The organism is Mycobacterium sp. NGS16, assembly GCF_059813225.1.
In genome coordinates, this window is record NZ_JCALEE010000014.1 from 1 (window position 1) to 55,964 (window position 55,964).

The following is a 55,964-nucleotide window of genomic DNA, read 5'->3' on the forward strand; positions in this document are numbered from 1 at the left end:
CAAGACCGCGCCCACCACATCAACTCCGAACGCGCCCTCAACAAAACCCCACCTTGACGTCCACGGGCAGATGAACTCACGCCGGCGGTACCACACTCGCGCCGCCTATCTGGCGATATCGACTGCGAGCTGAAACGTTCTTTCGAATCGGCGGCATTCTATGGTTGATCCCGTGAGTCAGAACGTCGACGTTGCCGGCACCTCGATCTGGTCGCCGCGTGAAGTCGAGCTGCTCGACGTCACGCTGCAGCTGCTGCAGGAGAACGGCTACGACCGGTTGACGGTGGACGCGGTGGCGGCCACCGCGCGGGCGAGTAAGGCCACCGTGTACCGGCGTTGGCCGTCGAAAGCTGAATTGGTGTTGGCCGCATTCACCGAGGGCATCCGCCAGGTCGCCGTCCCGCCCGATACCGGCACGCTGCGCGGGGATCTCCTGCGTCTGGGCGAACTGATCTGCGAACAGACCGCGCGCCACGCCGGCACCCTGCGCGCCGTCCTGGTCGAGGTGTCGCGCAACCCGGCGCTGAACGAGGTGATGCAGCACCAATTCGTCGACCAGCGCAAGGCGCTGATTCACCACATCCTGGGGCAAGCGGTCGACCGCGGCGAGATCGATGCCGCCGCGATAGACGACGACCTGTGGGACGTGTTGCCCGGCTATCTGATCTTCCGGTCCCTGGTCTCCGGCCGGGCGCCCACGGCGCGCACCGTCGTCGATCTGGTCGACGGCGTGATCCTGCCGAGCCTGACCCGCGGCGCCCGCTGACGCCGGCCTCCCGAAATCAACGCTGCCCCAACCTCTTGAGCCGTACGGTTCCGTACCGTACGCTGAGGCGGTGATGAGACGGCCGTTGTTTCCGCTGGTCAGGAGGGGCTGGATGGTCATCGTCGCCGTGGTGGTGTTTGCCGTCGCGGCGTTCTGTGTCTACCGACTGCACGGCATCTTCGGCTCGGGCGACACCACGTCGACGCGCAGCGACGCGGTTGACGAAATCGTCCCGTTCAACCCCAAGGACGTCGTCTACGAGGTCTTCGGCGCGCCGGGGGCCTCGGGGGCTACCGCCACCATCAACTACCTCGATGTCAACGCCGCTCCGCAGCAGGTCATCGATGCCCCGCTGCCCTGGAGATACCAGGCGACGACGACCGAGCCGGCCGTTATCGCCGATCTTCGGGCGCAGGGCAACGGCGACACGCTGGGCTGCCGCATCTTCATCGACGGCGAGCTCAAGGACGAAAGGATCGTCAACACCGTGAGTGCTTACACCTTCTGTCTGGACAAGTCCGGATGAGCGACGACGGCCGGCGGCCCTTCTGGCCGCGCACCATCCGCCGCCTGGCACTGCCGATCGTGCTGTTCTGGGTGGCGCTGGCCGCGGTGACGAACAGTCTCGTTCCACAGCTGGAAGTGGTCGCCGAAGCCCACAACGTGGGGATGAGTTCTCCGGACGCGCCGTCGTACCAGGCGGCGAAGCGCATCGGAAAAGTGTTCCAGCAGTACGACACCGACAGCGCGGCGATGATCGTCATCGAAGGTGACGAGCCACTGGGCGCCGACGCGCACCGGTTCTACGACACCCTGGTCGCCGAGCTGGAGCGCGACACCAAACACGTCCAGCACATCCAGAACTTCTGGGGTGACCCGCTGACCGCCGCGGGCTCGCAGAGCAACGACGGCAAAGCAGCACTGGCGCAGGTGTTTTTGTCCGGCAGTCAAGGCGAGACCTTGGCCAATGAGTCCGTTGCCGCCGTCCGCGACACCGTCGAGCGCACCCCGGCACCGCCCGGCGTGCATGCCTACGTGACCGGAGCCGCACCACTGGTCGCCGACCAGTTCTCGGTCGGGAGTGAGGGCACCAACAAGGTCACCGCGATCACCTTCCTGGTGATCGCGGTCATGCTGTTCGCGGTCTACCGCTCGGTCGCCACCACCGTGCTGGCGCTGCTCACCGTGGCCATCGAGATGGCCGCCGCCCGTGGTTTCGTCGCGTTCCTCGGCTACCACGAGATCATCGGATTATCCACGTACTCAACGAATCTGCTGACTCTGCTGGCGATCGCCGCCGGCACCGACTACGCGATCTTCATCATCAGCCGCTACCAGGAGGCGCGCGCGGCCGGCGAAGACCCGGAAACCGCGTTCTACACCATGTACCGCGGCACCGCCCACGTCGTGATCGGCTCGGGCCTGACCATCTCCGGTGCCGTGTACTGCCTGAGCTTCACCCGGCTGCCTTACTTTCACACCCTGGGCCTGCCGGCCGCCATCGGCATCTTCGTGGCGCTGATCGCTGCGCTCACCCTCACCTCGGCCGTGCTCACCCTGGGCAGCCGGCTCGGCCGTTTCGAACCGACCCGGGCGATGCGAACGCGCAGCTGGCGACGGATCGGCGCCGCCATCGTCCGCTGGCCCGGGCCCATTCTGGTGGTGGCTTGCGGGGTCGCCCTGATCGGTCTGCTCGCCCTGCCGGGTTACAAGACCAGCTACGACGCCCGCGAGTACATGCCCGACCGCGCCCCGGCCAATATCGGCTACGCGGCCGCCGAACGGCACTTCTCCCAGGCCCGGCTGAACCCGGAGCTGCTGATGATCGAATCGGACCACGATCTGCGCAACCCGGCGTCGTTCCTGGTGTTGGAGCGGGTCGCCAAGGCGGTGTTCCACACACCGGGCATCGCCAAGGTGCAATCGATTACGCGGCCGTTGGGCACACCGCTCAAGCACACCTCGATACCGTTTGCGGTCGGCCAGGGCAGCGTCGCCCAGACCCAGAACCTCAAGTATCAGATGGACCGGGCGGCCGACCTGCTCAAGCAGGCAGCTGAAGCGGAGAAGTCGATCCAAATCCTGCAGCAGCAGTACGCGCTGCAGCAGCAGCTTGCCGATGCCACCCACACCCAAACGCAGAGCTTTCACGACACCGTCGCCCTCACCAACGAACTGCGTGACCAGATCGCGAACTTCGACGACTTCTTCCGGCCGATCCGCAGCTACTTCTATTGGGAACCGCATTGCTTCGACATCCCGGTGTGCGCGGCGTTGCGCAACGTGTTCGACCTGCAGGACGGCATCGACAAACTCAGCGAAAAGCTCGAACAGCTCACTACGGCCTTCGACCAATTGGACGCGTTGCAACCACAGCTGGTGGAGTTGATCCCCTCCCAGATCGAAAGCCAGCAGGTCAACCGCGACCTGGCATTGAACAATTACGCCACCAACTCCGGGATCAGCGACCAGTCCGCGGCCGCGAACGACAATCCGGCCGCCATGGGCCAGGCCTTCGACGAAGCCAAGAACGACGACTCGTTCTACCTGCCGCCCGAGGCGTTCGACAATCCCGAGTTCAAACGCGGGATGAAGTTGTTCCTGTCGCCGGATGGCAAAGCCGCGCAGATGATCATCACCCACGAGGGCGACCCGGCGACCCCGGAAGGCATCGCCCACATCGACAAGATCCGCGACGCCGCGAAAGAAGCGGTCAAGGGCACCCCGCTGCAGGGGTCGCACATCTACCTGGCGGGCACCGCCTCCACCTACAAGGACATCGCCGACGCGGCCCGCTATGACCTGCTGATCGCCGGGATCGCCGCGCTGAGCCTGATCCTGCTGATCATGATGATCATCACCCGCAGCCTGGTCGCCGCGATCGTCATCGTCGGCACGGTGGCGCTCTCGCTGGGCGCCTCATTCGGGCTGTCGGTGCTGGTGTGGCAGTACCTGTTCGGCATTCAGCTGTACTGGATCGTGCTGGCGCTGGCGGTCATCCTGCTGCTGGCGGTGGGCTCGGACTACAACCTGCTGCTGATCTCGCGGTTCTCCGAGGAGATCGGCGCCGGCTTGAAGACCGGCATCATCCGGGCGATGGGCGGGACGGGTTCGGTGGTGACTGCCGCCGGGCTGGTGTTCGCCGCCACCATGGCCTCGTTCATCTTCAGTGACCTGCGGATTCTCGGCCAGATCGGGACCACGATCGCACTCGGGCTGCTGTTCGACACGTTGATCGTGCGGTCGTTCATGACGCCGAGCATCGCCGCCTTGCTCGGGCGCTGGTTCTGGTGGCCGCAACGGGTGCGCCAGCGGCCCGCGCCGGCGGCCACAAGTGTTACTTCGCCGCGGCCTTCTTGGCCGGAGCCTTCTTCGCCGGAGCCTTCTTAGCCTGCGCCTTTTTGGCCGGCGCCTTCTTGGCGGCTGAGCGCTTCTTCACGCTGGCCTCCAGCTTGGCCAGCAGGTCGGAGACGTCTTCGGTGGCGTCGAGTTCGGCGGGCCGCTCCTCAGGCGTGAAGGCCTCGTCGCCTTCCAGTTTGGCCTCGATCAGCTCGTGCAGCTGCTCCTGGTAGGTGTCGTGGTAGCGATCGGGATCGAAGTCGTCAGCCATCGACTCGACCACCTGTCCGGCCATCTTCAGCTCGGCAGGCTTGATCTCCACCTTGGTGTCCAGCGCGGGGAAGTCGGGATCGCGAATCTCGTCGGGCCACAACAGGGTGTGCACCATCATCACGTCACGCTTGGAGAAGTCTTTGACCCGCAACGCGGCCAGCCGGGTCTTGTTACGCAGCGTGAAATGAACGATAGCCACCCGGTCGGTTTCGGCCAGCGTCTTGGCCAGCAGCACATAGGATTTGATCGATTTCGTCGCCGGCTCCAGAAAATAGGAGCGGTCATAGAGCATCGGGTCCAGATCGCTGGCCGGCACGAACTCCAGCACCGCGATCTCATGGTCGCGCTCCTCGGGCAGGTTCGCCAGGTCGTCGTCGGTGATCACGACCATCCGGCCGTCGTCGGACTCATAGGCGCGGGCGATGTCGGCGTAGTCGACGACTTCGCCGCACTCCTCGCACACCCGCCGGTAGCGGATCCGGCCGTGGTCCTTGGCGTGCACCTGACGGAACTTGATGTCGTGGTCCTCGGTGGCGCTATAGACCTTCACCGGGACGTTGACCAGACCGAATGCGATCGAACCCTTCCAGATGGAACGCATGGGGCCAGTATGCCCACGCCGGAGTGCCCATAACCGGTATTGAGACGACGTGGCCGCGACGTAAGTTGGCAGCATGGGCGCTGCGTCCTCCAAGACCCGGGTGAAACTGACCAACGCCGACAAGGTGCTCTACCCCGCTACGGGCACCACCAAAGCCGACGTCTTCGACTACTACACGCGCATCGCCGAGGTGATGCTGCCGCACATCGCCGGGCGCCCGGCGACCCGCAAACGCTGGCCCAACGGTGTCGAACAGGGCTCCTTCTTCGAAAAGCAGCTCGCCGGCTCGGCGCCGGCGTGGCTGCGCCGCGCCGAGGTGCAGCACCGCTCCGGCACCACCGCCTATCCGATCATCGACGACCTCGACGGCCTGGCCTGGATCGCCCAGCAGGCCGCGCTGGAAGTGCACGTGCCGCAGTGGCGTTTCGAAGCCGAGTGGACACGCGGTGGGGAGGTGCTCAAGCCGGGCCTGGCAACACGGCTGGTGTTCGACCTGGATCCCGGCGACGGCGTGACGATGAGCCAACTCGCCGCGGTGGCGCGAGCCATCCGCGAACTGATGGACGACCTGGGCCTGACCGTGTTCCCGCTCACCAGCGGCAGCAAGGGGCTACACCTCTATACCACCCTGGAACGCCCGGTGAGCAGCACCGGCGCCGCCGCGGTAGCCAAACGCGTTGCGCAGCAACTGGAAAGCGCTATGCCGAAGTTGGTGACGGCGACCATGGCCAAGAAGCTGCGGGCCGGCAAGGTCTTCGTGGACTGGAGCCAGAACAATGCCGCGAAGACCACCATCGCGCCGTATTCGCTGCGCGGCCGCGAGCATCCGACGGTCGCCGCCCCGCGCACCTGGGCAGAGCTCGACGACCCGGACCTGGGCCAGCTGCGCTACGACGAGGTGCTGGCGCGCGTGGCCCGCGACGGCGATCTGTTGGCCGGGTTGGATCCCCCGCTGCGCCAGCCAGACCGGCTTACCGCATATCGGGCCAAGCGGGACGCCGCCAAGACGCCCGAACCGGTGCCGGCCGCAGCGCCGGCGCCAGGCGAAGGCAACAGTTTCGTCATCCAGGAGCACCATGCCCGTCGGTTGCACTACGACTTCCGGCTGGAGCGCGACGGCGTGCTGGTGAGCTGGGCGGTGCCCAAGAACCTGCCCGATACACCATCGGTCAACCATCTCGCGGTGCGCACCGAGGACCATCCGCTGGAGTACGGCAGCTTCGAGGGCACCATCCCCAAGGGCGAGTACGGCGCCGGCACGGTGCGGATCTGGGATTCGGGCAGCTACGTGGCCAAGAAGTTCGACGACACCGCCGAGAAAGGCGAGGTCATCGTCGTACTGCAGGGCAGCCGGATCTCCGGGCGCTATGCGCTGATCCAGACCAAGGGCGACCAGTGGCTGGCGCACCGGATGAAGGACCAGCAGGCGTTCTCGTTCACTCAGCTGGCGCCGATGCTGGCCACCCACGGGTCGGTGAGCAAGCTGAACCCCGACGACTGGGCCTTCGAGGGCAAGTGGGACGGCTACCGGCTGCTGGTGGAGGCCGACCGGGGCCGGGTGCGGTTGCGTGCGCGCAGTGGACGCGACGTCACCGGCCAGTACCCGCAGCTGCGGTCGCTGGCCGCCGACCTCACCGAGCATCACCTGGTGTTGGACGGCGAAATCGTCGCCCTCGATGACGCTGGCGTGCCCAGCTTCGCCGCGATGCAGAACAGCGCCCGCTCCGCGCGGGTTCAGTACTGGGCCTTCGATCTGCTCTTCCTCGATGGTCGTCCGCTGCTGCGCGTGGCGTATCGGGACCGTCGCCGCCTGTTGGAAACGCTCGCGCAGGGAACCGGTTTGGTGGTCAAAGACCTGTTGGCCGCCGACGGCGCCGAGGCGCTCGAGCGGTCCCGCCGGCTGGGCTGGGAAGGCGTGGTGGCCAAGAAATGGGACTCGGCCTACCAGCCGGGCCGCCGGTCGCCGGCGTGGGTCAAGGACAAATACTGGCGAACCCAGGAAGTGGTGATCGGCGGCTGGCGGGCCGGTGAGGGTGCTCGCGGTGGGGGGATCGGGTCGCTGCTGATGGGTATCCCGGCTGCCGACGGCCTGCGGTTTGTGGGGCGCGTCGGCACCGGGTTCACCGACCGCGCGCTGGCAGCGTTGCAGAAGAAGCTGACGCCCACGGATGAATCGCCCTTCCACGCGCCGCTGCCTCGCGCCGATGCCAAGGGCGTCACCTTCGTTCGACCGACGCTGGTGGGGGAGGTGCGCTACAGCGAGCGGACGGACGACGGCCGGCTGCGCCAACCCAGCTGGCGCGGCTTGCGGCCCGACAAGACGCCCGCGGAGGTGGTAAGTGAGGATTGACCGGTGCGCTGGGTGACCTATCGAAGCGAGGACGGCGAACGGACCGGGGTGCTGCACGGCGAGGTGATCCACGCCGCGGCGCCCGGAACGACCCTGCTGGACCTGATCCGGCTCGGCCCGGACGGGCTGCGCGACGCCGGCGAGCGAGCGTTGAACGCGCCGTCGGCGACGGTGCGGCTCGACCAGGCGGCGCTGATGGCGCCGATCCCGCGTCCGCCTTCGATCCGCGACAGCCTGTGCTTCTTGGACCACATGCGTAACTGCCTGGCCGCGACCGGGCGCAGCCCGGTGCTCGACGACACCTGGTATCAGATACCGGCCTTCTACTTCGCCTGCCCGGCAACGGTTCTGGGTCCCTACGATGACGCGCCGGCAGCGCCCGGAAGTGCCTGCCAGGACTTCGAGCTGGAGGTCGCCGCCGTCATCGGCACGCCGGGAGCGAACCTGTCGGTGGCCGAAGCCGAGCAAGCCATCATCGGCTACACCATCTTCAACGACTGGTCGGCGCGCGACCTGCAAGCCCGCGAGGGCGTGCTGGCGATCGGTCAGGGCAAGGGCAAGGACAGTGGTGTCACGCTGGGGCCGTTCCTGGTCACTCCTGACGAGCTCGAACCGTATCGCCGCGACGGCCGGCTGAGCCTGCATGCCACCGCGATCGTCAACGACGTGATCGTCGGCATCGGGTCGACCGGGACCATGGACTGGAGCTTCGGCGAGATCATCAGCTACGCCTCACGCGGGGTGCCGCTGATTCCCGGCGACGTCTTCGGCTCCGGTACGGTTCCGACCTGCACGCTCCTCGAGCACCTCGATCCCGTGGCCCCGCAAGCGTTTCCGGGCTGGTTGCGCGACGGGGACGTGGTGACGCTGCAGGTGCAGGGCCTCGGCGAGGTGCGCCAGACCGTGCGCGCCAGCGCCCCGCCGCTGCCCCTGGCCGAGCGTCCCCGGCCTAAGCCTTCGGGGTGATCGTCACGGTCACCGTGGCGGCGCCGGAGTCCGAAGCGATGGTCAGCACCGAGGCGCCTGCGCCGGAGGTGACGTGCCCACCGGTGACGCTCACCGTGTAGCCGTTCGGGTACTGATCTCCCGGCACCGAGATGGTGGTCACCGAACCGGCGCCGAACGCACCCGAGCCGTCGGCGTGGTCGGTGGAGTAGCTGAACGAGAAGACACCATTGTCGAACGACAGCGACGTCGGGGTGCCCGAGATCAGTTGCGGGTAGGGCTCGGACAGCGCGATCAGCTTGTCGAAGTTGACGTTGTCGCCGATCAGCGGCTTGCTCGGGTCGATCACCAGCGCCTGGCCGTTGGGTGAGGCGCTGGTGATGTCGTTGCCGGTGTAGGCCCACTCGGTCCAGCCCCACAGGTACTTGTTGGCGGCCTGCATGCTGGCGGTGATGGTCGGGATGGTGTTGGTGGCGCCGAATTCGGTCAGCAACGCCGGGATGTTGTGCGCCTGTGCGTAATCGGCCGCGTTGGCGAACACGGCGTCGGCGTTCAGATCGCAGCCGAAGCTCAGATCGGGGAACAACGACGTCGTGATGCAGTAGCTGTGGAAGGAGAAGACCGAGTTCTCGTCGTCCACCGTGCCCAGGTGGGTCGGCACCGGCAGGCTGCCGAAGAGGGTGGTGGGCTCGAAGAACACCGTCTTGTTCGGGTCGACGGAGCGGATCGCCGCGTCGATCTGGTTGTAGAACGGGGTCAGCTGCTGGCCCTCGAAGTACGGGTTGCCCAACAGGCTGCCCAACCAGTTGCTCCCCGCCCACGGCTCGTTCATGATTTCGTAGCCGGCGACGTTGGCGTCGCCCTTGAAGTAGTTGGCGACCGCCTGCCAGGTCTGCGCGTAGTGGTTCAGCAGGCCAACGCCGTCGGGAGCTTTGGCGTTGCCCCAGAACGCATCCCAGGCGTGGTTCTGCGCCGGGTTGAGGAAGTAGTTGCCCGGGAAGCCCATGTCGGGGTTGGGTAGGCCACCACCGTCGGTCGCCCACGCGGGTGCGCCTTCGCCGCCGAACTCCTCGTTGTAGAGGTCCTGGTGCATGTCGAGGATCGCGACGATCTTGTGCTGGGCCAGGATCTGCACGGTCTGCTGGATCGAGGCCAGGTAGTCGTAGTCGATGACGCCGGGCTGCGGTTCCACCGCGGACCAGATGACCCCCAGGCGCACCGCGTTGAAGCCGTTGGCCGCCAGGAACGCGGCGTCGTCGTCGCTGAACCCGTCGGCCGACGGTTCATACGGCGGGATCTTGTAGACCTGGTTGAGCCCGTGCAACATGACGACCTGGCCGGCGCCGTTGGTGAGCCACCCGTTGGACACCTCGACCGGCGGCGCGACCGTCCCGGTGATACCGCTCGTCAGTGCACCGAAATGACCTGCCGCGCCGTGGGTTCCGTACCACAGTCCGGGGTTGCCGCCGGCCCCGCCGAGGGCCGGCAGACCGCTGGCGGTGTCGCCGTTGCCGGCGTCGCCGCCGTGGCCGCCGTTGCCCATCAGCCAGCCACCGGCACCGCCGTCACCGCCGGCGGCCCCGGCACCCCCGTCGCCGCCGTCGCCGCCGTTGCCGAAGAGCCCGGCGGCGCCGCCGTGGCCGCCGGCCACACCCTCGGTGGTGCTGTTCCAGCCCGCGCCGCCGTCACCGAACAGCCAGCCGCCAGGGCCGCCGTCGGGGTGGGCTTCGGTGCCGTCGGCGCCGTTTCCGATGACGGTCGATCCGAACAGCTGGTTGATGACGCCGTTGACCTGGCCGCCGATCTCACTGTCGATCCACTTCTCGGCGAGGTCGTGCAGCCCCGTGTAGAAGTCGAATCCCACCCCGGGGCCCGGTTCGGCGAGCGCGGCCAGTGCCGCGTCCCAGTGGGCGGAGGACAGGAAGGTATCCCACGCGGATGAGTCGAACACGGCGTCGCCGTCGAGGGTGCCGGCGGCGGTGACAAACGGCGCGAACAGCACGTCCATCATGTCGTCGATGTCGGCGTGCGCCGGTGGGGCCAGCGGGACTACCGTCAGGAATGCGGCTACTGCGGCAACTTTGGTGCCCACGACCTTGCTGCGGTGACCAGCCATCTCGGCAAACCCTTCCCAGGACGCGAGTAATTTCTGAGGTGCGTCTGAGAAGAGTAAACGAGTTACTTACGGTCCGGAGGGATTCGCGGCAAAAGGTGCCGGATCGCGTCGATCAGCACTGCGTGGCGGCGCGGATCCACTGGCGACGGGCATCGCTCTGGGCCGCCTCACTCGCGGCGGCGCGCTGCAGGTGAACCGCGCGTTGATAGTCGCCGTGGCCACCTCGCGGCTGCTGAGCCGGCAGGCAAGTCTGCGTAGTCATCAATACCTCCCGCAGGTCGCGCGACGAGAGCTGCAGTACTCGACCGCCGATCGGCGATCAGCGCACACGGTCAGTCAACGCCCGGGGCGCCGAAATGTTTCCCACCGACACAGTGACGCTGCACACGCGCGAGCGCGCATGTGATCGCGGTCACCCCGCCTTGGCGATGACGTGTTCGGCGAAGCGCTCCAGGTTGCGGATCTTGTCGTCCAGCGGTTCGGTGTCGGGCCCGACGATGTAGGGCACCCGGAAGCCCACGATGACGTCGGTGACGCCCTTGTCCTCCAGGCGCTTGATGCCGTCGAGGGTGAACCCGTCCACCGAGATCACGTGGATCTCGAACGGACCGGTACGGCCCTCCTCCTCGCGCAGTTGCTTGAGCCGGGCGATCAAGCCGTCGAGCTCGGCCGGGTCGCCGCCGCCGTGCATCCAGCCGTCGTTGCGCGCAGCCCGGCGCAGCGCGGCATCGGCGTGGCCACCGATCAGGATCGGAATGGGCTGCGCCGGCGCCGGGGTCATCTTGGTTTTGGGGATGTCGTAGAACTCGCCGTGGAACTCGAAGTAGTCGCCGGTGGTGAGCCCCCGGATGATCTCGATGCACTCGTCCATCCGTTTGCCACGCCGGGCGAACGGCACCCCCATCAGCTCGTAGTCCTCCGGCCAGGGGCTGGTGCCGACGCCCAGGCTGAGCCGGTCGCCGATCATCGCGGCCAGCGAACCGGCCTGCTTGGCCACCAAGGCCGGCGGGCGGATCGGCAGCTTGACCACGAACGGTGTGAACCGCAACGTGCTGGTGACCGCGCCCAGCGCCGCCATCAACACGAAGGTCTCGATGAAGGCCTTGCCGTCGAGGAACTCGCGGTTGCCGTCCGGGGTGTAGGGATACTTCGAGTCCGACTCGAAGGGGTAGGCGATGCTGTCCGGGATCGACATGCTGTGGTAGCCGGCTGCCTCGGCGGCTTTGGCGAGCGGAATGTAGTAGCTCGGGTCGGTCATCGCCTCGGCATAGGTGAACCGCACGTCGTCTCCTCGCTGGTCGCTGGGCGTACTCTCCAGGAGCTTAGACCGAAGGCGGCATCGCGATTCGCAGTTCTTCGGGGTCCTCCAGGGGATACGGAGGATATCCGGCCGCGCCGGCCACCGTCAGGGTGCCCCACGGCGTCCGCTCCGCGACGCGTCCCTGCGCGCTGTGTTCGCCGATCCGGATGCTGACCTTGGAGCCGGTGACATTTGCGCCCGCGAGATCGGTGAAAAACATTCCCTGCCAATGGTATTGGCCGTCGATTGGGTCGAAGTGGCCCGCCAGCCGCACCCGGGTCGGGTAGTCCTTGCCGTTGTGGGTGAGCACAGCCGGCCCGTCGTAAAGCTCGTCATCAACGGCTACGGAGCCGGTGATAAAGAACCGCGAAGCCCCGCGGGTCGGCAGCAGCCGGTGCACGCGCAGCCGGGGAGAGCGGGATTCGATGCGGCCGGCGCCGCTGCGCTGCATGACGTCGACGATCCGGGCCACGTATCGGGCCTGCCGGCGGGTGTGCGGTCCCGGGATCCGGAACCGGTTGGGCGTCCCGTGTGCAGCGACGACGTCGTCACGCGAGGCAGTGGCATCGATGAGGACCCGCGCGGTCAGTACCTCACCCTCGGGGGTGCTCACCGCCCACGTCTCGTGGGCGCTGTCGAATCGGGTGGACGCGGGCGCGGCGACGACGCGCGCGCCGGCCAGCAGCCCATGAAGCCGTGCCGGGTCGCCCAGCACGACCACGTCGTGGATGCCGGTCACAGGAAGCCGGCCCGCCGCCACATCCGCCGGGCCAGCCGGCCCATCAGGCCGACTTCGGTGAAGAAGGCGGCCAGCGGAGCGAACGACGACCGGCAAGCGGCGTGGAAGTTCGGATTGGCCCGCGCCACCCGGCGGGCTTCGCGGCCGTCCAGCCCGACCCGGTTGTAGACGATCGGCAGGGTGAACAGATGGCGGTAGAACGGTCCGCCCACGCCCTGCAGGTTTGCCAGCAGGGCGCGGCGGTAGCGCGGCATCGCCGGGACACTGCGCCGCAGGCCGTCGCGCGCGTACTGGATGTGCCGGGCTTCCTCGGTGACATGGATGCGCATCACCCGCCGGACGATCGGCTGCAGGTCCGGGTCGTCGAGGATCTGGCGTTGCAGGGCGTCGAAGATCTCCTCGCCGACCAGGGCGGCGCCCCACAGGATGCTGCCGCGGAACAGGAACGGCAGTGAGTTGATGATGATGCGCTGGTAGAGCTTCGGGCGCACCGGCACGCCGCCGATCCGGTCGATGGTCTTGCCGAACATCAGCATGTGCCGGGTCTCGTCACCGAGCTCGGTCAGCGAGTAGTGGGTGGTGTGCGAGGTGGGGTTCTTGTGCATCATGTCGCGCAGCAGCGCCTGGTTGAGGATGTTCTCGAACCAAACGCCCGCCGACAGCACGTTGACCAGCTCCTGGCGCGACATCTCGATCTGCTGCTCGCGGGTCATCGCCTCCCACAGCGGTGTGCCGTACAGGGTGCACATCCGCGGCGGCAGGAAGAACTTGTCCGGGTCGATCGGGGCGTCCCAGTCGATGTCGACAACTGGGGCGTAAGACTTCTTCACCGAGCCCTTCAACAGGCGTTCGGCGAAGTCCTCCCGGGTAGGTCCGCTCGGCCGCATGGCAGTGGTCATCGCAGAATCCCTTCTCGCGTCGGTTCCCACGAAGCTAGGAGCCGCCACCAAACAAGTCAATACCTACGGTACCGGGTACTTGCGGTCCGGTGTGAGTGTCGTCGCCGGGGCGCGGCCCGGTGGCAAGATCTGCCTATGGCCGCCTTCGTGCTTCGTGCTGCGCTGACCGGATTCGCGCTGTGGATCGTCACCCAGATCGTTCCGGGGGTGGAGATCATCGGTGGTGACACCACTCTGCAGCGGGTGGGCATCATCTTCGTCATCGCGTTGATCTTCGGGCTGGTCAACGCGTTCATCAAACCGGTGGTGCAGCTGCTGTCGATCCCGCTGTACATCCTCACCCTGGGCCTGTTCCACATCGTGGTGAATGCGTTGATGCTCATGATCACCGCGTGGATCACGGACAAAACCGCCAAGCACTGGGGGCTCTACATCGCCGATTTCTGGTGGGACGCGATCTGGGCCGCCATCGTGCTGTCCCTGGTGAGCTGGGTGCTGTCGCTGGTGCTGCGCGACGCCCGGCGCATCACCCGGTAACCAGGCAGACTCAAGCGCATGCCGGAACTGCCCGAAGTCGAAGCGCTCGCCGACCACCTGCGCAGGCATGCCGTCGGCCGCCAGGTCGGCCGCGTCGACGTGGTGGCGCTGTCGGTGCTCAAGACCTTCGACCCGCCGCTGGCGGCGTTGCACGATCAGACGGTCACCGGCGCACAGCGTTGGGGCAAGTACCTCGGGCTGCAGGCCGGCGAACTGTTCCTGATCGCGCACCTGTCCCGGGCGGGCTGGCTGCGCTGGTCGGACAAGCTGGCGCCGGCGCCGCTGCGGCCCGGAAAGGGGCCGATCGCACTGCGCGTGCACCTGGGCGCCCCGGGGCAGGCGCCCGGCTTCGACCTCACCGAGGCCGGGACCCAGAAGCGGCTGGCGGTCTGGCTCGTCGACGACCCGGCCAAGGTGCCGGGCATCGCCGCGCTGGGTCCAGATGCGTTGGAGGTGACGCGCGACGCGCTGGGCGGGCTGCTGGCCGGCAATACCGGACGCATCAAGACCGTCATCACTGATCAGAAGGTGATCGCCGGAGTCGGCAACGCCTACAGCGACGAGATCCTGCACACCGCACGGATTTCGCCGTTCGCCACCGCGGCCAAGCTCTCCGATGCGCAGCTGGCCGCGCTGCACGAGGCGATGCAGTCTGTGCTGACCGACGCGGTGACCCGTTCGGTCGGCCAACAGGCCGCGACGCTCAAGGGCGAGAAGCGCTCCGGGCTGCGGGTGCATGCCCGCACCGGGCTGCCCTGCCCGGTCTGCGGCGATACGGTGCGGGAGGTGTCGTTCGCCGACAAGTCCTTCCAGTACTGCCCGACGTGTCAGACCGGCGGCAAGGTGCTCGCGGACCGGCGCATGTCGCGTTTGCTCAAGTAGGCTGCCCGGGTGACCCGTCAGAAGATCCTCATCACCGGGGCCAGCTCCGGCCTGGGCGCCGGCATGGCCCGCGCGTTTGCCGCGCGTGGGCGTGACCTGGCCCTGTGCGCGCGCCGCGTCGATCGCCTTGAGGAACTCAAAGACGAACTGACGCAGCAGCATCCCGGCGTCCGGATCGCGGTGGCCGCGCTCGACGTCAACGACCATGATGAGGTGCCCAAGGTGTTCGCCCAGCTCGCCGCTGAGCTCGGCGGAATCGATCGCGTCGTCGTCAATGCCGGTATCGGCAAGGGCGCCCGCCTGGGTTCCGGCAAGTTGTGGGCCAACAAGGCCACCATCGAGACCAATCTGGTCGCCGCGCTGGTGCAGATCGAGACGGCAATCGAGATGTTCAACGCCGCGGGCGGCGGGCACCTGGTGCTGATCTCCTCGGTGCTGGGCAACAAGGGCGTTCCCGGTGTCAAGGCGGCCTACGCCGCCAGCAAGGCCGGGGTGTCGTCGCTGGGTGAATCGCTGCGCGCCGAGTACGCCGGTGGCCCGATCAAGGTCACGGTGCTGGAGCCGGGTTATATCGAATCGGAGATGACGGCCAAGTCGGCGTCGACGATGTTGATGGTGGACAACGAATCCGGGGTCAAGGCGATGGTGCGCGCGATCGAACGCGAAACCGGCCGCGCGGTGGTGCCGCCGTGGCCGTGGGCGCCGATGGTGTGGGTGATGCGCCGGCTGCCGCCGCGGTTCACCAAACGCTTCGCCTGAGCCAGTCCAGCGCCCTGGTTCTGTTGCGGTACGCCAGCAGCATCGTCTTCGCGATCAAGAACGCCACGGCGACACCCATCAGCAGCGTGGACAGCGCGTAGGCGCCGTACTCGGCGCCGCGGTGGTAGCGGTCGTTCACCAACAAGGTCAGAGTCTGCGAACCGCCCGGCAGATTCGACGACACCATGATGACGGCACCGAACTCACCGAGCGTGCGCGCGGTGGTCAGCACGACGCCATACGTCAGGCCCCAGCGGATCGACGGCAGCGTGATCCGCCACAGCGTCTGCCACGAATTCGCTCCCAGCGTGGCCGCCGCCTGTTCCTGTTCGATGCCGACCTCCATGAGCACCGGCTGGACCTCGCGCACGACGAACGGCAGCGTGACGAAGATGCTGGCCAGCACCATCCCGGGCAGCCCGAAGATGATCTTGAATCCGAGATGGTTCTCGACAAAGCCCAAGGCCCCGGACGAACCCCACAGCGCGATCAGCGCGACCCCCACAATGATCGGCGAGACCGCGAACGGAAGATCAATGACCGCCTGCAATGCCGACCGTCCCCAAAACCTGTTGCGCACCAACAGGATCGATGCGACCACGCCAAACAATGCATTCAGCGGGACCACGATGCCGACCAGCAGCAGGGACAGTTTCAGCGCCGAGATGGCCGCCGGGGTGCTCACCCAGGCCCAAAAATGACCGAGGCCGGGCCGAAATGTCCGGTACAGGATCACCGATACCGGAGCGATCAGCATCACGCCGATGTAGGCCAACACGGCGCCCCGAAGCAGGTGGCGCCGCTCGAACCGCGCCGTCACCCGTCCTCCTCTTCCCGTTTGGCGGCACGCCCGCCCACCGTCCGCAGCACCACCAGCACGGCGAACGAGACCGCCAGTAACACAATCGATATCGCGGCTGCGCTGGTGCGATCGTCATTCTCGATCAGTGCGCGTATCCACTGCGATGACACTTCGGTCCTGCCGGGAACAGCGCCGCCGATCGTCACGACCGAGCCGAATTCCCCGAGGCAGCGCGAGAACGCAAGGCCGGTCCCGGTCAACAATGCGGGCCACAGCGACGGCAGTAGCACCAGCCGGAAGGTGGTCAGCCGGGTAGCGCCCAGTGACGCGGCCGCCTCTTCAGCGTCTCGATCGAGCTCCAGCAGCACCGGCTGGACGGCGCGCACCACCAAGGGCAAGGTGACGAAGGCCAACGCCATCACCACCCCGGACGGCGTGTGCTGCAAGTGAATACCGACCGGGCTGGCGTTGCCGTACAGCGCCAGCATCACCAGGCTGGTGACGATCGTCGGCAGCGCGAACGGCAGGTCGATCAACGCATCGACCAGACCTTTCCCGAGGAAGTCATCACGCACCAACACCCACGCGGTGGCCAGGCCGAAGACCACGTCGAGCGCGGTCACCAGCACCGCGCTGGTCAGCGTGACCCGGAAGGATTCCAGCGCCGCGTGCGAGGTGACGGCCAGCCAGAACCCGTGCCAGCCCCGGCCCGCTGCTTGCCAGACGATCGCGGCCAACGGCAGCAGCACTATGACCGACAGCCACAGCGTCGTTACGCCGATGCGAAGCGGCGTGACCATGGTGCGCCGGGGTGCCGCTGCGTTTACCGCCGCGGCGAGTCTCCTGACGGCGGCGTGCCGGAGAGCTCCGCCGGAGATCGCGGCGTCGAGCGTCGCTCCACCGGGTTCGGGGGACAAGTACATGCGGGCCTTCCAATGCCGGAGATCTTCGGCACGGGTCACTGCCGAGGGTGACCACGAAGTGTCAGGTCTGAGCTCGCGACCAAGCCGGTCGACGAGGAGTCAGCGACAACAGCGCCCAACACCGGATGCCATCAGCATGGCGCGAAGCCTAAAGAACGAAGCGCGGCCGGGCATCTCGGCCGCGCCGCTTCAGACACCGCCCGGCCCGGTCACGGGTAAAAAGTCAGGCCGAGAGAAAAGCCGAGGCGCTACATCGCCCGGCCGCGCTCCACCCGGTAGCGGCGCACCAGTGCGTCGGTGGAGCTGTCGGTCTGCGGTTGGGGGGAGGCGTCGTCGGTCAGCACCGGCAGCAGCGCCTTGGCCTGCGTCTTGCCCAATTCCACGCCCCACTGGTCGAAGGAGTCGATGCCCCACACCACGCCCTCGGTGAAGACCTGATGCTCGTAGAGCGCGATCAGCTGGCCCAGCACCGACGGGGTGAGCCGGGTGGCCAGAATCGAGGTGCTCGGCCGGTTGCCCGGCATCACCTTGTGCGCCACCACATCTGCGGGCGTGCCTTCCGCAGCGATCTCCTCGGCGGTCTTGCCGAACGCCAGCACCTGGGTTTGGGCGAAGAAGTTGCTCATCAACAGGTCGTGCATGCTGCCGGTGCCGTCGGCGGTGGCCAGGTCGTCGAGGGGTTGGGCGAAGCCGATGAAATCTGCCGGCACCAGGCGGGTGCCTTGGTGCAGCAGCTGGTAGAACGCGTGCTGGCCGTTGGTTCCCGGCTCACCCCAAAAGATCTCGCCGGTGTCGGTGGTCACCGGGGTGCCGTCGGCGCGGGTCGACTTGCCGTTGGATTCCATGGTGAGCTGCTGCAGATACGCCGCGAAGCGGTCCAGGTCGTTGGCGTAGGGCAGCACCGCGCGGGACTGGGCGCCGAAGAAGTTGGAGTACCACAGCCCGATCAGGCCGAGTAGTGCAGGCGCGTTGGATTCCAGTGGCGCGGTGCGGAAATGCTCGTCGACGATGTGGAAGCCGGCCAGGAACTCCGCGAAGCGCTCCCGGCCGATCACCGCCATCACCGACAGCCCGATCGCCGAATCCACCGAGTATCGGCCGCCGACCCAGTCCCAGAAGCCGAACATGTTCGCGGTGTCGATGCCGAACTGCGCCACCCGCTCGGCGTTGGTGGAGACCGCCACGAAATGCTTCGACACCGCGGCATCGCCCAGGGCGTCGGTCAGCCAGCGCCGGGCGGCGGTGGCGTTGGTCAGTGTCTCCAGCGTCGAGAACGTCTTGGAGGCCACGATGAAAACCGTGGTAGCGGGATCCAGGCCGGCCAGCTTGGCGGTCAGGTCAGCCGGATCGACGTTGGAGACGAACCGGGCCGAGATCCCGGCGTCGGCGTAGTGGCGCAACGCCCGGTCGACCATCACCGGGCCGAGGTCCGAGCCGCCGATACCGATGTTGACGACGGTCTCGATGCGTTTCCCGGTGGCGCCGGTCCATTCCCCGCTGCGCAGCCGGTCGGTGAAGTCGCCCATAGCGTCGAGCACCGCATGCACCTCAGCGACGACGTCTTGACCGTCGACGTTCAGGTCGGCGTTGCGCGGCAGCCGTAAGGCGGTGTGCAGCACCGCCCGATCCTCCGAGGTGTTGATGTGCACCCCGGCGAACATCGCGTCACGCCGGTCCTGGAGGCCGGCCGCCCGGGCCAGATCGAGCAGCAGGCCCACCGTCTCCTCGGTGATGCGGTGCTTGCTGTAGTCGATGTAGAGGTCACCGACGGTGACGGTGAACTTCTGGCCCCGCTCGGGATCGTCGGCGAAGAGCTGACGCAGGTGGGTGTCGGCGATCGCCTGGTGATGCTTGCGCAACGCGTCCCAGGCTGGGGTGGCGGTGATGTCGGGGATCTGTTGGACCGAGCTCATTCCCCGACAGTAGCCCCGGCGCGGGGCTGATCAGTGACCGAGCCGCCCGCGGCCCAGCCGCAGCAGCAGCATCGCCAGGTCCTTGCCGTCCTGGCCGAGCTCGCTGTAACGCTCGAGCACCTTCATTTCCCGGCTGTGCACCAGTCGGGTGCCGCCGGAGGCCATCCGGGCTCTGCCGATCTCCTGGGACACCTCGGTGCGGCGCTTGACCGCGGCCAGGATCTCGGCGTCGAGCCGGTCGATCTCATGGCGCAGTTCATCGATGTCGGGCAGCTGTTGGGGTTGGGCAGTCATGGGTTCGGACTCCAGATTCTCGCTGTTGGTGTTTTCTGGTCCCATCGGCGATCCGGCCTCACACAACAGACGAGCCCCGGGTCGGCGAAGCGGACCGCGGGGCTTGGCGTTGCAGCTAAACCACGGGCACCGCTGACCGGTACCCGTAGAAAAATCGACGCTGCATGTCGAGCACGAACCGAGTCTGCCACTAAGGGCCGTGCCAGCGCAAAGAGTGTCCCCGTACGGCGGTACGTTGGGTTGCGTTATGACAGTGCATGCGACTTCGCAAACCGATCACCTGCTCGACGGGCTCAACCCGCAGCAGCGCCAGGCCGTGCTGCACGAGGGCTCGCCGCTGCTGATCGTCGCAGGGGCCGGCTCGGGCAAGACCGCGGTGCTCACCCGGCGCATCGCCTACCTACTGGCCGCCCGTGACGTCGGCGTGGGGCAGGTGCTGGCGATCACCTTCACCAACAAGGCCGCCGCCGAGATGCGCGAGCGGGTGGTGGGGCTCGTCGGCCCGCGCGCCCGCGCGATGTGGGTGTCGACGTTCCACTCCACCTGCGTGCGGATCCTGCGCAACCAGGCCTCGGTGGTTCCCGGGCTGAACTCCAACTTCTCGATCTATGACGCCGACGACTCGCGGCGGCTGCTGTTGATGATCGGGCGCGACATGGGCCTCGACGTCAAACGGCACTCACCCCGGCTGTTGGCCACCGCCATCTCCAACCTGAAGAACGAACTGATCGACCCCGAGCGGGCGCTGGCCGAGCTCACCGAGGACTCCGACGATCTGAGCCGGGTGGTGGCCGCGGTGTACGCCGAATACCAGCGCCGGCTGCGGTCGGCCAATGCGCTGGACTTCGACGACCTGATCGGCGAGACCGTGGCGATATTGCAGGCCTTCCCGGAGATCGCCCAGCACTACCGGCGCCGGTTCCGGCACATCCTGGTCGACGAGTATCAGGACACCAACCATGCGCAGTACGTGCTGGTGCGCGAGCTTGCCGGCCACACCGTCGAAGGCGGCCCCGCCGACCCGGACCTGCCGCCGGCGGAGCTGTGCGTGGTCGGTGATGCCGACCAGTCGATCTACGCCTTCCGCGGCGCCACCATCCGCAACATCGAGGACTTCGAACGCGACTACCCGGACGCGACGACTCTGCTGCTGGAGCAGAACTACCGCTCCACCCAGAACATCCTGTCGGCGGCCAATGCGGTGATCGCCTGTAACTCCGGGCGGCGGGAGAAGCGGCTGTGGACCGACGCCGGTGACGGCGAGCTGATCGTCGGCTATGTCGCCGACAACGAACACGACGAGGCGCGGTTCGTGGCGCAGGAGATCGATGCCCTGGCCGACGGCGGCACCGTCAACTACGGCGACATCGCGGTGTTCTACCGCACCAACAATGCGTCACGGTCGCTGGAAGAGGTGTTCATCCGCGCCGGCATCCCCTACAAAGTCGTTGGCGGCGTGCGCTTTTACGAACGCAAAGAGATCCGCGACATCATCGCCTACCTACGGGTGCTGGACAACCCCGGTGATGCGGTCAGTCTGCGGCGCATTCTCAACACCCCGCGCCGCGGCATCGGGGATCGTGCCGAGGCGTGCGTGTCGGTGCACGCCGAGAACACCGGCACCGGTTTCGCCGCCGCATTGACGGCCGCCGCCGAGGGTGGCGTGCCGATGCTCAACAGCCGTTCGCAGAACGCGATCGCCGCCTTTGTGGCGATGCTCGAGGAGCTGCGGGCGCACCTGAACACCTGCGACGACGACCTCGGCAACCTGGTGGAGCTGGTGCTCGACCGCACCGGCTACCGCGCCGAGCTCGAATCCTCCACCGATCCACAAGATCTGGCCCGGCTGGACAACATCAACGAACTCGTCAGCGTCGCCCACGAATTCAGCATCGACCGGGCCAACGCGCTGGCCGATCAGGAGGTCATCCCCGAGGAAGAGGACATCCCCGACGCCGGGGTGCTGGCCGCGTTTTTGGAGCGGGTCTCGCTGATCGCCGACACCGACGAGATTCCCGAACACGGTTCGGGCATGGTCACGCTGATGACGCTGCACACCGCCAAGGGCCTGGAGTTCCCGGTGGTGTTCGTCACCGGCTGGGAGGACGGCATGTTCCCGCACATGCGGTCGCTCGGGGATGCCCGCGAGCTGTCCGAGGAACGCCGGCTGGCCTACGTCGGCCTGACCCGGGCGCGGCAACGGCTCTATTTGAGCCGGGCCAAGGTGCGCTCGTCGTGGGGCCAGCCCATGCTGAACCCGGAATCGCGCTTCCTGCGGGAGATCCCCCAGCACCTCATCGACTGGCGGCGCACCGATGCCACGGCGTCACCCAGCGCTCCGGTCAGCGGCGCCGGCCGGTTCGGCGCGCCGCGGCCGGCGCCGGGCCGCTCCGGCAACCGGCCGCTGGTGGTGCTGGCGCCCGGGGACCGGGTATCGCACGACAAGTACGGCCTGGGCCGGGTGGAGGAAGTCTCCGGGGTGGGGGAGTCGGCGATGTCGCTGATCGACTTCGGCAGTTCCGGGCGGGTCAAGCTGATGCACAACCACGCGCCGGTGACCAAGCTCTAAACGCCCAGCCACCGTCTGGTTGCCGGGTGCAGGGCCGCCACCACGGTGACGACCTGGATGACCGGGATGACGTGCACGATCCCCGGTACCCGGGCGCCCGCGAGGAACAGGCTGCCGAAGGTCAACAGCGCCACCACCGCGCCGACCGCGATCAGGTAGCGGCCGATTGGGCGTCGCAGCAGCAGCATGATCACGCCGGACACCGTCGTCCCCGCGAACACCAGACTCAGGAAGCCGACCGCGACGCAGAACAGTCGGTCGGTGTGCCACCAGCTGGCGATCAGGTCGGTGGAGACCACCGACGTGGCCCAGCAGCCGATGATGGCGAACACGCAGGCGCTGATCGGGACCGCGGCCGATGAGTAGTGGACCCGCTCCGGCGGCGCCATCTCGGCGGGCCGCATCGCCGGCGGTATCCGCGCAGCGCCGGTGACGACGGGGATGGCGCCGGTAGGGGCCCGGCGGATGATGCGGCTGGGCGCGCTGGCCGGGTCGGCTTCCGAGGCGCCGGAAGGCCGAGCACCCGTGGGCGGATGGTGGCGGTCGGTCACCAATCCAGGTTAAGCGAAATTGATGCCGCGCTTGGCGAGCCAGGCGGTCGGATCGATCCGGCTGGTGCCGTTCTGCAGCACCTCGAAGTGCAGGTGCGGGCCGGTGGAGTAGCCGCGGTTGCCCATCTCGGCGATCTGGTCGCCGGCCATCACGCGCTCGCCGACGCTGACCAGGGACCGGTTGATGTGCCCGTAGAGCGTCACGGTGCCGTCGGAATGGCGCAGCTTGACCAGCATGCCGTAGCCGGCGCTGGGGCCGGACTCGATCACCACGCCGTCGGAGGCCGCCAGGATCGGGGTGCCGATGGCGTTGGCGATGTCGATGCCGGCGTGCAGCACGCCCCAGCGGTAGCCGAAGTTCGAGGTGAACGCGCCCTGAGTGGGTGCGACGAACAGCGGCCGCTGCAGCCGGGCCTCACGCTCGGCGCGCTCCTGCGCGAACGCCACCCCCTTGGCCAGCTCTTCGTTGTGCACGACGACGTTGGCCGCGGCCTTGACCGTGATCATCTGCATGCCACGGCTGGAAGTGGTGGTGGTGCCGTCGTTCAGCGTCGTCTTGCTGGCCGCCAGCACGGCCGGCCGGTTCACGGTGTCGCCCGATGGGTGGGTGGCGGCGTGTGCGGCGGCGGCGGCCGCGCCGGCGGCCATCGCGGCGATCATCACGCGGCTCCTGACCGCGCTGGTGGGCTGGCTGCGGTGCTTTCCGCCCCGGACAGGCAGGCCGCCCGGCGCCCCGGCTGCTTCCTGCGGTGGGCGATAGAGGTACTCGTCCGGGTAGCCGCCGCGGGGGAAGGCCAGCTGCAGGACCGGCATGTTGTCGGTGTCGGTCAGGTCGTCCAGCTCCGGGGCCAGCAGCACCTCAGTCGAGCCATCGAAGGCAGCGCCGGTAAATGCGGCGTCGCCGAAGGGGGTGTCGTCGAGCCGTCCGAACTCGTTGAACGGGATGATGTCGGTGACCTCGGCGGGGCCCGGAACCGAAGACCGGGTCCCAGCCGCCGCAACGCCGTTCCGATGGCGAGGGGTGACCCCGCCGGAAACCGGGCGCATGGGTGATCCGTGCTGCATCAGCCTGGAAGATCCTCTGGTCGTAATCAGAACGTTATAAAGACCTGGACCTGGTGACGGTAACCAGTTCCGCGCCCCGTCGGCAAGCCATCGGTCAAATAAGGCCACTAATGTGAAACGAATCACGTTTTGCGGGCGGTGAGATGTGCCACAGCGATGGTATGGGAGGGCGGAACCGCGCCGCGGGGTCGATACAGTGCCTCGGGAGTTAAATCCTCCTGAATCCGACAGTGCCGGCCTACCGGCTACCCGTAATAAGACAGTGAGCCCATGGATCTTTTCGAGTATCAGGCGAAGGAGCTGTTCGCCAAGCACAACGTGCCCACCACCCCCGGCCGGGTAACCACCTCGGCTGAGGACGCCAAAGCCATCGCCACCGAGATCGGCCGGCCCGTCATGGTCAAGGCCCAGGTCAAAGTGGGCGGCCGCGGCAAGGCCGGTGGCGTCAAGTACGCCGCCACCCCCGACGACGCGTTCACCCACGCCCAGAACATCCTCGGCCTGGACATCAAGGGCCACATCGTCAAGAAGCTGCTGGTCGCTGAGGCGAGCGACATCGCCGAGGAGTACTACATCTCCTTCCTGCTGGACCGCTCCAACCGCACCTACCTGGCCATGTGCTCAGTCGAGGGCGGCATGGAGATCGAAGAGGTCGCCGCCACCAAGCCGGAGCGGCTGGCCAAGGTGCCCGTCGACGCGGTCAAGGGTGTCGACCTGGCGTTCGCCCGCTCGATCGCCGAGCAGGGCCACCTGCCCGCTGAGGTGCTCGACGCCGCCGCGGTGACCATCCAGAAGCTGTGGGAGGTCTTCGTCGCCGAGGACGCCACCCTGGTCGAGGTCAACCCGCTGGTGCGCACCCCCGACGACCAGATCCTGGCGCTGGACGGCAAGGTCACCCTGGACGGGAACGCCGAGTTCCGCCAGCCCGGCCACGCCGAGTTCGCCGACCTGGACGCCACCGACCCGCTGGAGATCAAGGCCAAGCAGCACGACCTGAACTACGTCAAGCTCGACGGCGAGGTCGGCATCATCGGCAACGGCGCCGGTCTGGTCATGTCGACCCTGGACGTCACCGCCTACGCCGGTGAGAAGCACGGCGGCGTGAAGCCCGCCAACTTCCTCGACATCGGCGGCGGCGCCTCCGCCGAGGTGATGGCCGCCGGCCTGGACGTCATCCTGGGCGACAAGCAGGTCAAGAGTGTCTTCGTCAACGTGTTCGGCGGCATCACCGCGTGCGACGCGGTGGCCAACGGCATCGTGGCGGCGCTGGGCATCCTCGGCGACGCTGCGACCAAGCCGCTGGTGGTCCGGCTCGACGGCAACAACGTCGAGGAGGGCCGGGCGATCCTGGCCGAAGCCAACCACCCGCTGGTGACCCTCGTCGACACCATGGACGAGGCCGCCGACAAGGCCGCCGAGCTGGCGCACGCCGGAAAGGACGCATAAGCATGTCGATCTTCGTCAACAAGGACAGCAAGGTCATCGTCCAGGGCATCACCGGCAGCGAGGCCACCATCCACACCGCCCGGATGCTGCGGGCCGGCACCCAGATCGTCGGCGGCGTCAACGCCCGCAAGGCCGGCACCACCGTCACCCACGAGGACAAGGGTGGCCGGATGATCAAGCTGCCGGTGTTCGGCGGGGTGGCCGAGGCCATGGCGGCCACCGGTGCCGACGTGTCGATCGCGTTCGTGCCGCCGAAGTTCTCCAAGGACGCGATGATCGAGGCCATCGACGCCGAGATCGGCCTGCTGGTGGTCATCACCGAGGGCATCCCGGTGCAGGACAGCGCCTATGCCTGGGCCTACAACGTGGAGAAGGGCGCCAAGACCCGGATCATCGGTCCCAACTGTCCCGGAATCATCACCCCGGGCGAGTGCCTGGTCGGGATCACCCCGGCCAACATCAGCGGCTCCGGGCCGATCGGCCTGGTGTCCAAGTCCGGCACGCTGACCTACCAGATGATGTACGAGCTGCGGGACTTCGGGTTCTCCACCGCGATCGGTATCGGCGGCGACCCGGTGATCGGCACCACCCACATCGACGCCATCGAGGCCTTCGAGAAGGACCCCGCCACCAAGGTCATCGTGATGATCGGTGAGATCGGCGGCGACGCCGAGGAGCGGGCTGCCGACTACATCAAGGCCAACGTCACCAAGCCGGTGGTCGGCTACGTGGCCGGCTTCACCGCTCCGGAGGGCAAGACCATGGGCCACGCCGGCGCCATCGTGTCCGGCTCCTCGGGCACCGCGGCCGCCAAGCAGGAGGCCCTGGAGGCTGCCGGTGTGAAGGTGGGCAAGACTCCGTCGGCCACGGCGGCGCTGGCTCGCGAGATCCTGCAGAGCCTGTAAGTCGGCATCGACTGTGCCGTTTCGTACGCCCGCCCCGGCGCGTCGCGTACGAAACGGCACAGTCGTCCCGTGAGAGGACACCATGATCGATCCGCGCACGCCCGTCGTCGTCGGCGTCGGGCAGGCCGCCGAACGCATCGACGACACCGACTACCGCGCCATGTCGCCGGTGGAGTTGGCCGCCGCCGCCGCGCAGGCCGCACTGGCCGACACCGGTGCCGATCCAGCGCGGGTCGCCCAGGCCATCGACGCGGTGGTGGCCACCCGGGCGTTCGAAAATTCGATCCCCAAAGCTCCTGCGCCGCTGGGCAAGTCGAACAACTTCCCGCGCTCGGTGGCCCGCCGGATCGGGGCGGACCCGGCTCGGGCGGTGCTGGACAAGGTGGGCGGTCAAGGCCCGCAGAAGCTGCTCAGCGAGTTCGCCGCCGAGATCGTGGCCGGCGCCGCGGACGTAGTGCTGCTATGCGGATCCGACGCCACCTCGACGCTGCGCCACTTCGCCAAAGCCGACGACAAGCCGGATTTCAGCGAGACCATCGACGGGCAGCTCGAAGACCGCGGCTACGGCCTGGAGGAGTTCGTCGAGCATTACACCGTCATTCACGGGCTCACCGGCGCACCGGTGCAGTACGGCCTGCTGGAGAACGCCCGCCGCGCCCGGCTGGGCCGCAGCACCGCCGACTATCTGCAGTCGATGGGCGAACTGTTCGCCCCGATGTCCAAGATCGCCGCGAAGAACCCGTTCTCGGCGTCGCCGGTAGAACGCTCGGTCGATGAGCTGACCACGATCAGCACCAGCAACCGGATGATCTGCGACCCCTACCCGCGGCTGCTGGTGGCGCGCGACCAGGTCAACCAGGGGGCGGCGGCGCTACTGATGTCGGTGGAGGCGGCCCAGCGCCTGGGCGTTCCGGAGGACCGGTGGGTGTACCTGCACGGGCACGCCGACATGCGCGAGCAGCGCCTGCTGGAACGCCCCGACCTGGGCGCCTACCCGGCTGCGGTGGCCGCCACCACCGAGGCGCTCGCGATGGCCGGGATCGGCTTCGACGACGTCGCGGCGATGGATCTCTACAGCTGCTTTCCGGTGCCGGTATTCAACATCTGCGACGCCTTCGGCCTGGCCGCCGACGACCCGCGCGGCCTGACCCTGACCGGCGGGTTGCCGTTCTTCGGCGGCGCCGGCAACAACTATTCGATGCACGCCATCGCCGAGGCTGTTGCCGCGGCCCGCAGTGCCCCAGGGCAATTCGCGTTCGTCGGCGCCAACGGCGGCATGCAGAGCAAGTACTCGGTCGGGGTGTACTCGGCCGTCCCGGCCCCGTGGACACCGGATCGCAGCGCCGAACGTCAGGCTCACATCGATGGCGGCGCAGCCGTGGCCGTCACTGAGCACGCCGACGGCCCGGCCACCATCGAGACCTACAGTGTCCGCTACGACTGGGAGACCCGGACCGGGATCGTCATCGGCCGGCTCGACGCCGACGGCAGCCGGTTCCTGGCGACCACCGAGGACGACGATCTGGTGGCGCTGCTCTCCGACGGCGAACCGCTGGGGACGCCGATTACGGTGCGCGCCCTGGACTACGGCAACCGCTGCTCGCTGCGCTAAGAACTGAGCCCCAGCTTGCCGGCCAGGCGTTCGACGTAGGCGGCGACTTCGGCTTCGGGCTTGTCGGGCAGGCCGAACAGCGTCTCGGTGACCCCGATCTCGGCCCAGTGCGCCAGCTTCTCGGGAACCGGCTTGAAGTCCAGCGCCACGATCTGCGGCGCCCCGTCGCGACCGGCGGCCGCCCAGGTGTCCTGCAGCAGCTTGACCGGTTCGTCGATGTCGAAATCACGCGGCGTGGTGATCCACCCGTCCGCACTGCGGGCGATCCACTTGAAGTTCTTCTCCGTGCCGGCTGCACCCACCAGCACCGGAATGTGCGACTGCACCGGTTTGGGCCAGGCCCAACTCGGCCCGAAGTTGACGAACTCGCCTTCGAAGGAGGCTTCCTCCTGGGTCCACAGCGCCCGCATCGCCTCGAGGTATTCGCGCAGCATGGTGCGCCGCCGCCCCGGCGGCACCCCGTGATCGGCCAGTTCATCGGTGTTCCAGCCGAACCCGACCCCGAGGCTGACCCGCCCACCGGAGAGGTGATCGAGGGTGGCGATCGATTTGGCCAGCGTGATCGGATCATGCTCGACCGGCAACGCCACGGCGGTGGACAACCGCACCCGCGAGGTCACCGCAGATGCGGCTCCCAGGCTCACCCACGGGTCCAGCGTGCGCATATACCGGTCATCGGGCAGTGACTCGTCTCCGGTGGTGGGATGCGCGGCCTGGCGTTTCACCGGGATGTGGGTGTGCTCGGGCACATAGAACGTGGTGAAGCCATGATCATCAGCGAGTTTGGCCGCCGCCGCCGGAGCAATACCACGGTCACTGGTGAACAACACAAGCCCGTAATCCATATCCGTGATTAGAACGTGTTCCTGTTCGGTGGGCAAACGGGGGGTCCCTTTCTTGCGCGGTGTTGACCCACCGGGCCCGGCCGCGAGTGCGCTAGCGTGGATGATCGAACCGCGCCGCACCGCTCACCGGCACCTGCCCCCAAGCACAGGAGAGGTCATGACCTACTCGCCCGGGAACCCCGGCTTCCAGCCTTCTCAGCCGCCAGGCTCCTACGGACCATCCACCCCGTCGTTCGCCAAGTCCGGCAGCGACGCCGAGAGTAAGTTGCCGCTGTACCTACAGATCGCGGTGGTGGTCCTGGGTTTCGGGGTCTACCTGGCGAACTTCGGGCCGATCGTCACCGTCACCGACGGTGAGTACCCGCTGATTCTCGGGGACGCCGGCCACACGGTTCCGCTCGCCGTGCTGGCGGCACTGCTGGCCGGGGCGGGCCTGCTGCCCAAGGCCAAGCTCTACACCGCGGTGGTCGCGGTGATCGCCTCGCTGGGCGCGCTGTTGGCGATTTCGACCATCGCCGATTCCGGCGACAATTACACGATCGGCTGGGGCTTGTGGCTGGTGCTGACCTTCAGCATCCTGCAGGCTGCGGCCGCGATCGGGTCGTTGCTGCTGGAGGCCGGCGTCGTCACCGCGCCCGCCCCGCGCCCCAAGTACGACCCCTACGCGCAGTACGGGCTGCCGCCCGGCGGCAACTATTACGGCCAGCCGGGCCAGCAGGGTTACGGGCACCAGGGCCAGTCCGGATACCCGTCCTACGGCGGTTACCCGTCGGCGCCGTCCACCGGAGGGTTTGGCGTCCAGGGCGCCCAGTCGGCACCGGGCTCCGCTTCGACGGGCGGATTCAGCTCCGGCGCCCAGCAGGCGCAGCAGTCGGCGCCGCAGGGGCCGCCGACCCCGCCGACCGGATTCCCCAGCTTCTCGCAGCCGCAGACCGGCGGTTCGGGCAGTTCCTCGACGGGTGGCCAGGGCGGATCCGGTCAGGGCCAGAGCTCGACCGGCGGCCAGCAGTCGCAGGGCGGCTCCGCCCCGTCGGGGCCGGCGCAGACCTAACCCGCGCCCGCGCGCCGAGTTGAACGTGCTCGCAGCGTGACACCGGTGGCCGGCGGAAGACCAGGTTCGAACCCGACTCGCGACCTGGTGCGGGTCGCGTTCGGCCCGTCCGTCGTGGCGTTGACGGTCATCGCAGCGGTGACACTGCTGCAGCTGCTGATCGCCAACAGCGACATGACCGGGGCGTCGGGTGCCATCGCCAGCATGTGGCTGGGCGTGCACCAGGTGCCGATCTCGATCGACGGCCGGGAGCTGGGCGTGCTCCCGTTGCTTCCGGTGCTGCTGATGGTGGCCGGAACCGCGCGGACTACCGCACAGGCCACGTCGGCGGATGCCTCCTGGTTCGTTGTGCGCTGGATCGTGGCGTCGGCGCTGGGCGGCCCGCTGCTGATCGCGGCGGTCTCGCTGGCTGTCATCCACGATGCGGCATCGGTGATCACCGAGCTGCAGACCCCGCACGCGCTGAACGCCTTCGCGCATGTCTTCGTGGTGCATGCGGCCGGCGCCGTGATCGGAGTGGGGTGGCGGATGGGCCGGCGGGTGCTGGCTGAGACGTCCCTGCCGGACTGGCTGGCCGACTCGCTGCGGGCGGCGGTCACCGGCATGCTCGCGCTGTTCGGGCTGGCCGGCGTGGTGACACTCGCCTCGCTGGTCCTGCACTGGGGGACCATGCACGAGCTGTATGCGATCACCGATTCGTTGTTCGGCCAGCTCAGCCTGACGCTGCTGGCGGTGCTGTACGTGCCCAACGTGCTCGTCGGCGCGGCGGCGATGGCGGTCGGATCGAGCGCGCACATCGGCCCGGCATTGTTCAGCGCGTTCACCGTGCTCGGCGGCGATATCCCGGCGCTGCCGATCCTGGCTGCGGCGCCCACCCCGCCACTGGGCCCGGTCTGGGTGGCGCTGCTGATCATCGGTGCCGCCTCGGGGGTGGCCGTCGGGCAACAGTGCGCGCGCCGGGCGCTGCCGCTGCTTCCCGCGCTGGCCAAGGTGCTGACCGCCGCGTTCATGTCGGCAGCCGTGATGGCCCTGCTCGGCTTCGCCGGCGGTGGGCGGCTGGGCAACTTCGGTGACGTCGGGGTGGATCAGGTCACCTTCGGCCCGGCGGTGTTCTGCTGGTTCGCCGCCATCGGCGCGTTGACGGTCGTGATGATCGGCGGTGTCAGTCGGGGTGCGGTCAGGGTGCGACCGATGTTGCCGCCCGCGCCGCCGAGGCAGCCCGAACCGGTCCCGGCGCCGGCCGAGGTGGTCGACCCACCAGAACCCGGCCAGCTCTTCGAGCCCGACGAGCTGTTCGAACCCGATGAGGTCACCGGGGGCGGTGAGCTGAGCTGGACGCCCGAACCCGAGCCGCCGCGCGCGTCCGACCCGCACCCACCGACCCAACCGCCCGGGCCGCTGGAAGATCCCGAGGACCTGATGTTCACCGACGACGACGGGTTCGAGCGGCCCAGCTGATCCCGATGGCGGCGTCCCGCTGCGCCCGGCTCCGCCGCGGTTGCGAACGCCGCTAGGCTCCTTGACGTGCAACCGATCCACGTGGCCCCCAGCGCCCCGGCCCGCCTGGTGGTGCTGGCGTCGGGAACCGGATCGTTGCTCGAGTCGCTGCTGGCCGCCGCGGTGGGCGACTACCCGGCGCGGGTGGTGGCCGTCGGTACCGATCGGGACTGCCGAGCGGTCGAGGTCGCCGAGTCGGCGGGCCTGCCGGTGTTCACCGTGCGGTTGGCCGACTATCCCGACAGGGCGGCATGGGATTTCGCGCTGGCGGAGGCCACCGAGGCACACGCGCCCGACCTGGTGGTCTCGGCCGGCTTCATGAAAATCCTGGGCTCGGAGTTTCTCACCCGGTTTCTCGGACGTACCGTCAACACCCACCCTGCGCTGCTGCCCGCCTTCCCGGGCGCGCACGCCGTGCCCGACGCGCTGGCCTACGGGGTGAAGGTCACCGGCTGCACCGTGCATCTGGTGGACGCCGGCACCGACACCGGCCCGGTGCTGGCCCAGGAACCGGTCGCCGTGCTCGACGACGACGACGAAGACACCCTGCATGAACGCATCAAGACCGTGGAGCGCAAGCTCCTGGTGGACGTGCTGGCCGCGTTGGCGACCGGCGGCGTGACCTGGACCGGAAGAAAGGCAACCATAGGATGACCGACGGCAAGCGACCGATTCGTCGGGCGCTGATCAGCGTCTACGACAAAACCGGCCTGGTCGATCTGGCCGCCGGCCTGCATGCCGCCGGTGTGGACATCGTCTCCACCGGGTCGACCGCGAAAGCGATTGCGGCCAAAGGTATTCCGGTGACGCCGGTGGAGCAGCTGACCGGTTTTCCCGAGGTCCTCGACGGCCGGGTCAAGACCTTGCACCCCCGGGTGCACGCCGGGCTGCTGGCCGACCTGCGCAAACCCGAGCATGCCGCGGCGCTCGGCGAACTGGACATCGCGCCGTTCGAGCTGGTGGTGGTCAATCTGTACCCCTTCAGCGAGACCGTGGACTCCGGCGCCGGCATCGACGAGTGCGTCGAACAGATCGACATCGGCGGGCCGTCGATGATCCGCGCCGCCGCCAAGAACCATCCCAGCGTCGCCGTGGTGGTCGACCCGCTCGGATACGACGGCGTGCTGGCTGCGGTCAACGCCGGCGGGTTCACCCTCGACGAACGCAAACGCCTGGCCTCATTGGCGTTTCGCCACACCGCTGAATACGACGTGGCGGTCGCCGGGTGGATGTCGTCGACGCTGGCGCCCGAGCAGCCGCGCCAGGCGATGCCCGAGTGGGTTGGGCGCACGTACCGCCGGTCGGCGCAGCTGCGCTACGGCGAGAACCCGCACCAGCAGGCCGCTCTCTACTGCGACAGTGGTGCCTGGCCGGGCCTGGCCCAGGCCGACCAGCTGCATGGAAAAGAGATGTCCTACAACAACTTCACCGACGCCGATGCGGCCTGGCGGGCGGCCTTCGATCACGAAGAGATCTGCGTGGCGATCATCAAACACGCCAACCCGTGCGGTATCGCGGTCTCGTCGACCTCGGTGGCCGATGCCCACCGCAAGGCCCACGAATGCGACCCGCTGAGTGCGTTCGGCGGGGTCATCGCGGCCAACACCGAGGTCAGCGTCGAGATGGCGGAGTACGTCAGCACCATCTTCACCGAGGTCATCGTGGCGCCGGCCTACGAGCCGGGCGCCGTGGAGATCCTGGCCCGCAAGAAGAACATCCGGGTGCTGGTGGCCTCCGAACCGCTGCGCGGGGGCACCGAGTGGCGCCAGGTCAGCGGCGGACTGCTGATGCAGAGCCGCGACGGCCTCGACGCGCCGCGCGACGACCCGGCGAACTGGACGCTGGCCACCGGGTCACCGGCCGATCCGGCCACGCTGGCCGATCTGGCGTTCGCCTGGCGGGCCTGCCGGGCGGTCAAGTCGAACGCGATCGTCATCGCCGGAAACGGCGCCACCATCGGGGTGGGGATGGGCCAGGTCAACCGGGTCGATGCGGCCCGGCTGGCGGTCGAACGCGGCGGTGAGCGAGTGGCCGGCGCGGTGGCGGCCTCCGATGCGTTCTTCCCCTTCCCCGACGGCCTGCAGACGCTGACCGCGGCCGGGGTGAAGGCGATCGTGCACCCGGGCGGCTCGGTCCGCGACGAGGAGGTGACCGCGGCGGCCGCCGAGGCCGGGATCACGCTGTACCTGACCGGGGCGCGGCACTTCGCGCACTGACCCACTGCGCCGAGTGTCGGGTTGCGTCACGCCAAGTAGCCCACAGCGTGCATCAATCCGACATTCGACCTTGACAAAAAGATTGCAGGCGCTCACTATCTAACTTATCCCGGAGTTAGGAGCGCTGGTGGCCTACGACTTGATCGTCCGCAACGGCCTGTGGTTCGACGGCCTGGGCAACACCCCGCAGATCCGCACCCTGGGCATCCGCGACGGCGTGGTCGCCGACATCGTGGCGGGGGAGCTGGACGAGACCGACTGCCCGGAGGTGATCGACGCGGCCGGCAAGTGGGTGGTGCCCGGCTTCATCGACGTGCACACCCACTACGACGCCGAAGTGCTGCTGGACCCCGGCCTGCGCGAGTCGGTGCGCCACGGCGTCACCACCGTGCTGCTGGGCAACTGCTCGCTGTCGACGGTCTACGCCGACGCCGAGGACGCCGCCGACCTGTTCAGCCGGGTGGAGGCGGTGCCGCGCAAGTTCGTGCTGGATGCCTTGCAGTCCCGCAAGACCTGGTCGAACCCGGCCGAGTACGTGCGGGCCCTCGACGCGTTGCCCTTGGGCCCCAATATCGGCTCCATGCTGGGGCATTCGGACCTGCGGACCGCGGTGCTCGGACTGGACCGCGCCACCACCGCCGGCGTCGTCCCGACCGATGCCGAACTGGAGAAGATGGCCGCGCTGCTCGACGAGGGCCTCGACGCCGGGCTGTTGGGCATGTCCGGCATGGACGCGGCCATCGACAAACTCGACGGCGACCGGTTCCGGTCGCGAGCCCTGCCCTCGACCTTCGCCACCTGGCGGGAGCGCCGCCGGCTGATCAAGGTGCTGCGCAAGCGCGGCCGCATGCTGCAGAGCGCTCCCAATGTCCGTAAGCCGTTGACAGCGTTGAACTTCTTCTTGACCAGCAGTGGGATGTTCGGTCGGCGGCGCGGCGTGCGGATGAGTCTGCTGGTCTCGGCAGACGCCAAGTCGTCACCCGGTGCGGTGCGGGTCTTCGGGCCGGGGACCAGGCTGCTCAACGCCGTACTCGGCGCCAACGTCCGGTTCCAGCACTTGCCGGTGCCGTTCGAATTGTATTCCGACGGAATCGATCTGCCGGTATTCGAAGAGTTCGGTGCCGGCACCGCCGCGCTGCACCTGCGCGATCAGTTGGAGCGCAACGCCTTGCTGGCCGACACCGAGTACCGCCGCCGGTTCCGGAAATCCTTCGACCGCAAGAAGCTCGGTCCCACGTTATGGCACCGCGACTTCCACGACGCAGTGATCGTCGAATGCCCGGATGCGAGCCTGATCGGCAAGAGCTTCGGGCAGATCGCCGACGAACGCAAGCTGCACCCGCTGGACGCGTTCCTCGACGTTCTGGTGGACAACGGCGAACGCAACGTCCGCTGGACCACCATCGTCGCCAATCACCGGCCCAAGTACCTCGACAAGCTGGCCGCCGAGCCGACCATCCACATGGGGTTCTCCGATGCCGGTGCGCACCTGCGCAATATGGCGTTCTACAACTTCTCGCTGCGGCTGCTCAAGCGGGTCCGCGACGCGCAGGCGGCCGGGCGGCCGTTCCTGAGCGTCGAGCGGGCGGTGTACCGGCTGACCGCCGAGGTCGCCGACTGGTTTGGGTTGGACGCCGGCACGCTGCGCCGCGGCGACCGGGCGGACTTCGTGGTGATCGATCCGGCCGGCCTGAACGACGAGGTGGACGCCTACCACGAGGAAAAGGCCGAGTTCTACGGCGGGCTTTCCCGGATGGTCAACCGCAACGACGACGCCGTGGTGGCGACCGGGGTGGGCGGCACGGTGGTGTTCCGCGATGGCCAGTTCTGCGACGGCTACGGCACGACGGTGCGCTCCGGCCGCTTCCTGCGCGCCGGATCCCGTGAGCTGCAATCGGTGTAGCGCATGGCGAGAACCCAGCAGGAGCGTCGCGAGGCCACCGTCGCCCGGTTGCTCGACGCCAGCATCGCCACCATCACCGAGATCGGCTACGCCCGCGCGTCGGCCAAGGTGATCGCCGCGCGCGCCGGGGTCTCCGACGGGGCGTTGTTCCGCCACTTCGGCACCATGGGCGATTTCATGGCAGCCACCGCCCGCGAGGTGCTGCGGCGTCAGCTGGAGCTGATCGGTAAGCAGGTCGCGGAGATCCCGGCCGAGGGATCCGCGCTGGAAGCGGTATTGACCCTGCTGCGTGACCTGACCGGCAACGCCACCAACGCGGTGGTCTACGAGTTGCTGATCGCCGCCCGCACCGACGAGAAGCTGCGGACCACACTGTCGGACGTGCTGGACGAATACAGCGCGAAGATCTACGACACCGCCCGCGGATTTCCCGGCGCCGACGCATTTCCCGAGGAGCTGTTCCCCAGCGTGGTCGCGCTGCTCACCAACACCTTCGACGGTGCGGCGATCGTGCGGGCGGTGCTGCCGCAGCCGGAGATCGAGGCCAAGCGGATTCCGTTGCTGCTCAAGCTATTGGAGGGCCGTATCTGACCGTTGCGAGTCGACACTCGGCGGCGTAGCAGGCATCACGTAGTCGACGAAATCGGCAATCTCCTCCACGGCACGGCGCGCGTCGGGGTTGAAGTCGAAGGTGAGCTGGAACATGTGCAACGCGCGGTCGAAGACCTGCACCCAGTTCGGCACCCCGGCGGCGGTGAGTTTGTCAGCCAGCACGAAGGTGTCGTTGCGCAGCATCTCGTTGTTGGCGACCTGCAACAGGAACGGTCCCAGCCCGCGCAGCTCTGCTTCCGGGGGCATCACCGGCAGCTCGCGGGTGCCGTTGACGGTGGCGAACACCCGGTAGATGAACATGAACGCCATGAACGGAAAGAACGGATCGCGATGGGTGCGCGCCGCCTGCCGTTTGAGCTCCATGTCCGACGACGTCAGCGCCGACATCAATACCTGACCGGCCGGCGCCGGCAGGCCCGCATCTCGTGCCGTCAGCGCGGTGTTCACCGCCATCAGCCCGCCGGCCGAATCACCTGCCACCACAATGCGATCGGCGGTGAACCCGGCGTCCAGCACATGCTGATAGGCGCACAGGCCATCGGAGATGGCCTCGTCGATCCCGGCCAGCGGCGCCAGGCGGTACCCGACGTTGAACACCTTCGCGCCGGTGGCCGCCGAGAGCTTGCTGGCAAAACGCCGGTGCGAATTGAGGCCCAGCGTCACCAGCGCTGACCCGTGGAAGTAGACGATCACCCGGTCCGAGTCGCGGGCGGCGGGGGCCACCACCCACTCCGCCGGACAGTCGGTCAGCCGCTCCGGGGTCACCTCGGTGCCCGGCAGCGCCCGGATGTAGCGCATCGGTAGGTCGATGAGGTCCAGGCGGGCCCGCTGCAATCCGGCCGGCCAGACCCGGTTGACGATCATGCCGATGATCGTCAGTACGGCGATCGAAGTGCGCAGGAAGATCGCCGCCGCCACCGCCAGCAGCCGAGCCTGCCAGGAGGCCGGCCCGAAATAGGTCTGAGCCGGTCGATCACGCCATTCCGCAGAGTTCACGGTACCCAGGGTATCGGGTATTGGCCGGCCGGATGATGTGGGACGCCGTGACGGACTACCGCACCCGTCGTAGCGTGGAGTGGTGACCGCGCTGAACACCCCGCACGATCTGCCCACCACCCTCGGCGAGCTGCGCGCCGCCGGCCACCGGGAAAGGGGGGTCAAGCAGGAGATCGCCGAGAATCTGCTGGCCCGCCTCGCCGACGGCGCCGATCCGGCAACCCTGTGGCCCGGCATCTTCGGTTTCGAGGACACCGTGCTGCCGCAGCTGGAGCGAGCGCTGATCGCCGGCCACGACATCGTGCTGCTCGGCGAGCGCGGACAGGGCAAAACCCGGCTGCTGCGGGCCCTGACCGGGCTGCTCGACGAGTGGACGCCGGTGATCGCCGGCGCTGAACTCGGCGAACACCCCTATTCGCCGATCACGCCGGAGTCGATCCGGCGGGCCGCCGAACTCGGCGACGACCTGCCGGTGACGTGGCGGCACCGCAGCGAGCGCTACACCGAGAAACTCGCCACCCCCGACACGTCGGTCGCCGACCTGGTCGGTGACATCGACCCGATCAAGGTCGCCGAGGGCCGCAGCCTGGGTGACCCCGAGACCATCGCCTACGGCCTGATCCCGCGCGCGCACCGCGGCATCGTCGCCGTCAACGAACTGCCCGACCTGGCCGAGCGCATCCAGGTGGCGATGCTCAACGTGATGGAGGAGCGCGACATCCAGGTGCGCGGCTACACGCTGCGGCTGCCGCTGGACGTGCTGGTGGTCGCCAGCGCCAACCCGGAGGACTACACCAACCGCGGCCGCATCATCACCCCGCTCAAGGACCGCTTCGGCGCCGAGATCCGCACCCACTACCCGCTGGAGCTCGACGCGGAGGTCGGGGTGATCGCCCAGGAGGCCCACCTGAGCGCGGCCGTGCCCGACTACCTGCTGGCGGTGCTGGCCCGCTTCGCCCGCTACCTGCGCGAGTCCCGGTCGGTGGATCAGCGCTCGGGGGTGTCGGCCCGCTTCGCGATCGCCGCCGCGGAGACGGTCGCGGCGTCGGCGCGGCACCGTGGCGCGGTGCTGGGCGAGACCGACCCGGTGGCCCGGGTGGTCGACCTGGGCACGATCGTCGACGTACTGCGCGGAAAGCTGGAATTCGAATCCGGTGAGGAGGGCCGCGAACAGGCGGTGCTGGAACATCTGCTGCGCCGGGCCACCGCCGACACCGCCGCGCGGGTGCTGGGCGGGATCGACGTCGGGCCGCTGGTCGCCGCGGTCGAGAACACGGCGGTGACGACGGGGGAGCGGGTGTCGGCCAAAGCGGTGCTGGCGGCACTGCCGGATCTGCCGGTCATCGACGCCGTCGCGCAGCGGCTGGGTGCCGAATCTGATGGCGAACGCGCCGCGGCACTCGAATTGGCTTTGGAGGCACTGTATCTGGCCAAGCGGATCGACAAGACCGCCGATGAGGGTGAAACCGTCTATGGCTAGAAAGCACGCCTCGCGGTATTCGGCCTACACCGGTGGGCCGGACCCATTGGCGCCGCCGGTCGACCTGGCCGAGGCGCTGGAGGAGATCGGCCGCGACGTGATGGAGGGGACATCGCCGCGGCGAGCCCTGCAGGAGCTGCTGCGCCGCGGCACCAAAACCATGACGGGGGCCGACCGGCTGGCCGCCGAGGCGCAGCGACGCCGGCGGGAGCTGTTGCGCCGCAACAATTTGGACGGAACGCTGGCGGAGGTCAAGAAGCTGCTCGACGAGGCGGTGCTGGCCGAACGCAAAGAGTTGGCCCGCGCGCTTGACGACGACGCCCGGTTCGCCGAGATGCAGATCGAGGGATTGTCGCCGTCGCCGGCCAAGGCGGTGCAGGAGCTGGCCGACTACAACTGGCGCAGCGCGCAAGCCCGGGAGTCCTACGAGAAGATCAAGGACCTGCTCGGCCGTGAGATGCTCGACCAGCGCTTCGCCGGGATGAAGCAGGCGCTGGAAGGCGCCACCGACGAAGACCGGCAACGCGTCACCGAGATGCTCGATGATCTCAACGAGCTGCTGGACAAGCACGCCCGTGGCCAGGACACCCCGCAAGACTTCCAACAGTTCATGGCAAAGCACGGCGAGTTCTTCGGCGAGAACCCGCAAAACGTCGAAGAGTTGCTCGACTCGCTGGCCCGCCGGGCCGCCGCCGCGCAGCGCTTCCGCAACAGCCTGTCCGCCGAACAGCGCGCCGAGCTGGATGCGTTGGCCGAGCAGGCGTTCGGCTCCCCGGCGTTGCAGCAGGCGCTGGGACGCCTGGACGCGCATCTGCAGGCGGCCCGACCGGGGGAGGACTGGACCGGCTCGTCGGAGTTCTCCGGCGACAATCCGCTCGGGATGGGGGAGGGCGCCCAGGCCCTGTCCGATATCGCCGAGCTCGAGCAGCTGGCCGAGCAACTGTCGCAGGCCTACCCGGGCGCCAGCATGGACGACGTCGACCTCGATGCGCTGGCCCGCCAGCTCGGCGACCAGGCTGCCATCGATGCGGCGACGCTGGCCGAGCTGGAACGCGCACTGCTCAACCAAGGGTTCCTGGACCGCAGCTCCGACGGGCAATGGCGGCTGTCACCCAAGGCGATGCGCCGGCTCGGCGAAACGGCGTTACGTGATGTGGCGCGGCAACTTTCGGGGCGTCGGGGTGAACGCGACCACCGCCGGGCCGGGGCCGCCGGCGAACTGACCGGGGCGACCCGGCCGTGGCAGTTCGGCGACACCGAGCCGTGGAACGTCACGCGCACCCTGACCAATGCGGTGCTGCGGGAAGTCGCCGAACCGGGCACCAGGGCCGGAAACCGGCTGTCGATCAGCGTCGAGGACGTCGAGGTGTCCGAGACCGAGACCCGCACCCAGTCGGCCGTGGCGCTGCTGGTGGACACGTCGTTCTCGATGGTGATGGACAATCGCTGGCTGCCGATGAAACGCACCGCCCTGGCATTGAACCACCTGATCAGCACCCGGTTTCGCTCGGATGCGTTGCAGATCATCGCCTTTGGGCGCTACGCCCGCACCGTGACCGCCGCCGAGCTGACCGGTTTGGAGGGCGTCTACGAGCAGGGCACCAACCTGCATCACGCGCTGGCCTTGGCCAGCCGGCACCTGCGCCGGCACCCCAACGCCCAGCCCGTGGTGCTGGTCGTCACCGACGGGGAACCGACCGCGCATCTGGAGGACTACGATGGCGCAGGCGCGGGTTCTGCTGTGTTTTTTGATTACCCGCCGCACCCGCGGACGATCGCCTACACCGTCAAGGGCTTCGACGACGTCTCCCGGCTCGGTGCGCAGGTGACGATCTTCCGGCTCGGCGACGACCCCGGTCTGGCCCGGTTCATCGACCAGGTGGCGCGGCGCGTCGAGGGCCGTGTCGTGGTTCCCGAACTCGACGGACTGGGCGCCGCGGTGGTCGGCGACTACCTGAGGTCGCGGCGCCGCTGAGCCTCACCGGGACAGCAGCCGCTGCTTCTGCTCGGCGAACTCCGCTTCGGTCAGGTATCCGGCGTCGTGGAGTTGGCCGAGTTCCCGGATCCCGGCGGCCAGTTCGATGACCGAGTTCGCCGGTGGCTGAGGCGCCGCAGTCGGCGAGCATGCGTCCGATGATTGCGCCGGCGCCTTGCTCTCGGCAGCGGCCGTCGGCTTGCCCTGCTGGCCGCGGTTCTGATTGATGGCGCCGGCCAGCGCACTGCCGCCCATACCCGCCAGGGCCATCTGACCGAATGCTGTTCCCAGCCCGGCCGGCGAGGGACCGGCGGCACTGCTGAGCGGTGTCGAGTAGCTGGCGTGGCGGATCTCCGGGGCTGCCTCGGCCCAATTCGGCGGCACCGACAACGCGCCGAGCGGTAATGCGCGACCGACCTTGACCGACTCGTGGGGCACTCGAAGGTTCTCGGTCGACGGCACCTCCGTCGTCGCTCCCAATTGGCTCAGGGCCTCCAAGATGTTTCGCTGGCCGCCGTACAGCAAATCCTGGGTGTCGAAAATCTCTCGGGAGTCCATCTCCGCGTAATACGCCGCCTCGACGGCCATCACAAGACTGATGACCGACAACGGAAACGCGACGACCGACAACGGCAGGGCGATACCGAGGGCCGTCTCGTCGGCAAGAATGCCCAGCAGGTCGAGCAGCCCCAGGGGCGGCTCCGCCTGCATCGGCAGCACGGTAGGTGCGGCCTGGGTCGGGCCGGCTCCCTGGAGCGTAGAGGCCAGCTGAGACGGCAACGTCTGCGCGTTGCTGCCTGCGGTGTTACCCGCGGCGTTCTGAAGTGCGGCAGCTTGGCCCAGCGGCCCAGCCGGGTTGGCGGTCTGCGGTGGCGGCTGGAACGGCTCCAACACGGTCGCGGTCGCTGACAGCGACGCGTAGCTGTACATCGCGGCGGCGTCCTGGGCCCACATTTCGGCGTAGTGGGCTTCGTTGGCCGCGATCGCCGCCGCGTTCTGCCCCAATATGTTGGTGGCCAACAAGGTCAGCAAGGCAGCCCGGTTGGCCGCGATCACCGGTGGGGGCACCACCATCGCAAACGTCGCCTCGTAGGCGGCCACGGCGGCCTTGGCCTGCATCCCGGTCTGCTCCGCCTGGGCGGAGGTGGCATGCAACCACGAGATGAAGGGCGTGATCGAGGCCGCCATCGCCGCCGAGGAGGGGCCCAACCATGGCCCGCTCGTCAGCCCAGAGACCACCGAGGCATAGGCCGTGGCGGCCAGGTGGAGTTCGGTGGCGAGCCCATCCCACGCCGTGGCAGCGGCGAGCATCGGACCCGGGCCGGCCCCGGCATACATCAGCCCGGAGTTCACCTCCGGTGGAAGCGCCGCGAAATCCATTTCTCAACCCCGGGCGGTTTGCGGCATCCGGACCACGCTGTTACCGGTGGCCCGTGGGTGCGCGCCGGTAATGTGGTTCATTGCAGGTGCATCCCTCCGGTCTGGGTGATCTGAGGCATCTGGGCTGTTGCCGGTCTGATCTTTCGATCAATCCGCCCACCGCATCTCCCGCGCGCTCAACACCCCGGGATGGCATACGCGCCGTCAACGCCGACGCTGCTCTGGAGGACGTAATTCCATTCTCCGAGCGGGTACCGGTCGGTCGCCATGGTGTTTGACACCCATTCGCGGGCCGCGGCAACCCGTATGGACAATCGGGTGCGACGAAGACGATGGTGGTGGTATGTACCGTTGGACAGCGGTCGTCGATAGGTTTCGGCGGCGAGCGCGGGCGCCCGCGCGCGGGCTGTTTCGCCGGGTCGTTCTGATCAACGGTCTGGTCTTCACCTTCGGCACGCTGGTGCTCGCCATGTCGCCGGCAACCGTTTCCGGGCCCGTCCGACTGACCGAGATTCCGGTCCTGGTGGTCGGGTTGGCGGTCGTGGTAGGCGCCAACGCGCTGCTGCTGCGGTCGAGCCTGGCGCCGCTGGATCGGCTCGCGGCGTCGATGAGGCGCGTCGATCTGCTGCGGCGCACCGACCGGGTGCACGACCCGGGCGACGGTGACCTGCACCATCTCATCGAATCCTTCAACGGCATGCTGGACCGGCTCGAATCGGAGCGGGCCTCCTCGAGTGCGTTGGCGTTGACCGTGCAGGAGAACGAGCGGCAGCGCATCGCCAGGGAGTTGCACGACCAGATCGGTCAGACCCTCACCGTCGCTCTGCTCACCCTCAAGCGGGCCGTCGACGCGGCTCCCGCGGAGATCCGCGGTGACCTCGCCGACGCCCAGGAGATCGTCCGGGCCAGCCTCGACGAGGTGCGCAGCATCGCCCGCCGGCTGCGCCCGGATGCGCTGGAAGACCTCGGCCTGCGCAGCGCACTGCAGGCGCTGTGCAACCAATTCACCCAGGCGACCGGCATCGACGTCGTCAAACAGGTTGCCCCACAAGCCGATCAGCTGACCCCGGATCTCAGCCTGGTCTGCTACCGCATCGCCCAGGAGAGCCTGACCAACATCGCCCGCCATTCCGGAGCGCAGAAGGCCTGGCTGGACCTGCACGTCAACGCCGAATCAGAGCTGACGCTGCGGATCGCCGACAACGGCAAGGGCGGGGTGAGCGTCGAAGGCGCCGGAATCACCGGAATGCGCGAACGCGCCCTGCTGGTGCATGCCACCCTGGCCATCACATCCCCGAGCAACGAGGGAACCGAAGTCCGGCTGGTGGTGCCGGCCCGAGCGAGCGCGGGAGGCCAGTGATGGCGCTACAGCCGGCGCGCATCATGCTCGCCGACGATCACGCCCTGGTGCGCAGTGGGCTGCGGATGATCCTGGATGCCGAGCCCGACCTGTGCGTGGTGGCGGAGGCGGCCGACGGATCCGAGGCGCTCGCAGCCCTGCAGAACACCCCGGTCGACCTGGCCATCCTCGACATCGCGATGCCGCGGATGACCGGGCTGCAGGCCGCCCGGGAGATCAACCGCAGCCATCCCCATGTGCGGGTGCTGATGCTGTCGATGCACGACAACGAGCAGTACTTCTTCGAAGCCCTCAAAGCGGGCGCGTCGGGCTACGTCCTGAAATCGGTGGCCGACCGCGACCTGCTCGAGGCGTGCCGGGCGACGATGCGCGGGGAGCCGTTTCTGTACGCCGGCGCGGTGACCGCGCTGATCCGGGACTACCTGCACCGCTCCCGGCAGGGCGACGACTTACCGGACAACATTCTCACCCCGCGCGAAGAGGAAGTGCTGAAGCTGATCGCCGAAGGCTTCTCAGCGCGCGAGATCGCCAAAACACTGGGGATCAGCGCCAAAACCGTCGACCGCCACCGGACGAACACCCTGCAGAAGCTCGGCCTGCGCGACCGCTTGGCACTCACCCGTTACGCAATCAGGGCGGGCCTGATCGAGGCCTAGCGGCGTTCGCAAGCGCGGCCGAGCCGGGCGCAGCCGGACGCCGCCATTGGGCCCGATGGGGGTTCAACCCCCCACCGAATGGGGGTTGTATTCCATGGCGCGCGGCCGCATCTGCACAGAAACTGGAATTAGTTGCGGTGGGAGATGCAGTGCACGTTTGAGCGGGGCTCGATGTGCCTGTCGTTGTCGCGACCGGCTGTGGTGCTGCCCGGCGCCGCCCGTGTATCAGATGTGTTGTACCAGAACTGATTCCATTGCTTGGATCAATTCGTCTTGTGGAGCGTGATGCTAGCGATACTGCTTGCCCACACGGTGGGCGCCGCTGCGGCACCGGCATTAGTGCGTAGGTGGGGTCGGTCGGCGTTCTATCCGCTGGGCTTGATTCCGCTGGTATCGCTGGTGTGGGTGGTGCTGAACTGGCCCACTGGCCCTGCCGACGATCACCGAACGGTGGTGTCGTGGGTGCCCGGCCTGGCATTGAACATCGCACTGCGCTTCGACGCGCTCTCGGCGATCATGAGTGTGCTGGCGTTGGGCATCGGCGCCCTGGTGCTGTTCTACTGTGCCGAATACTTCCGCCCAGTCAGTGCCCAGGCGGTCACCGATCCGCGGCTGCCCAGCTTCGCCGCGAAGATGGTCGGGTTCGCCGGGGCCATGTTCGGGCTGATGGTCGCCGACAACATGCTGCTGCTGTACGTCTTCTGGGAACTGACCACGGTGCTGTCGTTCCTACTGGTCGGCCACTACGCCGAACGCTCCATCAACCGCCGTGCCGCCACCCAGGCGTTGCTGGTGACCACTGCCGGTGGCCTGGCCATGCTGGTCGGCATCATCATGCTGGGCAACACCGCCGGCACGTACCTGCTCTCGGAGCTGGTCACCGATCCGCCGTCCGGGACGGTCGTCACTGTCGGCGTGCTGCTGGTGCTGGTCGGCGCGCTGAGCAAGTCGGCGATCGTCCCGCTGCATTTCTGGCTGCCGGGTGCGATGGCGGCGCCGACCCCGGTCAGCGCCTACCTGCACGCCGCTGCGATGGTCAAGGCCGGGATCTATCTGGTGGCGCGGCTGACGCCGGGGTTCGCCGACTCGCCGGGATGGCGGCCGACGGTGGTGGTGCTGGGTCTGGCCACCGCCCTGCTGGCCGGGTGGCGCGCGGTCCGCGAGTACGACCTGAAGCTGCTGTTGGCCTACAGCACCGTCAGCCAACTGGGGCTGATGATCATGCTGGTCGGAGCCGGCGGGGCCGATCTGATGCTGGCCGGGCTGACCGCCATGTGTGCGCATGCCGCGGCCAAGGCAACGCTGTTCATGGTGGTCGGCATCATCGACCACGCCACCGGCACCCGCGACCTACGCGAGCTGGCCGGGCTGCGACGACGCTGCCCCTGGTTGTTCGTGATCGCCGCCGCCGCCGCGGCCAGCATGGCCGGGGTGCCACCGTTCGTCGGCTTCATCGCCAAGGAGACCATTTTCGGGACCGAGGCGCAGGCCCCGGCCCTGGGGGCTGCCGGCCCGTACGTGTTGGGCGCCGCGGTGCTCGCCTCGATGTTCACCGTGATCTACAGTGCACGGTTTCTGTGGGGCGGCTTCGCCGGTAAAGGCCGTACCGCGCCCAGCCGCCACGTCGCCGAACTGCACCGCCCGCGCGCGGCGTTTTTGGTGCCCCCGGCGGTGCTCGCCGCTGCCAGCCTGATCCTGGGTCTGTGTGCGCTCGGCCTCGACACGGTGCTGCACGGCTACGCCGACACGGTGCCCGAAGGCAGCGACTACCACCTGGCGCTGTGGCACGGCGCGGGGCTACCGGTGTACCTGTCGGCGGCGGTACTGCTGGTCGGCACCGGTGTCTTCGTCGCACGCGGTCCGCTGCGGCTGACCCGGCTGCGCCGGTTGCCGCTGGGCAAGGCCGATCAGCTCTACGACGATTTCCTTCGGGTGCTCGATGTGGCGGCCGTGCGGCTGACCGGGGTCACCCAACGCGGTTCACTGCCCATCAACCAGGCGATGATCTTCGCGACGCTGGTGCTGCTTCCGGTGACGGCGCTGGCGTTGGGAGCGCGCAACCGAGTCGATCTGCAGCTGTGGGACACCCCGCTGCAATTGACCGTCGCGGTGCTGGTGGTCGCCGGCGGTATCGGTGCCACGGTGGCGCGTAACCGGTTGTCGGCGGTGCTGATGGTCGGTGTGACCGGCTACGGCTGCGCCGCGGCGTTCGCCTTCCACGGCGCACCCGATCTGGCGTTGACCCAGTTGCTCGTCGAGACCGTGACACTGGTGATCTTCGTGCTGGTGTTGCGCACGCTTCCCGCGGAGTCGGAGCGGCCCACGATGGCGCGCAACCGGCTGCCGCGCATAGCGCTGGCGGTGTCGGTGGGCATCAGCGTCGCGGTGCTGGCGGCCTTCGCGATGGCGGCCCGCAGCCAGGACGGTGTCTCGGTGGCGTTGGGGGAGGCCGCGTATGTCCGCGGCCACGGCGCCAACACCGTCAACGTGCTGCTGGTCGACGTCCGGGCCTGGGACACCCTCGGCGAGATCTCGGTGTTGCTGGTGGCCGCGACCGGGGTGGCCTCGATGGTCTTCCGAACCCGGCGGTTCGGCCGGGCACCACGCATCGCCGATGCCGGTGCGCACCGCACGGCCGGCCTGGTCGTCCCGGCCACCCCGTACAGTCCGGCGATCGGATCCACCACCTGGCTGCGCGGCAGCGCCTACCACGATCCCAACCAGCGGTCGCTGGTGTTGGAGGTCGCGACCCGCGCCATCTTCCCGCTGATCATGGTGGTCTCGCTGTATTTCCTGTTCGCCGGGCACAACTATCCGGGCGGTGGTTTCGCCGGCGGGCTGGCCGCCGGGCTGGGGCTGGTGCTGCGTTATCTGGCGGGCGGGCGATACGAGCTCGGCGAGACGCTGCCGCTGGACTCCGGGAAGATTCTCGGCGTCGGGCTGAGCCTGGTCGGCGGCACGGCGCTGGGGTCGCTGCTGCTCGGTGCTCCGGTGCTGTCCTCGGCGGTGCTGTCGTTCAGCCTGCCGGTGGTGGGCGACGTCAAGATGGTCACCGCATTGTTCTTCGACATCGGCGTCTACCTGGTGGTGGTCGGCATGGTGCTCGACGTGTTGCGCAGCCTGGGCGTCCGGCTCGACCAGGAGCTGGAATCGCAGGCCCGCGCCCGATCGCTGGCAGGAGTGTCATGACCGCGCATCTGGTTCCGCTGCTGATGGCCGCCGGCCTCACCTCGTGCGGGGTGTACATGCTGCTGGAACGCAGCCTCACCCGAACGCTGCTGGGCCTGATGATGATCGGCAATGCCATCAACCTGCTGATCATCGATGTCTCCGGGCCGGGCGGCAGCCCGCCGATCTACAACAGCACCGAGGGCATGGAGACCGACGCCGACCCGTTGGCGCAGGCCATGGTGCTGACGGCCATCGTCATCACCATGGGCATCGGCGCGTTCGTGCTGGCGCTGACCTACCGCTCCTACCACCTGACGACGACCGAGGACATCGGCGACGACTGGGAGGCGACCCGGGTGTCTCAGCTCTCCGACGAGGAGATCATCGCCGCCGAGGAGGACCCCGGTGTGCTGGTGCCCGCCGGTGAACTGGACGCCGTCAGTGAGGAGCCACGGTGAGTCTCGCCGCCGTCTTGATGCCGCTGCCGGTGCTGCTACCCACGCTGGGTGCCGCCCTGACCCTCATCGTCGGCCGGCGTCCCAGGGTGCAGCGCCCGATCACCATCGCGGTGCTGTGCGCGGTGGCCGCCGTCAGCGCCGCCTTGCTGTACCTGACCGACCGGGACGGGACGCTGGTGTTGCACGTCGGCGGCTGGGGGCCGACGGAGCAGAAGCTCGGCCCGCTGGGCATCACCCTGGTGGTCGACCGACTCTCGGCGCTGATGCTGGTGGTGTCGGCGATCGTGCTGCTGACGGTGATGGTCTACGCGATCGGGCAGGGCGTGCGCGACGGCGACGACCGCCAGCCGGTGTCGATCTTCCTGCCCACCTATCTGACCCTGGCCACCGGCGTCTCGCTGGCCTTTCTGGCCGGTGACCTGTTCAACCTGTTCGTCGGCTTCGAGATGCTGCTGGCCGCGAGCTTCGTCTTGCTGACCATCGGGGCCAGCGCCGAACGGATCCGGGCCGGCATCGGCTACGTGATGGTGTCGATGGCGTCATCGTTGATCTTCCTGTTCGGTATTGCCCTGGTCTATGCCGCGACCGGCACGCTGAACCTGGCCGAGCTGGCCACCCGCACCGGCGACCTGCCCGCCGGGACCCGCAGCGCGGTGTTCGCGGTGTTACTGGTGGCGTTCGGCATCAAGGCCGCCGTCTTCCCGCTGTCGGCGTGGTTGCCCGACTCCTATCCGACCGCGCCGGCACCGATCACCGCGGTGTTCGCCGGGATCCTGACCAAGATCGGTGTCTACGCGATCATCCGCGCGCATTCGCTGCTGTTCCCCGATGGCGGACTGGACTCGGTGTTGTTGGTGGCGGCGTTGTTGACCATGCTGGTCGGCATTTTCGGCGCCGTCGCGCAGAGCGACATCAAGCGGCTGCTGTCCTTCACGTTGGTCAGCCACATCGGCTTCATGATGTTCGGAGTGGCGCTGTCGAGCCGGTTGGGCATGACCGGCGCCATCTTCTACGTGATGCACCACATCATCGTGATGACGACACTGTTCCTGGCGGCCGGATTGATCGAACGCCAGGGCGGTGCATCGTCGATGCAGCGCCTGGGCGGCTTGGGCGCCAATCCGCTGCTGGCGTTCGTGTTCTTGATTCCGGCGTTCAACCTCGGTGGTATCCCACCTTTTTCAGGTTTCATCGGCAAGACCGCGGTGCTGCAGGCCGGAGCCGACGACGGTTCGGTGCTGGCCTGGTGTCTGGTGGGCGGCGCTGTGGTCACCAGCCTTCTGACGCTGTATGTGCTGGCTCGGGTGTGGACACGGGCGTTCTGGCGCCGGCGGGTCGATGCCCCCGAGGCTGCGCTGGTCAACGCCACTCCGCCGGTGCTGCTCGACGACGTCGCCGAGGTCGCCTACGACGACCGCGACGACGTGGGCCGGATGCCGACCTGGATGCTGGCCCCCACCCTCGCCCTGATCGGGTTCGGGCTGGCGATGACCGCGCTGGCCGGCCCGATCTTCGCCTACAGCGAGCGTGCCGCGGCCGAGGTCCTCGACCGGGGCGAATACATCTCGGCCGTGCTGTCGGGGGGTGACTCGTGAGGGCGATAGCGCTGCGGATTTTCGCGGTGTCGGCGTTGGCGACCATCTGGACGCTGTTATGGGGCCGGTTCACCATCCCCAACATCGTCGTGGGGGTGGTGGTCGCGACGCTGATCCTGGTATTGCTGCCGTTACCGCCGGTGCCGGTCCAGGGCCGCGTGCATCCGCTGGCGATGCTGCAGTTGGCGGGGCTGTTCGCCTGGTATCTGCTGGTCTCGAGCTTCCAACTGATGTGGTTGGCGATCAAGCCCGGCCCCCCACCACTGACCGGGGTGCTGCGGGTGCCGGTGAATATCAAATCCGATCTGGTGCTGGTGCTGGCTTCGGCCATCACCACGTTGATCCCCGGGTCGATCGTGCTGGAGATCGACCAGGTGCGCCGGATTCTGTATTGCCACGTGATCGATGCCGGATCGGCGCGGTCGGTCGAGCGGTTCCTCGCGCAGGTCGCCCAGGTAGAGCGACTTTTGATAGCCGCTTTCGAGCGCGACGACGAATGGCAGCCGGCGGGAGGAACTGCATGACCGTCATCTGGGCAACCGCGGGCGTGTTGCTGGGGGCCGCCGCGATCATCACCATGTATCGGCTACTGGCCGGGCCCAGCACGCTGGACCGACTGGTGGCGCTGGACACGCTGGCCGCGATGACCATGTGCGGTATCGGCATCTGGGCCGCGGTCAGCCGGGACACCACGGCGACCTACAGCCTGGCAGCACTGGCGCTGGTCGGCTTCATCGGATCGGTGAGCGTGGCCCGGTTCCGGGTGCCCGACGATCCCGAACTGCGGAGGCAGCCATGATCGTTCTCGACGTGATCGCCGGAGTGCTGGTGCTCGCCGGGGCCGTGCTGGCGCTGACGGCGGCGATCGGGGTGGTGCGGTTCGGCGATACGTTGGCGCGAATGCACTCGGCCACCAAACCGCAGGTGCTGGGCCTGCTGTTAGTGCTGGCCGGTGCGTTGATCCGGCTGCGCGGCAGCCACGACGCGGGGATGGTCACCGTGAGCATCATCTTCACGCTGATCACCGCGCCGGTCGTTGCGCACCGGGTCGGCCGGTTGGCCTACCAGGAACAGGACATGACCGAGGTGCTCAGTTTCGACCAGTTGGGCGAACTCAGCGAGGAGGATCAGGCCTCGCGCTGAGGGCGGCGCTGACCTGGCCGCAGCACCGCGACCAGAAAATCCGAATCGTCGGTGAAGGGCCGCAGGTCCCAGGTGCCCAGCAGCAGATCGGTGGTGAGCCCGGCGGCCGCGGCGTCGTCGAAGAACTGGTCGAACCCGTAGTCGCGGTCGGCGCCGAAACCGATGACGACGCGCCCGTCTTCGGCGCAGTGGCGGTGCAGCCGGTGCAGGATCTCGACGCGGGTGCTCGGGGCGACGAACGTCATGACATTGCCGGCCGACACGATCACGTCGAACGATTCGGCGATGCCGCGGGCGGGCAGGTCGAGTTCGGCCAGGTCGCCGACGAGGTAGCGCGGCCCGGGATGATCCTGCTCGGCGGCCGCGATGAGCTCTGGGTCGACATCGACACCGACCACGTCATGACCGGCCGCCGCCAAGACGCCCGCCACCCGGCCGGGACCGCAGCCGGCGTCGAGGATGCGGGCGCTGCGCGGGGCCATCGCGTCGACGAAACGCGCTTCGCCCGCCAAATCCTTACCGGCACGGGCCATTTGGCGGAAACGTTCGATGTACCACTGGGAGTGCCCGGGATCGGCGGCGACTTTCTGCATCCAGAGGCTCTGCTCGACCATGGGTGCATTGTCGCAGGGCGGGGTCACTGGGCGGGCAGGCGGACTTCCAGCGAATCGAGGATGGCCTGCTTGGCGGCGATGTAGTGCGGGTTATCCGGGTCGGTGGTCTGGATGGTGAGGGTGAGCGCCCAGATCCGGTCCTTGGCGTTCTGCACGGCGATGATCAGCCCGGTCGCCGGCCGGCCCTGCAGGTTGTAGGTGATCGTTCGGCTCGCAAATCCCGACACCGTGCCGGGGACATCGGTGTCGAGTTCGCCGACGACGTTGGCGACCGCGGCGCGCTCCTTGGCCAAGGCCTGCGCGGGAAGCCCGACCTGGCCGGTGAGTTCCTCGAGGGTCACCACCGCGTTGGGGGTGAAGCCGTGCCGGCGCAGCTCCTGGTTGAACAGCACCCCGCGCAGCGGCGGGGAGTCGTTGCTGGCCATGAACTCCCAGCCGGGCGGGCGGGGGAGGGTGATCGTCGGTTCGTCGGGGTCGCGGGGATCCAAGGTGATCGATCCCTCGCCGGGCGGCTGGTCGACGGCTTCCATGAAGGTCCTTTCGGTACGTCAAGAACGAGAACCAGGCCAGCGCCCGATCGGCCAGCGCTTGCGGACGTAGCCAGCGCCGAAGCCCAGGTAGGCGAAGATCGCCCCGGCGACGACCGCACCGATCAGGTCCGTCGTCTCGGACTTGTTCATCGAGCTGTAGAACGCAATCGCCAGGAATGTGGCGGACACCATCGGCCCGACGACCCAGTAGAGCCACTTCGACCTTGCGTCCTTGTGAGGGTCCACCGGAATCCCGATGAAAAGCATGACCAGCAGGGCGACCCCGATGAAGCCGTTTGCGTTACTGATGGTGATCGATCTCCCTTGCCGTGCAGGTCAGCCGAACAGGCCGTGCCAAGCATTCGAAATGCCCTCGCCCACATTCTTTCCGAACTCGCTGCCGACGAAGCCGCCGACCACCGCCCCGGCACCGGCACCGACGACCGCCCCGATGGCGGTTCCGGGCCCGGGGCCGAAGAAGGTACCGATCGTCGCGCCGATCTCTGCGCCGGTCTGGGCTCCCAGGCCGGCGCCCACCAACCCTCCGGTGACATCACCCGCGGTTTTGGGAACGACATCGACCAGGGCGGTGCTCAAGGAGGCTCCGTTGCTCACATCGTTCTGGATCTCCATCGCCCCGTTCGCCACCGTGATGAGGTTCCCCGCGAAACCCAAACGTTTGCCGAACTTCTCGACGCTCTCCATGGCTTGCGGCATCGGCAGGCCGCCACCGGGAATCCCGGGGTTCGGTGAGCCGCCCGGCGCGAAGGCGGGCAAGTCGGGACGGACCCAGGGGGCGTTGGCTTGGCCACCTGCCGCCGCCAGGCCGTCGCCGACGTTGCCCCACTTGCCGTTGATCTGGGTGGGTTGGCTCGGCGGCGCCGGTGGGGCACCGGGGCGGGTCATCACCGGTGTACCGGGCGGAATCCAGGGCGGGATGGGCCCGGGGGCGCCGGCGCCACCGTCACCCGCTTTGCCATCGGCCGGCGCACCGGGCGCGTTGCCGGCGTCGCCTACCGGGGGCGGGGTGCCATTGGGCGCGCCGCCGTTGCCTCCGGCCCCGCCGTCGGCATTGGTCGGGGCGCCGGGGGGAGCAGACGCCCCGTTGCCGCCGGCGCCACCATCGGCGCCCGGGCGGCCGTCGGGGGTGCCGTTCGCAGCCCCGGCCCCGCCGTCGGCCCCGCCGGCCGGTGCCGCCTCGGCGTCGTACTTGCGGATATCGGGGTCGTAGCCGTCCTTGACCCGCAGGTTGGTCAGCGCCTGCTGCAGGCTCGTGGAGTAGTTGTCGCGGATGTATGTGGCGTTGTGCAGCGCTGTTGCGGCGTCGTTATTGGCCAGTTGACGAGCCTGCTGGATGTCGGCGTCGTGGTTCTGGCCCTGGCTCGCCTGACTGAGGTAGACCCCGATCTGGGCGTCGAGCACCAGCAGGTTGGCGTTGAGCGCGGTGATGTTGGCCTGTGAGGCGGCACGGGCCTGGGCCAGATCCCCGGCAATGGTCTCCAGGTCGGCGGCGATCTGGCCGAGCTGCTCTTTGGTGGCGTGCAGGCCATCTTTGACGCGTTGCACTTCGGCGCCGTTGTTGATCGGCTGTTCACCGTTTTCGCGGTTGTACTGCTGGAAGTGCTGTTGGGCGGTTTGGAAGGTCTGCTCGGCGGCGGTGGCCGAGCCGGCGGCCTGATGGAACGCCTGGGCCAGGAAGTTGATCTGGGTGGGGCTACCGGCCTGCAGGCTGTCGTCGACCGCCCACGGGTCACCGCCGGCGTGGGCGATCAGGTCGGCGATCTGCAGGTGTTGCAGGGCCGGGCGGCTCACTGGCCAGTGCCGTCGGCGGTGATGTCTCGCAGCAGCTTGGCGTTGTGGTCGTCCATCCGGGTGAAGGTGCTGGCGGCGGTGCGCACGTTCTCGGCGATGCCGGTGAGGTTCTGGTGGTGATTCTGCAGCGCCTCGCGGTGGCCGTCCTTGGCGGTGCCGAGCGCCGCGTGGAAGCTGTGGGCGGCATCGAAATCACCGAACATGCCGGTGCTCACCCCGGCCAGCCCGAGGCGCTGCGCACCCGTATCGGCGTGCCCACCGGCGTCATCGGACACATTGGCTCCGGTGCGCAACACGTGGGGGTTGACGTCCATCGCCTGTACCTTCCGTCGGCCTGGTCGGGGTAGTCAAAGATTACCGACGGACGGGGCCGCGTCAATTCACCTCGGCAGCTGCTACACCAGCGGACGTCCGGTGCGGATGCGCCGGTCCAGATCCCACAGGATCACGTTGAACGGAAAGGCGCGCAGGAACGGCGGCAGCAGATTATTGACGCCACGGAGCAGGCGCATCAACCGGTCGAACCTGCGTTGCCGCTGCGCGTCCCACGGCAGCCGCATCTCATCGCGGAAGCGCTGGGGCAGAAAGCCGGTGGTGATCAACAGCGCAAGGCGTTCGTTGGCCCGCTGCAGCGGTCCGGGCAGGGTCAAGCCGCGCAGCCGGCTGGCCGCGATCGGCTCAAGGTAGGCGCGGACCGCGTCGTCGATGTGCACCTTGTCCAGCTGCTCCTGCCAGTACCGGTCGAAGGCGGCCCGGTCCGGCGGCCACATGTCCTCGGGAACCTGGAGCATGGTGGCCATGGCCTTGCCCTCGTTGTGGTAGTGCCGGTCGGCGTGCTCGTCGTCCATCTCACCGAGGAAGATGCGGTGGATGTCGACGTTGCCCTTGTACAGGCAGGCGCCGACCCACAACTGCAGATCACGGTCGAAGGCGTTGTACTTCACCGGGCTGTCGTTCGTCGAGCGAACCTGGCGGTGCGCACTGTTGACCGCCTCGCGGAACGCGGCCTGCTGTTCGTCGGTGCCCTGGGTTGCGACCACCAGATAGGTGAACGTGGTGCGTGCCCGCTTGATCGGGTGCAGGTCGACGCGTCCGCTTTCCACGCGGCTCTCCAGCACGCCATAACCCACCTCGGGACGCGCTAGTTGCATGATCACGTTGGCCGGCCCGGCCAACAGCGCCACGCCCATCATCATGTTGTCGGTGCAGGAGACCTGCGGCAGCCAGGAACGCCGACGAGGCGCGAGTGCGCTTGGAGAATCGCTCACCGAACGCTCCACCAGGGGAATCGGCTCGCTGATCGTCATGGCTGCACCTCGCAAATTGTGAGAACGTCGGTTTCCTGATATTGCCGAGCCCCGGGGCCGATGTCAACATGGGGGACATGGGGACCGCCGTGCCGGAGCGCCCGTATCGGGGGGTGCAGGCAGCCGAACGGCTGGCCGAGCGGCGGGAACGCCTGCTGGCGGCCGGCCTCGATCTGCTCGGTGCTCGGGACCTGACCGAGCTGACCGTGCGTGGAATATGTCGGCGCGCCGGTGTGGCATCCCGCTACTTCTACGAGAGCTTCACCGACAAGGACGAGTTCGTAGCCGCGGTCTTCGACTGGGTGGTCAACGACCTGGCCACCAGTACCCAGGCCGCCGTGGATGCGGCACCCTACGCCGAACAGACCCGCGCCGGCATGGCCCACCTGGTGGCGGCCATCGCCGGGGACGCCCGCGTCGGCAGGATGCTGTTCAGCACCCGGCTGACCAACGCGTTGCTGGTGCGCAAACGGGCCGAGTCGAGCGCGCTGTTTGCGATGCTGTCCGGCCGCCACGTCCAGAATGTCCTGCAGGTGCCGGGCAACGACCGGATCAAGGCGGCCGCGCATTTCGTGGTCGGCGGGGTGGCCCAGACGATCGGCGCCTGGCTGGCCGGGGAGATCCACCTGCAGCCCGCCCAGCTCGTGGACCAGCTGACCGCCCTACTGGGTCAGCTCGACGACCCGGCGCTGTACCGGGATTAGCTGCGCCGCTTGCGCTGCCTGCGCTTGATGCCCACCCCGCCCCACAGCGAGAAGCCGCGGACGCGCACCGTCGGCGCGCCCGGAGTGCCTCGACCCTCGACGTGTTGGTCGAAGCCGCCCATCACCCCGTGGCCGTGGATGTCGACGTTGACTTCCGGCGGCAGCAGAATGGTCTGCCCGCCCATGATGGAGTAGGCGTTGATCTCGACGTCCGTCGCGGTGAAGTCGGCGTAACGCAGGTCGATGACGCCGCCGCCCCACAGCGAGAACGTGGTCAGCCGCTTGGGCACGTTCCAGCGTCCGCGCCGCTCGAACGAGCTCAGGATCGCCAGCAGCAGCGTGGAGGGTGCGGGTTTGCAGTCGCCACCGCGGTGCGGGCACACCGAGGAACCCGGAAGGTCGGCGCGCAGCCCGTCGAGCTCGTCGTAGGTCTGCGCCGCGTAGGCCTTGGCCAGCCGGTCCTCGTACTCGCTCATCGGCAGTTGGCCCTGCGCAGCGGCGTCGCCGAGCAGCTGCGCCAGCTGGATCCGGTCGGTGTCCGCGGCACGCGCGCGCATGCCGGGGGTGTCGTTGCTTCGCCGGGCTGAGTTTCTCATCGGCTAAAGAGCCTACGACGAACCGATCGGGACGCAAGCACGGTTGCCCACAGTAGCTAACCCGCCCAGCTGGGGGGACGCTTCTGCAGGAAGGCAAGCATCCCTTCCCGGGCCTCGTCGGAGACGAACATCCGTGCCGAGGCCAGGCTGAGCCGCTCCGCGTCACGGTCGAAGCCGGCCAGCACCGCCGCGGTGGTCAGTGCCTTGGAGGCCGCCAGCCCCTGCGGGGACCCCAGCCGCAGGTCGGCGACCAGATCCGCGACGGCCGCTCCGATGTCCTCCACGGCCAGGGTGATCAGCCCGATATCCGCGGCTTCGGCCGCGCCGAACTTCTCGCCGGTCAGGTAGTAGCGGGCCGCGGCCCTCGGCGACAGCTTGGGCAGCAGCGTCAGCGAGATGATCGACGGCGCCACGCCGATCCGGGCCTCGGTCAGGGCGAAGGTACTGGCCGGCCCGGCGACCGCGATATCGCAGGCC

Annotated in this window: 51 protein-coding genes and 2 pseudogenes (1 of these 53 running past the window's edge); 30 read left to right on the forward strand and 23 right to left on the reverse strand. The window is 68.2% G+C overall.

Features of this window, described 5'->3' with window-relative positions; genetic code table 11:
- Positions 1–160 precede the first annotated feature (160 nt).
- The 3 genes from AC5Y4Q_RS20965 to AC5Y4Q_RS20975 all read left to right on the forward strand — a co-directional run bounded on the left by AC5Y4Q_RS20965 (position 161) and on the right by AC5Y4Q_RS20975 (position 4,156).
- Entirely contained in the window at positions 161–766 is a 606-nt protein-coding gene (locus tag AC5Y4Q_RS20965) for a TetR/AcrR family transcriptional regulator (protein WP_064922484.1), read from the forward strand.
- Positions 767–839: 73 nt separating this feature from the next.
- On the forward strand, positions 840–1,292 hold the full coding sequence (locus AC5Y4Q_RS20970; RefSeq protein ID WP_185746671.1) for an MmpS family transport accessory protein: 453 nt from the start codon (positions 840–842) through the stop codon (positions 1,290–1,292).
- Positions 1,289–4,156 (forward strand): MMPL/RND family transporter, encoded by a 2,868-nt coding sequence (locus AC5Y4Q_RS20975; RefSeq protein ID WP_499960127.1) that lies wholly within the window; start codon positions 1,289–1,291, stop codon positions 4,154–4,156. The genes AC5Y4Q_RS20970 and AC5Y4Q_RS20975 overlap by 4 nt, the downstream gene beginning before the upstream one ends.
- On the opposite strand, the gene ku is transcribed toward AC5Y4Q_RS20975, so the two are convergent.
- On the reverse strand, positions 4,104–4,979 hold the full coding sequence (ku, locus tag AC5Y4Q_RS20980; RefSeq protein ID WP_064922481.1) for a non-homologous end joining protein Ku: 876 nt from the start codon (positions 4,977–4,979) through the stop codon (positions 4,104–4,106). The genes AC5Y4Q_RS20975 and ku overlap by 53 nt on opposite strands.
- A gap of 73 nt (positions 4,980–5,052) precedes the next feature.
- Between ku and AC5Y4Q_RS20985 the strand changes: the two genes are divergently transcribed.
- Positions 5,053–7,329, forward strand: a complete 2,277-nt coding sequence (locus AC5Y4Q_RS20985) for an ATP-dependent DNA ligase (protein WP_499960128.1) — start codon at positions 5,053–5,055, stop codon at positions 7,327–7,329.
- Positions 7,330–7,332: 3 nt separating this feature from the next.
- Positions 7,333–8,280 (forward strand): annotated as a pseudogene (locus tag AC5Y4Q_RS20990) (fumarylacetoacetate hydrolase family protein); the annotation flags it as partial.
- On the opposite strand, the gene AC5Y4Q_RS20995 reads toward AC5Y4Q_RS20990, so the two are convergent.
- The 5 genes from AC5Y4Q_RS20995 to AC5Y4Q_RS21015 all read right to left on the reverse strand — a co-directional run bounded on the left by AC5Y4Q_RS20995 (position 8,279) and on the right by AC5Y4Q_RS21015 (position 13,328).
- Positions 8,279–10,390, reverse strand: coding sequence for a cellulase family glycosylhydrolase (locus AC5Y4Q_RS20995; RefSeq protein WP_499960129.1), 2,112 nt, complete (start codon positions 10,388–10,390; stop codon positions 8,279–8,281). The pseudogene AC5Y4Q_RS20990 and the gene AC5Y4Q_RS20995 sit on opposite strands and share 2 nt — an antisense overlap.
- Positions 10,391–10,502: 112 nt before the next feature.
- Positions 10,503–10,652 (reverse strand): hypothetical protein, encoded by a 150-nt coding sequence (locus tag AC5Y4Q_RS21000; RefSeq protein WP_165604343.1) that lies wholly within the window; start codon positions 10,650–10,652, stop codon positions 10,503–10,505.
- Positions 10,653–10,802: 150 nt separating this feature from the next.
- Complete coding sequence (locus tag AC5Y4Q_RS21005) at positions 10,803–11,672, reverse strand: TIGR03619 family F420-dependent LLM class oxidoreductase (RefSeq protein WP_125225460.1); 870 nt, start codon at positions 11,670–11,672, stop codon at positions 10,803–10,805.
- A gap of 40 nt (positions 11,673–11,712) precedes the next feature.
- Complete coding sequence (locus AC5Y4Q_RS21010) at positions 11,713–12,429, reverse strand: DUF4873 domain-containing protein (RefSeq protein ID WP_499960130.1); 717 nt, start codon at positions 12,427–12,429, stop codon at positions 11,713–11,715.
- The gene (locus AC5Y4Q_RS21015) at positions 12,426–13,328 is read right to left on the reverse strand and encodes an AurF N-oxygenase family protein (RefSeq protein ID WP_499960131.1); all 903 of its coding nucleotides are present in this window, start codon (positions 13,326–13,328) and stop codon (positions 12,426–12,428) included. The genes AC5Y4Q_RS21010 and AC5Y4Q_RS21015 overlap by 4 nt, the downstream gene beginning before the upstream one ends.
- A gap of 135 nt (positions 13,329–13,463) precedes the next feature.
- Here AC5Y4Q_RS21015 and AC5Y4Q_RS21020 point away from each other — a divergent pair, with 135 nt between their 5' ends.
- The 4 genes and pseudogenes from AC5Y4Q_RS21020 to AC5Y4Q_RS21035 all read left to right on the forward strand — a co-directional run bounded on the left by AC5Y4Q_RS21020 (position 13,464) and on the right by AC5Y4Q_RS21035 (position 15,506).
- The gene (locus AC5Y4Q_RS21020) at positions 13,464–13,865 is read left to right on the forward strand and encodes a phage holin family protein (RefSeq protein ID WP_125225462.1); all 402 of its coding nucleotides are present in this window, start codon (positions 13,464–13,466) and stop codon (positions 13,863–13,865) included.
- An 18-nt stretch (positions 13,866–13,883) separates the two neighbouring features.
- Positions 13,884–14,129 (forward strand): annotated as a pseudogene (locus AC5Y4Q_RS21025) (DNA-formamidopyrimidine glycosylase family protein); the annotation flags it as partial.
- A 150-nt stretch (positions 14,130–14,279) separates the two neighbouring features.
- Positions 14,280–14,747, forward strand: coding sequence for a zinc finger domain-containing protein (locus AC5Y4Q_RS21030; RefSeq protein ID WP_499960146.1), 468 nt, complete (start codon positions 14,280–14,282; stop codon positions 14,745–14,747).
- A gap of 9 nt (positions 14,748–14,756) precedes the next feature.
- A complete protein-coding gene (locus tag AC5Y4Q_RS21035; RefSeq protein WP_064922474.1) occupies positions 14,757–15,506 on the forward strand; it encodes an SDR family oxidoreductase in 750 nt (249 codons plus the stop codon).
- Here AC5Y4Q_RS21035 and cysW read toward each other — a convergent pair.
- The 4 genes from cysW to AC5Y4Q_RS21055 all read right to left on the reverse strand — a co-directional run bounded on the left by cysW (position 15,487) and on the right by AC5Y4Q_RS21055 (position 19,483).
- Positions 15,487–16,326: a sulfate ABC transporter permease subunit CysW gene (gene cysW, locus AC5Y4Q_RS21040; RefSeq protein WP_499960132.1), complete on the reverse strand. Its 840-nt coding sequence runs from the start codon at positions 16,324–16,326 to the stop codon at positions 15,487–15,489. The two genes, AC5Y4Q_RS21035 and cysW, sit on opposite strands and share 20 nt — an antisense overlap.
- Positions 16,323–17,108: a sulfate ABC transporter permease subunit CysT gene (gene cysT, locus AC5Y4Q_RS21045; RefSeq protein WP_064922472.1), complete on the reverse strand. Its 786-nt coding sequence runs from the start codon at positions 17,106–17,108 to the stop codon at positions 16,323–16,325. The genes cysW and cysT overlap by 4 nt, the downstream gene beginning before the upstream one ends.
- A gap of 371 nt (positions 17,109–17,479) precedes the next feature.
- Positions 17,480–19,144: a glucose-6-phosphate isomerase gene (gene pgi / locus AC5Y4Q_RS21050; protein WP_064920171.1), complete on the reverse strand. Its 1,665-nt coding sequence runs from the start codon at positions 19,142–19,144 to the stop codon at positions 17,480–17,482.
- 30 nt (positions 19,145–19,174) lie between these two features.
- Complete coding sequence (locus AC5Y4Q_RS21055) at positions 19,175–19,483, reverse strand: chorismate mutase (protein ID WP_064920170.1); 309 nt, start codon at positions 19,481–19,483, stop codon at positions 19,175–19,177.
- Positions 19,484–19,685: 202 nt separating this feature from the next.
- Between AC5Y4Q_RS21055 and pcrA the strand changes: the two genes are divergently transcribed.
- Positions 19,686–22,007: a DNA helicase PcrA gene (gene pcrA, locus AC5Y4Q_RS21060; protein WP_064920169.1), complete on the forward strand. Its 2,322-nt coding sequence runs from the start codon at positions 19,686–19,688 to the stop codon at positions 22,005–22,007.
- On the opposite strand, the gene AC5Y4Q_RS21065 is transcribed toward pcrA, so the two are convergent.
- Together AC5Y4Q_RS21065 and AC5Y4Q_RS21070 are read right to left on the reverse strand one after the other, a co-directional pair.
- Positions 22,004–22,558, reverse strand: coding sequence for a hypothetical protein (locus tag AC5Y4Q_RS21065; RefSeq protein WP_499960133.1), 555 nt, complete (start codon positions 22,556–22,558; stop codon positions 22,004–22,006). The two genes, pcrA and AC5Y4Q_RS21065, sit on opposite strands and share 4 nt — an antisense overlap.
- A gap of 9 nt (positions 22,559–22,567) precedes the next feature.
- Positions 22,568–23,605: a M23 family metallopeptidase gene (locus AC5Y4Q_RS21070; RefSeq protein WP_499960134.1), complete on the reverse strand. Its 1,038-nt coding sequence runs from the start codon at positions 23,603–23,605 to the stop codon at positions 22,568–22,570.
- A 288-nt stretch (positions 23,606–23,893) separates the two neighbouring features.
- On the opposite strand from AC5Y4Q_RS21070, the gene sucC reads away from it, so the two are divergent.
- The 3 genes from sucC to AC5Y4Q_RS21085 all read left to right on the forward strand — a co-directional run bounded on the left by sucC (position 23,894) and on the right by AC5Y4Q_RS21085 (position 27,586).
- Entirely contained in the window at positions 23,894–25,069 is a 1,176-nt protein-coding gene (gene sucC / locus AC5Y4Q_RS21075; RefSeq protein ID WP_064920166.1) for an ADP-forming succinate--CoA ligase subunit beta, read from the forward strand.
- Positions 25,070–25,071: 2 nt separating this feature from the next.
- Entirely contained in the window at positions 25,072–25,974 is a 903-nt protein-coding gene (sucD, locus tag AC5Y4Q_RS21080; RefSeq protein ID WP_499960135.1) for a succinate--CoA ligase subunit alpha, read from the forward strand.
- 82 nt (positions 25,975–26,056) lie between these two features.
- Positions 26,057–27,586, forward strand: a complete 1,530-nt coding sequence (locus AC5Y4Q_RS21085) for an acetyl-CoA acetyltransferase (RefSeq protein WP_499960136.1) — start codon at positions 26,057–26,059, stop codon at positions 27,584–27,586.
- Here AC5Y4Q_RS21085 and AC5Y4Q_RS21090 read toward each other — a convergent pair.
- Positions 27,583–28,431: an LLM class F420-dependent oxidoreductase gene (locus AC5Y4Q_RS21090; protein ID WP_064920163.1), complete on the reverse strand. Its 849-nt coding sequence runs from the start codon at positions 28,429–28,431 to the stop codon at positions 27,583–27,585. The genes AC5Y4Q_RS21085 and AC5Y4Q_RS21090 overlap by 4 nt on opposite strands.
- A gap of 157 nt (positions 28,432–28,588) precedes the next feature.
- On the opposite strand from AC5Y4Q_RS21090, the gene AC5Y4Q_RS21095 reads away from it, so the two are divergent.
- The 6 genes from AC5Y4Q_RS21095 to AC5Y4Q_RS21120 all read left to right on the forward strand — a co-directional run bounded on the left by AC5Y4Q_RS21095 (position 28,589) and on the right by AC5Y4Q_RS21120 (position 35,689).
- Positions 28,589–29,482 carry a DUF5336 domain-containing protein gene (locus AC5Y4Q_RS21095; RefSeq protein ID WP_064920162.1) on the forward strand — a complete coding sequence of 298 codons (894 nt, stop codon included), beginning with the start codon at positions 28,589–28,591 and terminating at the stop codon, positions 29,480–29,482.
- 45 nt (positions 29,483–29,527) lie between these two features.
- Positions 29,528–30,940 (forward strand): cell division protein PerM, encoded by a 1,413-nt coding sequence (locus tag AC5Y4Q_RS21100; RefSeq protein ID WP_499960147.1) that lies wholly within the window; start codon positions 29,528–29,530, stop codon positions 30,938–30,940.
- A 66-nt stretch (positions 30,941–31,006) separates the two neighbouring features.
- Entirely contained in the window at positions 31,007–31,633 is a 627-nt protein-coding gene (gene purN, locus AC5Y4Q_RS21105) for a phosphoribosylglycinamide formyltransferase (RefSeq protein WP_064920161.1), read from the forward strand.
- Positions 31,630–33,195 carry a bifunctional phosphoribosylaminoimidazolecarboxamide formyltransferase/IMP cyclohydrolase gene (gene purH, locus AC5Y4Q_RS21110; RefSeq protein WP_125225468.1) on the forward strand — a complete coding sequence of 522 codons (1,566 nt, stop codon included), beginning with the start codon at positions 31,630–31,632 and terminating at the stop codon, positions 33,193–33,195. Before purN ends, purH begins: the two co-directional genes overlap by 4 nt.
- A gap of 106 nt (positions 33,196–33,301) precedes the next feature.
- Positions 33,302–35,098, forward strand: a complete 1,797-nt coding sequence (locus AC5Y4Q_RS21115; protein WP_499960148.1) for an N-acyl-D-amino-acid deacylase family protein — start codon at positions 33,302–33,304, stop codon at positions 35,096–35,098.
- Positions 35,099–35,101: 3 nt separating this feature from the next.
- The gene (locus AC5Y4Q_RS21120) at positions 35,102–35,689 is read left to right on the forward strand and encodes a TetR family transcriptional regulator (protein ID WP_064920158.1); all 588 of its coding nucleotides are present in this window, start codon (positions 35,102–35,104) and stop codon (positions 35,687–35,689) included.
- Here the strand turns inward: AC5Y4Q_RS21120 and AC5Y4Q_RS21125 are convergent.
- Positions 35,669–36,706, reverse strand: coding sequence for an alpha/beta hydrolase (locus AC5Y4Q_RS21125; RefSeq protein WP_064920157.1), 1,038 nt, complete (start codon positions 36,704–36,706; stop codon positions 35,669–35,671). The two genes, AC5Y4Q_RS21120 and AC5Y4Q_RS21125, sit on opposite strands and share 21 nt — an antisense overlap.
- 91 nt (positions 36,707–36,797) lie before the next feature.
- Between AC5Y4Q_RS21125 and AC5Y4Q_RS21130 the strand changes: the two genes are divergently transcribed.
- Both AC5Y4Q_RS21130 and AC5Y4Q_RS21135 read left to right on the forward strand, forming a co-directional pair.
- Complete coding sequence (locus AC5Y4Q_RS21130; RefSeq protein ID WP_064920181.1) at positions 36,798–38,186, forward strand: sigma 54-interacting transcriptional regulator; 1,389 nt, start codon at positions 36,798–36,800, stop codon at positions 38,184–38,186.
- Positions 38,161–40,161, forward strand: coding sequence for a vWA domain-containing protein (locus AC5Y4Q_RS21135; protein ID WP_419179742.1), 2,001 nt, complete (start codon positions 38,161–38,163; stop codon positions 40,159–40,161). Before AC5Y4Q_RS21130 ends, AC5Y4Q_RS21135 begins: the two co-directional genes overlap by 26 nt.
- A gap of 3 nt (positions 40,162–40,164) precedes the next feature.
- On the opposite strand, the gene AC5Y4Q_RS21140 is transcribed toward AC5Y4Q_RS21135, so the two are convergent.
- Entirely contained in the window at positions 40,165–41,541 is a 1,377-nt protein-coding gene (locus AC5Y4Q_RS21140; RefSeq protein ID WP_064920155.1) for a PPE family protein, SVP subgroup, read from the reverse strand.
- Between the two features lie 343 nt (positions 41,542–41,884).
- Here AC5Y4Q_RS21140 and AC5Y4Q_RS21145 point away from each other — a divergent pair, with 343 nt between their 5' ends.
- From AC5Y4Q_RS21145 to AC5Y4Q_RS21180, 8 genes are all read left to right on the forward strand, one after another.
- The gene (locus tag AC5Y4Q_RS21145) at positions 41,885–42,901 is read left to right on the forward strand and encodes a HAMP domain-containing sensor histidine kinase (protein WP_499960137.1); all 1,017 of its coding nucleotides are present in this window, start codon (positions 41,885–41,887) and stop codon (positions 42,899–42,901) included.
- Positions 42,901–43,557, forward strand: coding sequence for a response regulator transcription factor (locus AC5Y4Q_RS21150; RefSeq protein WP_125225473.1), 657 nt, complete (start codon positions 42,901–42,903; stop codon positions 43,555–43,557). Before AC5Y4Q_RS21145 ends, AC5Y4Q_RS21150 begins: the two co-directional genes overlap by 1 nt.
- 285 nt (positions 43,558–43,842) lie before the next feature.
- Positions 43,843–46,746, forward strand: coding sequence for a Na+/H+ antiporter subunit A (locus AC5Y4Q_RS21155; RefSeq protein ID WP_064920152.1), 2,904 nt, complete (start codon positions 43,843–43,845; stop codon positions 46,744–46,746).
- Positions 46,743–47,186, forward strand: coding sequence for a Na(+)/H(+) antiporter subunit C (locus AC5Y4Q_RS21160; RefSeq protein ID WP_064920151.1), 444 nt, complete (start codon positions 46,743–46,745; stop codon positions 47,184–47,186). Before AC5Y4Q_RS21155 ends, AC5Y4Q_RS21160 begins: the two co-directional genes overlap by 4 nt.
- Entirely contained in the window at positions 47,183–48,781 is a 1,599-nt protein-coding gene (locus AC5Y4Q_RS21165; RefSeq protein WP_234786475.1) for a Na+/H+ antiporter subunit D, read from the forward strand. Before AC5Y4Q_RS21160 ends, AC5Y4Q_RS21165 begins: the two co-directional genes overlap by 4 nt.
- Positions 48,778–49,305 carry a Na+/H+ antiporter subunit E gene (locus AC5Y4Q_RS21170; RefSeq protein ID WP_064920150.1) on the forward strand — a complete coding sequence of 176 codons (528 nt, stop codon included), beginning with the start codon at positions 48,778–48,780 and terminating at the stop codon, positions 49,303–49,305. Before AC5Y4Q_RS21165 ends, AC5Y4Q_RS21170 begins: the two co-directional genes overlap by 4 nt.
- A complete protein-coding gene (locus tag AC5Y4Q_RS21175; RefSeq protein ID WP_064920149.1) occupies positions 49,302–49,580 on the forward strand; it encodes a monovalent cation/H+ antiporter complex subunit F in 279 nt (92 codons plus the stop codon). Before AC5Y4Q_RS21170 ends, AC5Y4Q_RS21175 begins: the two co-directional genes overlap by 4 nt.
- A complete protein-coding gene (locus tag AC5Y4Q_RS21180; RefSeq protein ID WP_064920148.1) occupies positions 49,577–49,924 on the forward strand; it encodes a monovalent cation/H(+) antiporter subunit G in 348 nt (115 codons plus the stop codon). The genes AC5Y4Q_RS21175 and AC5Y4Q_RS21180 overlap by 4 nt, the downstream gene beginning before the upstream one ends.
- On the opposite strand, the gene AC5Y4Q_RS21185 is transcribed toward AC5Y4Q_RS21180, so the two are convergent.
- From AC5Y4Q_RS21185 to AC5Y4Q_RS21210, 6 genes are all read right to left on the reverse strand, one after another.
- On the reverse strand, positions 49,909–50,538 hold the full coding sequence (locus AC5Y4Q_RS21185; RefSeq protein ID WP_499960138.1) for a class I SAM-dependent methyltransferase: 630 nt from the start codon (positions 50,536–50,538) through the stop codon (positions 49,909–49,911). The genes AC5Y4Q_RS21180 and AC5Y4Q_RS21185 overlap by 16 nt on opposite strands.
- Before the next feature lie 23 nt (positions 50,539–50,561).
- The gene (locus AC5Y4Q_RS21190) at positions 50,562–51,068 is read right to left on the reverse strand and encodes an LpqN/LpqT family lipoprotein (RefSeq protein WP_499960139.1); all 507 of its coding nucleotides are present in this window, start codon (positions 51,066–51,068) and stop codon (positions 50,562–50,564) included.
- Between the two features lie 18 nt (positions 51,069–51,086).
- Positions 51,087–51,314 carry a hypothetical protein gene (locus AC5Y4Q_RS21195; protein ID WP_125226059.1) on the reverse strand — a complete coding sequence of 76 codons (228 nt, stop codon included), beginning with the start codon at positions 51,312–51,314 and terminating at the stop codon, positions 51,087–51,089.
- 90 nt (positions 51,315–51,404) lie between these two features.
- Entirely contained in the window at positions 51,405–52,880 is a 1,476-nt protein-coding gene (locus tag AC5Y4Q_RS21200; protein WP_499960140.1) for a putative alpha/beta hydrolase, read from the reverse strand.
- Positions 52,877–53,194: a DUF2563 family protein gene (locus AC5Y4Q_RS21205; RefSeq protein WP_064920143.1), complete on the reverse strand. Its 318-nt coding sequence runs from the start codon at positions 53,192–53,194 to the stop codon at positions 52,877–52,879. Before AC5Y4Q_RS21205 ends, AC5Y4Q_RS21200 begins: the two co-directional genes overlap by 4 nt.
- Before the next feature lie 81 nt (positions 53,195–53,275).
- Positions 53,276–54,187, reverse strand: a complete 912-nt coding sequence (locus tag AC5Y4Q_RS21210; RefSeq protein WP_064920142.1) for an oxygenase MpaB family protein — start codon at positions 54,185–54,187, stop codon at positions 53,276–53,278.
- A gap of 77 nt (positions 54,188–54,264) precedes the next feature.
- Here AC5Y4Q_RS21210 and AC5Y4Q_RS21215 point away from each other — a divergent pair, with 77 nt between their 5' ends.
- Positions 54,265–54,891 carry a TetR/AcrR family transcriptional regulator gene (locus AC5Y4Q_RS21215; RefSeq protein WP_109535563.1) on the forward strand — a complete coding sequence of 209 codons (627 nt, stop codon included), beginning with the start codon at positions 54,265–54,267 and terminating at the stop codon, positions 54,889–54,891.
- Here AC5Y4Q_RS21215 and AC5Y4Q_RS21220 read toward each other — a convergent pair.
- On the reverse strand, positions 54,888–55,487 hold the full coding sequence (locus tag AC5Y4Q_RS21220) for a DUF1707 SHOCT-like domain-containing protein (protein ID WP_064920140.1): 600 nt from the start codon (positions 55,485–55,487) through the stop codon (positions 54,888–54,890). The two genes, AC5Y4Q_RS21215 and AC5Y4Q_RS21220, sit on opposite strands and share 4 nt — an antisense overlap.
- A 56-nt stretch (positions 55,488–55,543) precedes the next feature.
- Positions 55,544–55,964 carry the 3' portion of an enoyl-CoA hydratase family protein gene (locus tag AC5Y4Q_RS21225; RefSeq protein ID WP_064920139.1) on the reverse strand. Its footprint extends 359 nt past the window's final position, so 421 of the gene's 780 nt are visible here — the last part of the coding sequence; its start codon lies beyond the right edge, outside the window — the gene reads right to left on this strand; it ends in the stop codon at positions 55,544–55,546.

Coding starts and splice junctions, on each gene's coding strand:
- AC5Y4Q_RS20965 (WP_064922484.1), top strand. CDS start 161: ATGGTTGATCCCGTGAGTCAGAACGTCGACGTTGCCGGCACCTCGATC.
- AC5Y4Q_RS20970 (WP_185746671.1), top strand. CDS start 840: ATGAGACGGCCGTTGTTTCCGCTGGTCAGGAGGGGCTGGATGGTCATC.
- AC5Y4Q_RS20975 (WP_499960127.1), top strand. CDS start 1,289: ATGAGCGACGACGGCCGGCGGCCCTTCTGGCCGCGCACCATCCGCCGC.
- ku (WP_064922481.1), bottom strand. CDS start 4,979: ATGCGTTCCATCTGGAAGGGTTCGATCGCATTCGGTCTGGTCAACGTC.
- AC5Y4Q_RS20985 (WP_499960128.1), top strand. CDS start 5,053: ATGGGCGCTGCGTCCTCCAAGACCCGGGTGAAACTGACCAACGCCGAC.
- AC5Y4Q_RS20995 (WP_499960129.1), bottom strand. CDS start 10,390: ATGGCTGGTCACCGCAGCAAGGTCGTGGGCACCAAAGTTGCCGCAGTA.
- AC5Y4Q_RS21000 (WP_165604343.1), bottom strand. CDS start 10,652: ATGACTACGCAGACTTGCCTGCCGGCTCAGCAGCCGCGAGGTGGCCAC.
- AC5Y4Q_RS21015 (WP_499960131.1), bottom strand. CDS start 13,328: ATGACCACTGCCATGCGGCCGAGCGGACCTACCCGGGAGGACTTCGCC.
- AC5Y4Q_RS21020 (WP_125225462.1), top strand. CDS start 13,464: ATGGCCGCCTTCGTGCTTCGTGCTGCGCTGACCGGATTCGCGCTGTGG.
- cysT (WP_064922472.1), bottom strand. CDS start 17,108: ATGGTCACGCCGCTTCGCATCGGCGTAACGACGCTGTGGCTGTCGGTC.
- pgi (WP_064920171.1), bottom strand. CDS start 19,144: ATGAGCTCGGTCCAACAGATCCCCGACATCACCGCCACCCCAGCCTGG.
- AC5Y4Q_RS21055 (WP_064920170.1), bottom strand. CDS start 19,483: ATGGGACCAGAAAACACCAACAGCGAGAATCTGGAGTCCGAACCCATG.
- pcrA (WP_064920169.1), top strand. CDS start 19,686: ATGACAGTGCATGCGACTTCGCAAACCGATCACCTGCTCGACGGGCTC.
- AC5Y4Q_RS21070 (WP_499960134.1), bottom strand. CDS start 23,605: ATGCGCCCGGTTTCCGGCGGGGTCACCCCTCGCCATCGGAACGGCGTT.
- sucC (WP_064920166.1), top strand. CDS start 23,894: ATGGATCTTTTCGAGTATCAGGCGAAGGAGCTGTTCGCCAAGCACAAC.
- sucD (WP_499960135.1), top strand. CDS start 25,072: ATGTCGATCTTCGTCAACAAGGACAGCAAGGTCATCGTCCAGGGCATC.
- AC5Y4Q_RS21085 (WP_499960136.1), top strand. CDS start 26,057: ATGATCGATCCGCGCACGCCCGTCGTCGTCGGCGTCGGGCAGGCCGCC.
- AC5Y4Q_RS21090 (WP_064920163.1), bottom strand. CDS start 28,431: ATGGATTACGGGCTTGTGTTGTTCACCAGTGACCGTGGTATTGCTCCG.
- AC5Y4Q_RS21095 (WP_064920162.1), top strand. CDS start 28,589: ATGACCTACTCGCCCGGGAACCCCGGCTTCCAGCCTTCTCAGCCGCCA.
- purH (WP_125225468.1), top strand. CDS start 31,630: ATGACCGACGGCAAGCGACCGATTCGTCGGGCGCTGATCAGCGTCTAC.
- AC5Y4Q_RS21120 (WP_064920158.1), top strand. CDS start 35,102: ATGGCGAGAACCCAGCAGGAGCGTCGCGAGGCCACCGTCGCCCGGTTG.
- AC5Y4Q_RS21135 (WP_419179742.1), top strand. CDS start 38,161: ATGAGGGTGAAACCGTCTATGGCTAGAAAGCACGCCTCGCGGTATTCG.
- AC5Y4Q_RS21140 (WP_064920155.1), bottom strand. CDS start 41,541: ATGGATTTCGCGGCGCTTCCACCGGAGGTGAACTCCGGGCTGATGTAT.
- AC5Y4Q_RS21145 (WP_499960137.1), top strand. CDS start 41,885: ATGTACCGTTGGACAGCGGTCGTCGATAGGTTTCGGCGGCGAGCGCGG.
- AC5Y4Q_RS21150 (WP_125225473.1), top strand. CDS start 42,901: ATGGCGCTACAGCCGGCGCGCATCATGCTCGCCGACGATCACGCCCTG.
- AC5Y4Q_RS21155 (WP_064920152.1), top strand. CDS start 43,843: ATGCTAGCGATACTGCTTGCCCACACGGTGGGCGCCGCTGCGGCACCG.
- AC5Y4Q_RS21160 (WP_064920151.1), top strand. CDS start 46,743: ATGACCGCGCATCTGGTTCCGCTGCTGATGGCCGCCGGCCTCACCTCG.
- AC5Y4Q_RS21175 (WP_064920149.1), top strand. CDS start 49,302: ATGACCGTCATCTGGGCAACCGCGGGCGTGTTGCTGGGGGCCGCCGCG.
- AC5Y4Q_RS21180 (WP_064920148.1), top strand. CDS start 49,577: ATGATCGTTCTCGACGTGATCGCCGGAGTGCTGGTGCTCGCCGGGGCC.
- AC5Y4Q_RS21185 (WP_499960138.1), bottom strand. CDS start 50,538: ATGGTCGAGCAGAGCCTCTGGATGCAGAAAGTCGCCGCCGATCCCGGG.
- AC5Y4Q_RS21190 (WP_499960139.1), bottom strand. CDS start 51,068: ATGGAAGCCGTCGACCAGCCGCCCGGCGAGGGATCGATCACCTTGGAT.
- AC5Y4Q_RS21205 (WP_064920143.1), bottom strand. CDS start 53,194: ATGGACGTCAACCCCCACGTGTTGCGCACCGGAGCCAATGTGTCCGAT.
- AC5Y4Q_RS21210 (WP_064920142.1), bottom strand. CDS start 54,187: ATGACGATCAGCGAGCCGATTCCCCTGGTGGAGCGTTCGGTGAGCGAT.
- AC5Y4Q_RS21215 (WP_109535563.1), top strand. CDS start 54,265: ATGGGGACCGCCGTGCCGGAGCGCCCGTATCGGGGGGTGCAGGCAGCC.
- AC5Y4Q_RS21220 (WP_064920140.1), bottom strand. CDS start 55,487: ATGAGAAACTCAGCCCGGCGAAGCAACGACACCCCCGGCATGCGCGCG.